The sequence below is a fragment of the Citrobacter sp. Cpo142 genome (assembly GCF_030332425.1).
Lineage (GTDB): Bacteria > Pseudomonadota > Gammaproteobacteria > Enterobacterales > Enterobacteriaceae > Citrobacter > Citrobacter portucalensis.
This window is the reverse complement of record NZ_JAOWHW010000094.1, coordinates 1-57,671: the sequence shown is the minus strand read 5'-3', so window position 1 is coordinate 57,671 and position 57,671 is coordinate 1. Positions and strand designations below refer to the sequence as shown.

Sequence of the window (57,671 nt, the reverse complement as noted above, 5' to 3'; positions counted from 1 at the left end):
CGTCGGCGTCGCGTCGTCTCCTGCTCCGGCCAGAACCTGTTCGCCTGCCAGAATACCTTCACGAACCCAGTGGTAGGTGGGGCCGCCAACGCGCAGTCGCGGCTCATCCGCATAGAAGCGCAGATTGCGCCGATAGCGCTGTCGACTATGCGTTAACGCATTCATACCGAATGGCAGCGCCCGCCAGCGCCCGGTTCCCATCGCATAGCCTTCGCGGATCCGCGGATGCCCTTCAGCCCAGTCCAGAATATGGCGTACCATCCAGTCGGGAAAGCGCATCACAATACCAAACATCGGCGCACAAAGCGCGATAGCATCACACTGATTCGGGTGGTGCTGCAGGAACAATGTGGCAATCGCACCGCCCATAGAATGCGCCAGGATATAGCGTTTTCTCCACGGACCGGGTAGCACTTCCTGCTGCCAGAAGGCGGTTAGATCGTCGACATAATCATTAAAGTTATCGACATGACCGCGGTGCGGATCCGAAAGCATACGCCCGGAACGCCCCTGGCCACGGTGATCGATAATGAGAACGTCAAAACCAGAATGAAACAGGTCATACGCCAGTTCAGCGTATTTCACGTAACTTTCAATGCGCCCAGGACAGACGACGATGACGCGATCGTTTTTTTCTGCATGAAAACGAACAAAATGTACGGGAATATCATCCACGCCCGTAAATTCCGCTTCTTCCCGCTGACGCCAGAAATCTGTCAGTGGCCCCATGGAAAAAGCAGCAAACGCGTTTTCTCTTGTTTCCCAGTCTTTTTGCTGCTGAAACATCGGGTATCCAGCCTCGCTGACCAAGTAAAATCGTTTTTTTCGCCGTCACTGACACAACCTAACGGCAGTAGCGTATTGTGGCATAAAAATAGACAATCCGGGAGTTTCTCATGACCTTTGAATGGTGGTTCGCCTACCTGCTGACCTCTATTATTTTGAGCTTGTCCCCAGGCTCTGGCGCAATCAATACCATGACCACCGCCATCAGCCACGGATATCACGGTGCCAGCGCGTCGATTGCGGGTTTGCAGACCGGGTTGGGTATTCATATCGTTCTGGTTGGCGTAGGACTGGGAACGCTATTTTCACGTTCGGTGATCGCATTTGAGGTGCTGAAGTGGGCGGGAGCGGCCTATCTGATTTGGCTGGGTATTCAGCAATGGCGCGCGGCGGGTGCTATCGATCTGAACACTATGGCAAATACGCAATCGCGCAGTCGGCTGTTCAAACGCGCGGTCTTTGTTAATCTGACCAATCCCAAGAGCATAGTTTTTCTTGCCGCTCTGTTCCCGCAGTTCATCCTGCCGCAGGAACCGCAGTTGATGCAGTACGTGGTGCTTGGCGTCACAACCATCGTGGTCGATATCATTGTGATGATCGGTTACGCGACGTTGGCAACGCGCATTGCAGGCTGGATTAAAGGGCCAAAGCAAATGAAGGCGCTCAACAAAGTGTTTGGCTCGCTATTTATGCTGATAGGCGCCCTGCTGGCATCGGCAAGGCATGCCTAGCAAATGGAACGGCTCTCGCAAAGAAATGCTAACAGTATGAGCGCCTGAACATGACTTTCCGTACTTTGCCGCAAAGGGAGAAAAGCCTTATATTCTGCACTGTTAGACGTTAATTGCTAATGTCAGAATGCCGCCACATTCACCTTTCTCGGATGATTAACGATGGCGGAAGCAACAACACCACATGACGCAGTATTTAAGACCTTCCTCTCCCGCGTGGAAACTGCGCGGGACTTTATCGAACTTCATCTTCCGCCCTCGCTGATCAAAATCTGCAAACTGGATACGCTCCGTCTGGAATCAGGCAGTTTTGTGGAGGACGATCTGCGTCCCTATTTCAGCGATATTCTCTACTCACTGGAAACCACCAGCGGGCATGGCTATGTACACGTGCTCATTGAGCATCAAAGCTCACCGGACAAGCATATGTCATTTCGTCTGATGCGCTACGCTATCGCAGCGATGCAACGTCATCTTGAGGCGGGAAACGACACTCTGCCGCTGGTTATTCCTGTTCTCTTTTACCATGGCAAGCAAAGCCCATGGCAAGGCTCAATGAACTGGCTGGATCACTTTGAGGATTCTGGAACCGCCCTTCAACTTTACAGCACACCATTTCCGTTGGTGGATGTGACGGTTATTCCAGATGATGAGATCATGCAGCATCGTAGTATGGCAGCGCTGACATTAGTACAAAAACACATTCGCCAGCGCGACATGGCGCAGTTGCTGGATAAACTTACCCGCCTGTTTATGCTGGAGAAGATGAGCGGACAACAAATAACCGTGCTGGTAAACTACATGGTGCAAGCAGGGAATACACAAGATGTTCAGACATTATTGTATAAGCTGGCACAGCGGGTGCCGCAGCATGGAGAAAAACTGATGACAATGGCGGATCAACTAAAGCAGATAGGCCGTGAAGAAGGGAGGCGCATTGCCCTTACTGATGTAGCAAAAGCGATGCTCAAGCGAGGTCTTGATACCGACGCGATTATGGAAATGACCGGCCTTTCGAAGGATGAGCTACAGAAGCTTGCGCAATAAGCCGCATACCGCCTGGGACTCCCAGGCGGGCAACAAACTTAGCGCGAAATAATCAGATGGATACCGAAGCCTGCGAACAGCGCGCCGGCAAAACCATCAATCCACTTCGCCAGACGCTGATAGCCACGACGCATTTTCGGAAGTGCAAACAGGCTGGCGACCACGGTAAACCACGCCAGTGTTTCCACGATGATCAGGGCAAAGATCCCCCAGCGCGCGCCCGTGCCCACGTTGTCGCCAACGAACAATGAGAATACGGAGCCAAAATAGATAATGGCTTTAGGGTTCGCCAGGTTGGTCAGCAGACCTTTCAAAAAGCTGCGTCCGCTCTGCGCCAGCTCCACCTGCGGAGTGGGCGCTGCAACATCCTGTTTTTTAAACGCGCCGCGCAGCATCTGATAACCCATCCAGCACAGATACAGCCCCCCGCCGACCATAATAATGGTATGCAGCCAGGCCATTTTTTCGATAATCAGATGCAGGCCGAGCAGTGCCACGCCAGCCCAGACCATGACGCCGCAGGTAATGCCCAGCACGCCCATCATAGCTTCTTTGCGCGAACGGCTAACCGCAGTTTGAGAAACAAAAAAGAAATCGGGACCGGGGCTCATCAGCGCAACGATATGCACCAACGCAACGGTGAAAAATAGCGTTAACATAAATGACTCGCGGGGGAATAGTTCAGTGAGTCACCATCCTGGCACTTTTTTGCCCGGCTGACTACTCTTCGTCGTCACCATCAACGTGTGCGCGAATAAGCGCCATAAACTCTTTACCGAAACGCTCAAGTTTACGCATCCCCACACCGTTGACGCTTAGCATTTCACTCGGTGAAACCGGCATCTGCTCCGCCATTTCAATCAGCGTGGCGTCGTTGAACACCACGTACGGCGGAATGTTCTCTTCGTCGGCAATGGCTTTACGCAGCTTACGCAATTTGGCGAACAGTTTGCGGTCGTAGTTACCACCGAAGGATTTCTGCATCGCACGCGGTTTCAGCGCCACAATACGCGGTACAGCAAGCTGTAACGCAACGTCACCGCGCAACACCGGACGCGCGGCTTCGGTTAGCTGTAACGCGGAGTGATGAGCAATATTCTGCGTCACCAGGCCCAGGTGAATAAGCTGGCGAATAACGCTCACCCAGTGTTCGTGGCTTTGCTCGCGACCAATGCCATAGACCGGCAGTTTGTCATGAGCCAGTTCGCGAATACGCTGGTTATTCGCTCCGCGCAGCACTTCCACGACGTATCCCATGCCGAAGCGTTGGTTAACACGGTAAATCGTCGACAGCGCTTTGCGCGCATCCATAAGTCCGTCGTACTGTTTTGGCGGGTCGAGACAGATATCGCAGTTGCCACACGGCTCCTGGCGCCCTTCGCCAAAATAGTTCAGCAACACCAGACGACGACAGGTCTGCGCCTCGGCAAACGCCCCCATCGCATTGAGCTTATGACGTTCGATATCCAGCAGTTGCCCGGCGGGTTTCTCTTCGAGGCAACGGCGTAGCCATGCCATATCAGCCGGATCGTAAAACAGCATCGCTTCCGCCGGCAGGCCATCACGCCCGGCGCGGCCGGTTTCCTGGTAATAGGATTCGATGTTACGCGGAATATCGAAATGCACCACGAAGCGTACGTTAGGTTTGTTGATCCCCATACCGAACGCCACGGTCGCCACTACGATTTGTAGGTCATCACGCTGGAATTTCTCCTGCACCTCGGCGCGTACGGCATTTTCCAGCCCGGCATGATAAGCCCCGGCGCTGATGCCACGGCTTTGCAGACGCGCGGCGGTGTCTTCGACTTTGGCGCGACTGTTACAATAGATAATGCCAGACTTACCGCGCTGCTCTTGCACGTAGCGCATCAGCTGATCGAGCGGCTTAAACTTCTCCATCAGCATGTAGCGAATGTTCGGGCGGTCAAAGCTGCTGATCTGAATTAACGGATCGTTCAGTCCCAGCAGACGCACAATGTCCAGCCGGGTTGTCTCATCCGCGGTCGCGGTCAGCGCCACAAACGGCAGGGTTGGGAAACGCTGACGTAACTGGCCCAGCGCAGCGTACTCGGGGCGGAAATCATGCCCCCACTGCGAAATACAGTGCGCTTCATCAACCGCCAGCAGTACCGGATTCCAGTGCGCCAGATGCTCAAGGAAGTTATCCAGCATCAGGCGTTCGGGCGCAATATACAGTAAGCGAATCTGCCCGCTGCGACAGCCCGCCATCACCTCAAGCTGCTGTTCACGACTTTGAGTAGAATTCAGGCACGCCGCCGCCACGCCGTTGGCCAGCAGTTGATCGACCTGATCTTTCATCAGGGAAATCAGCGGGGAAACAACAACGGTGAGTCCGTTTAGCAATAATGCGGGAATTTGATAGCACAGGGATTTACCGCCGCCGGTCGGCATAACGACCAGGCAGTCGCGACCAGAGAGCACGGTATCAATGATTTCTTCCTGACCGGGGCGAAACTGTTGGTAGCCAAAGGTTTCCTGCAAAACCTGTTTAGCGCCCATTTCCAGATTCAACACTTCCGCCTGCGCCACATTAACCCCATTCGCCCGAAATAAAAACAGGCGCTATTTTCAGCGCCTGAGAGAGAAACTGCAATGATTAAAATACTCTCAATACTTATCAGAAGATATCGTTGAGCATCACGCCCACACCAACACGCGTCTGATTGAAGTTGTAGTCAATCAGCGATTCGCCGTAACCACTGTAGACCTGAGTGTATAGACGCACATGCTTCGTGATGGGGTAACTGGCCCCCAGCTCTGCGCCGCCGTAGCCGGTATTCCAGTTGTACTGGCCTTTCACGCTGATAACCGCGTCACCCAAGTGATACCCCATTTTCAGCTGATAGTAGCCCATGTATTTAGTGATATCAGGGTTATCGTCGGTGCTACCAATCACGTACCACGGCTTAACTTCCACCAGCCAGTTACCATTTTCAGCCATCAGACGGGTATAAAGACGGTTCCAGCTACGTGAAGTGGGATCGGATCGGCCGTTGGAGTCATGGTTATAACCCATTTCGACATCACGAAGCGTCCAACCGGCAAAGCGATAGTCTGTGGCGAAACCGAGGAACAATTGCGGTTCGTAGTTGGTTTCGCGAAACGGTGAAGACTCTTCACTGTTCGAAAGCTGCCACCAGGACTTCTGGGTATAGGAACCGCCAAGTACCGAGTTTGGGCCTAATATCCCGCGCCAGAGCGGAAACGCCAGGCTTAACTGAAACTTAACCTCATCTTTGCGCGCATTTTCGGACCAGCTATAACTGCTGATCGCCTCTTTGTTCATGTCGCTGGTATTGGTGTAGATAAGATAGTTGGTGTCATAAGGATAAAGCGTGAAAGGGTTGTCATGTTCCTGCAGCATATTGGCGATAATACTGCCACGAACTGTCGGTGCATCATGAATCTCTTTCACTGTCGCTTCCTGCGCATACGCGGTCAACGGCAGCATGACTGCTGGTAGTAACCATCCCAGAATCGCCCGCATCGGTCATGTTCTCCTGAACCAAAATATTGATGAATTGTATAATTATCTGGCAAGTATTCTACATACTTAGCGAGTTCCTCGTTAGTTATCCCGTCCTAAAGTAGAAAACAACAAATAATAAGCATAATATCAACATTTCATTAACCATTGAGATGTAGGGATCGTATGTCTGCCGTACTTACTGCTGAGGAAGCGCTGAAGTTAGTGGGTGAAATGTTTGTCTATCATATGCCGTTTAACCGGGCGCTGGGACTGGAGCTCGAACGCTATGAGAAAGAATTTGCTCAATTAGCCTTTAATAACCAACCGATGATGGTCGGCAACTGGGCGCAAAGCATTCTGCATGGCGGCGTGATCGCCTCGGCACTGGACGTCGCCGCGGGGCTGGTATGCGTTGGGAGTACGCTGACCCGCCATGAAACGATCAGCGAGGACGAACTGCGTCAGCGAATGTCACGCATGGGCACAATCGATTTGCGTGTTGATTATCTGCGCCCCGGAAGAGGGAGCCGCTTTACCGCCACCAGTAGCCTGCTGCGGGCGGGCAATAAAGTCGCTGTGGCGCGCGTGGAACTGCATAACGAAGAACAGCTTTATATTGCCAGCGCAACCGCCACTTATATGGTGGGGTAAGTGCCTAAAAAAAGGTAAACTGCTGTTACATTTCTGCAATGAGTTTTCCCGATGGATGCTAAACAAACGCGGCAGGGCGTGCTACTCGCTCTTGCTGCTTATTTTATTTGGGGTATCGCTCCTGCCTACTTCAAGCTGATTTACTATGTCCCGGCAGATGAGATCCTGACGCACCGCGTCATCTGGTCGTTTTTCTTTATGGTGGTACTGATGAGCATCAGTCGCCAGTGGTCGGGCGTCAAAACGCTACTACAAACGCCAAAGAAGATTTTCCTGCTGGCGCTCTCTGCCGTGCTCATCGGCGGAAACTGGCTGCTGTTCATTTGGGCGGTCAATAATCACCATATGCTGGAAGCCAGCCTCGGCTATTTTATTAACCCACTGGTGAATATTGTGCTGGGAATGCTATTCCTCGGTGAGCGCTTTCGTCGCATGCAGTGGCTGGCGGTACTGTTAGCCGCCTGCGGCGTGCTGGTACAGCTGTGGACCTTCGGATCGCTGCCAATAATCGCGCTGGGACTGGCGTTCAGCTTTGCGTTCTATGGGCTGGTGCGCAAGAAGATTGCCGTCGAAGCACAAACCGGCATGCTGATCGAAACCCTGTGGCTTTTACCTGTCGCCGCCATCTATCTGTTTGGCATTGCGGACAGCTCAACCAGCCATATGGGGCAAAACCCCATGTCGCTCAACCTGCTGTTGATTGCCGCGGGTGTCGTGACCACCATTCCGCTGTTGTGCTTTACCGGCGCGGCAACCCGCCTGCGTCTGTCAACGCTGGGATTCTTCCAGTATATCGGGCCTACGCTGATGTTCCTGCTGGCCGTCACCTTCTATGGTGAAGTTCCGGGAACGGATAAAATGGTCACGTTTGCGTTTATCTGGGTGGCGCTGGCGATTTTCGTGATGGATGCGATTTATACGCAACGACGGGTTCGTCGGAGCTAGGGGAGTGCCGGATGGCGCTTCGCTTATCCGGCCTACAAAAGCACATCGCCGTAGGCCGGATAAAGTACAGTGATTACAGCCAGTTCTTGCGCTTAAAGTACAGATATGGCGCCAGACCCGCGAGCATCATAAAGACAATCGCGCCCGGGTAACCGAAGCTCCAGTGCAATTCCGGCATAAACTCAAAGTTCATCCCGTAGCTGGAAGCCACCAGCGTCGGCGGCAGGAATACCACAGAAACCACCGAGAAGATCTTGATGATGCGGTTCTGCTCGATGTTGATAAAGCCCATCGCCGCCTGCATCAGGAAGTTAACCTTCTGGAACAGCGATTCATTATGCGGCAGCAGGGACTCGATATCGCGCAGGATCTCACGCGCCTGCTCCAGCTGACTGCCCGGCAAACGCGCTTTACGTACAAGGAAGTTCAACGCGCGCTGGGTATCCATCAGACACAGACGTACCTTCCAGCCGATATCTTCCAGTTCCGCCAATGTCGACAGCGCTTCGTCATACTCATCGCCCTGACGCCCTTCCATGATCACACGGCTGAGTTTTTCCAGGTCGCTGTAGATGTTTTCGATCTCATCCGCCAGCTGTTCAATTTTGGTTTCGAACAGGTCGAGCAACAGCTCGTAGGCGTTGCCATCCACCATCGCCTGGTTACGCGCACGCATGCGGTACAGGCGGAAGGCCGGCAGTTCGCGCTCGCGCAGAGTAAACAGGCGGCCTTCGCGAATGGTAAATGCGACGGTTGAGTTACCTGCGTGATCGTCGGCGTCTTCGTAAAAGAAGAAGGAGTGGATGTGCAGACCGTCTTCGTCTTCAAAAAAACGTGCGGATGCTTCGATGTCTTCCAGTTCAGGGCGCGTAGCCAGATTCTGGCCCAAGTCCTTTTGCACACGGTTTCGTTCTTCGTCATCCGGCTCGACTAAATCGACCCAGACCGAACTGGCCAGGTGCTCGATCTCGTCTGCCTCAAGGCGAGTTAAACGATTGTTTTCCAGTTGAAATGCGCTCAGCATGACCGGGACTCCCAATGCAAAAAATTATCGGACAGTTCGGAGGGCACACAGAAACAAATTGGGTTTCAGACCATTAAACAGCCTGACTCAGCGCGACGGGAAAAAACAGAAGGTCGCTGACAACCGCGAAGGCTATCAGCAAAAAGGGATAGCCTTAGGAGTTGATCCTGGATGACAGGATAATGAGCCAGTATCTACTGGGTGTGTCCAAGGCGAATGTCCTCTTAGCGTAATCGTGCGCGCATGTTACGCCAGCAAAATTTTGACGTCAACACGCAACGGATGGCGAAAAAGTAATAATTTCCCCTTATACAGAAAGGTTAGCAGAGGGGAATTATTTATCTATGATTTCAGAATATTAACCGACAGATAGCCGGATGGCGGCTTCGCCTTATCCGGCCTACAAATCAAAATATTACGTTCTGCGTAGGCCTGATAAGCGCAGCGACATCAGGCGATCATACCGTTTCCAGTCTGGCGTAGGCAGCAACCAGCCATTTGATCCCCTGCCCCTGGAATGCGACCTGCAAACGACTGTGTTCGCCGCTTCCTTCCAGATTAACGATGGTGCCCTCGCCAAACTTAGCGTGGCGCACGCGCTGGCCGAGCTTGTAGCCGGTATCATTTTCCGCCATTGGCGTGCCCATCCGCTGATGACTCACCGGGCGGCTAACCGTGGCACGCAGGCGAACCTCTTCAACGCACGCTTCCGGCAGTTCGCCGATAAAGCGCGACGGACGATGGTAAACCTCTTTGCCGTACAGACGACGCGTCTCGGCATAGGTCAGCGTCAGCTTCTGCATCGCGCGGGTTACACCGACGTAAGCAAGGCGGCGCTCTTCTTCGAGGCGACCACCTTCGTCCAGCGACATCTGGCTGGGGAACATGCCTTCTTCCATTCCCACGATAAACACCTGCGGGAACTCCAGACCTTTCGCCGAGTGCAGCGTCATCAGCTGTACCGCGTCCTGCCAGGTATCCGCCTGCCCTTCGCCCGCTTCCAGCGCGGCGTGAGACAGGAACGCCTGCAGCGGCATTAAGTCTTCGTCTTCTTCGTTGTAGCTGAACTGGCGCGTTGCCGTCACCAGTTCGTCTAAGTTTTCGATACGCGTCTGGCCTTTCTCACCTTTTTCCTGCTCGTACATCATGCGCAGGCCGGAGTCTTTAATCACCCGGTCAGTCTGCACGTGCAGCGGCATATCGGCGGTCTCCTGCGCCAGTGCGTCAATCAGCTCCATAAAGCGCTGTAAGGCGCTGGCGGCGCGACCCGCGAGGGCTTTTTCCTGCAACAGCTCACGACAGGCCTGCCACAGTGTTAGCTGGCGGTCACGGGAGGTCTGACGCACCACATCTAAAGTACGATCGCCAATCCCGCGGGTTGGCGTATTCACCACGCGCTCAAACGCGGCGTCGTCATTGCGGTTGGCGATCAGGCGCAGGTAAGAGAGCGCATCTTTGATTTCCTGGCGTTCGAAGAAGCGCATCCCGCCATAGATCCGATACGGCATGCTAGCCTGTAACAACGCCTCTTCCAGTACGCGCGACTGGGCGTTACTGCGATAAAGAATGGCGCACTGTTCCAGCGCTCCGCCGTTGTCCTGCCAGGTCTTGATGCGATTGACCACAAAGCGCGCTTCATCAAGCTCGTTGAACGCGCAGTACAGCGAGATCGGTTCGCCGTCGACGCCGTCGGTCCACAGTTTTTTACCCAGACGCCCGTTGTTGTTTTCAATCAGGGCGTTGGCCGCGCTGAGGATATTGTTAGTCGAGCGGTAGTTTTGCTCCAGGCGAATAGTTTCTGCGCCGGGGAAGTCAGTGAGGAAGCGCTGGATGTTCTCCACCTGCGCTCCGCGCCAGCCATAGATCGACTGATCGTCATCGCCGACGATCATTACCTTGCCGGTATCGCCCGCCAGCAGGCGGATCCACGCGTACTGAATGTTGTTGGTATCCTGGAATTCATCCACCAGGATATTGGTAAAGCGTTCGCGGTAGTGCTGCAGGATATGCGGCTTGTTAAGCCACAGTTCATGGGCGCGCAGCAGCAACTCGGCGAAATCCACCAGCCCCGCGCGGTCACACGCTTCCTGGTAAGCCTGATACACTTTCTGCCAGGTTTGCTCAACCGGGTTGCCGTAGCTTTGCAGGTGATGCGGACGCAGCCCTTCATCTTTCTGGCTGTTGATGAACCACATCGCCTGACGCGGCGGCCACTGCTTCTCATCCAGGTTCATCGCCTTGATCAGACGCTTGAGCAGACGCAGTTGGTCTTCGCTGTCGAGGATCTGAAAATCCTGCGGCAGGTTTGCATCCATATGGTGCGCGCGCAGCAGACGGTGCGCCAGACCGTGGAATGTCCCCACCCACATACCGCCCTGGCTGGTTCCCATGATCTGGCCGATACGGTGGCGCATTTCCGCCGCCGCTTTGTTGGTAAAGGTCACCGCCATAATGGAGTACGGCGAGTTGTTCTCAACCGTCAGTAACCAGGCGATACGGTGCACCAGCACGCGCGTTTTACCACTCCCCGCGCCTGCCAGAACCAGCATGTTGCTGCGTGGCGCGGCCACCGCTTCACGCTGTTTATCATTAAGGCTGTCGAGCAGGTAAGAAACGTCCATTGGCACCGCCGCGTAAAAGTAGGTAAGGCGGATAAGCGTAGCGCCATCCGCCAAAAAGCTGGGTATATATACAGAGTTCTGCTGGTGATTATATCAGCGAGGTCAGAGATGCCAACTGTGAAATTTCGATATGCGGAAGCAAACGACTGTCTGCGGTTTGCATCAGGTCGGCATTTTCCGGTTTGATCCAGCAGGCCTGCATACCACAACGGATGGCGCCCGCGACGTCCGTCGTCAGGTCATCACCCACGTGCAGAATCTCACCCACAGGCATTTTCAGTTTTTCCGCCGCCAACGTGTACATGTCGCTAAAGGGCTTTGATCGCCCGTCGGGACCGGCGCGCAGCACAAACTCAAAGTAATCACCCAGGCCAAACAGTTCCGGCTGCGCGTTACCGTTGGTGATCGCCACCAGCGGCCATTTGCGGGCCAGCGCCTTCAGCGTGTCATGCGTCGTCTGCGGGACTTCAATGCGGCTACGCCATTTGGCAAAATTCATCATTGCCGCATTCGCCCCCATTCTGGCTTCTGCCGCTGACAACCCCGCCTCCAGCATAGCGCGCTCTACGGCACGGTGACGCCATTGGGTAACATCGTGGTAGATTTCCGGCTCGGCGTCGCGAACGGCCTGACGTAAGCGCTGTAGGTCGCTATTTTGCAGCGAATTCAACGCCGGATGGTAATTCTGTACAAACGCGAGCGCTTCCTGCTCGGTGCGTGTGATAACGGGACGGTTATCGTAAAGGGTGTCATCAAGGTCAAAGGTGAGCGCAGAAATGCGCCCCAAAGGCCGGTAAAAACGCATTATTTCCCCCGTTTGGCGCGCGGATGCGCCGCATCGTACACTGAAGCCAGGTGTTGAAAATCAAGATGGGTATAGATTTGAGTCGTGGAGAGATTGGCATGACCCAATAACTCCTGCACTCCGCGCAGATCGCCGCTCGACTCCAGCATATGCGTCGCAAAGGAGTGACGCAATTTGTGGGGATGTACGTGGCTGTTCAGCCCCTGCTTGATACCCCATTCAGCAAAGCGTTTCTGCACGTTACGCGCCGAGATACGTTTGCCCAGTTTGGACAGAAATAGCGCATCGTCATCGCTGCCAAATAGCCCGCGTAGATCCAGCCAGTGCTCAATCCACGCCACCGCGTTGCGGCCAATCGGCAGGCGACGCTCTTTACTGCCCTTACCCATCACCCACACTTCGCCGGTGTCGAGGTCGAGATGTTTAATATCCAGCCCAACCAACTCAGATAAACGCAGACCCGCGCCGTACATCACTTCCAGCATTGCTCTATCGCGCACGGCAAGGGGATCGTTGAGATCGATATCCAGCAGACGATTAACATCGTCGACATCGATATTTTTAGGGAGATGACGCGGTGCTTTCGGCGCGGAAACGCTTTTTGCCGGATTGGCTTTCAGCTCGCCCTGATTAACCAGCCAGTCGAAGAAACTGCGTAACGCAGAGAGACGCAGCGCCAGACTCGCCGGCCCCAGTCCCTTACGACGGCTGCGAACAGCAAAACTGCGTACCATCGCAGCATCACATTGTTGCCAGCTTTGCAGACCGGTCTCTCCGGCTAACGCAATGATGGCATCAAGCTGACGCTGATAATTAAGCAATGTGACCGGGCTAAGCTGACGCTCAACGCCCAGATAGCGCAAAAAGCGCGCCACATCCTGAGAAAGGGGTGAATCGGTCATACGCGTTCAATCCAGCGCTCCAGCAGCTCCGGCAACATCAGCGAGATTTCCTGCAGCAATTGCGTGCCTTGCCCCTGCTGGTAATGATTAACGTCACGGCTGCTAAACAGCATCACGCCCAGAGAGCCATCTTGCCCGAGCATCGACATCGCCACCGAGCCTATGGCTTTCGCCTCCGGCATCATGACCAGCAATTCCGGACCATTAAGCGGCCCAAGATAGTGCTGTGACTGACCCAGACGCTGGATACGCAGCGGTTCAAAAGCCTGACGGCTTAATGCCAGATGGGTGAATTTTGATGGCGCGCCAAGTCGCCAGCGATCCGGGAACAGACGAACCGTCGCTCCGGCCAGCCCTAACTCACGCGCCCAGCGATGAAATCGCATCAGCATGTCGTCAAGACTGCTGGCCGACACCAGCCGTCCTTGCAGATTTAACAGACGATAGAACAGGCTTTCATTGGCGTTGGCTTGTTCCATCAACAACGCCATGTTCTCTTCCAGCACGTTAATATGATTACGTGCCCGCGCCATATGCCATTCCACTAAAGATACCGTGCCCCGCACTGGGTGCGGAACTCGCATCGCTTCAACGGCCTGGGCATTACGGATAAAAAACTCAGGATTACGTTGCAGGTAATCGACGACCGTCCGGTCGTCCAGCTCCATGAACGTTTCCTGTAGTTCTTCCCCTGGTTGCTTCATAAGTGAATAAATCCGTCGTAGACATGTGCCGCCGGGCCAGTCATATACAGCGGATGACCCGGACCTTTCCAGGCGATATCAAGTCGACCGCCCGGTAATTCCACCCTCACTTCTTCTGCCAGCAGACCCTGCTGGATACCGACCGCAACGGCAGCGCACGCACCGCTGCCGCAGGCCTGCGTTTCACCCGCGCCGCGCTCATAGACGCGCAGTCGGATATGCTCGCGTTTTACCACCTGCATAAATCCGATATTGGCGCGTTCAGGAAAGCGTTCGTGGCTTTCCAGAACCGGTCCCAGTGTTTCTACCGTGGCCGTATCAACATCATCAACCTGAATCACGCAGTGCGGGTTCCCCATTGAAACCACGCCGCACAATACTGTCTGTTCGGCCGCGCGCATAATATAGGTCTTCTCTGCTTTGTTAGCGCGAAAAGGAACCTGCGAGGGTTCAAAATTGGGTTCGCCCATATTCACCCGCACCAGCTCGTCGTCGGTTACGGTTAATACCATACGACCATTCGCGGTACTGACGCGAATATCACGTTTATTGGTCAGCCCTTTCAGTCGAACAAAGCGGGCAAAACAGCGGGCGCCATTGCCACACTGTGACACTTCACTGCCGTCGGCATTAAAAATACGGTAGTGGAAATCCAGCTCCGGATCATACGGAGGCTCAACCACCAGCAGTTGATCAAATCCAACGCCGAGATGTCTGTCGGCCAGGCGGCGGATCAGCTCTGGTGAGAAAAAGACATTCTGCGTTACCGCGTCGACGACCATAAAATCGTTGCCAAGGCCATGCATTTTAGAGAATTGCATCATTCACTCCGTTCACGCGGGTACAGAAATGTAAAATCTATTTCTGCCGTTAGTAATTCACCTGAGAAGGCCCATCACTAATCCCACGATCGTTTTTCTCAGGCGTGGTGGATTGCGATTGCGGCTGAACGCTCTTGGTCGGAGGCGGCGCGGTTTTATCAGCTGGCGGGAAATAGAGCGGGCCTTTTAACCCACAGCCCGTCAGGCTGAACAGAGTAAAAATGACAGCGAGTGGCTTTAACACGTTTTTCATTATGGATTGCCTGTAAAGTTCATGCTTTCTGTTTTCTATCATCGCAGGAGAAGGCGTAAAAGCAAGAGTTTGGCTAAAAACTGCATCGCGATTTATTCCACGTTATACTGCGAGCATCACGAAAAATAGGATAAGAAAATGAACGACAGTGAATTTCATCGCCTTGCTGACACCCTGTGGATGACCATTGAAGAACGTCTGGATGACTGGGATGGCGACAGCGATATCGATTGTGAGATCAACGGCGGCGTGCTGACCATCAGCTTCGAAAACGGCAGCAAAATTATCATTAACCGTCAGGAGCCGCTGCATCAGGTGTGGCTGGCGACCAAACAGGGCGGCTACCACTTTGACCTGAAAGGCGACGAGTGGATCTGCGATCGAAGCGGCGAAACGTTCTGGGATCTGTTGGAGCAGGCGGCAACACAGCAGGCGGGTGAAGAGGTGAGCTTCCGCTAAGCTTTAGTGCCGGATGCGCTTTGCTTATCCGGCCTACTGTAGGCCCGGTAAACATAGCGCCACCGGGCAAGTTAACTCACGAGAAATACTGCTGTAACAGCGGCGTGTCGTTGTCCTGACTGGCTGGCGGAACAGCGCTAATCGGTTGGGTACGGAACGGAATCACCTGCGCGCGCCCGTCGGTTTTCACAATCTGATAGAACTGCGGCAGGTTAAAGTTGATGAAGCTGGAGCCGTAGGTAAAGCGATCGTGCGACGATGAGTAGAAACGGCTTACGTCGCGTACCAACTCCTCTTTGCTACCTTCGCAGTGGTGATACACCTCGGCCCGGTTACTTTCGTCCAGAATGTAGATATTAAAGCCCTGCTCATCACCCGTTTCTTCGAAAAAGAACTGAATAATCCCTTCGCTGGCAAAACCGTCGACCACCGACGGCAGTTTCACATGGTTGGTCTCAACCTGGACGGAAAGGCCGTGCAGTTTGTTATGTGAAATCGCACCATAGAATTCAATTGCGTTTTCCAGCTTCTGTACCGAAACGTTCAGGCGCTCGAAGAACAATCCCCACGTCTGGCCGGAAACACGCAGCGCTTTGAAACGTCCGGTTTCCTGACGGGTACTGGAGAGGCGTAGCTCGATGCACTCAGACACCAGTTGCTGCACGCGGGTGCGAATTAAACCGCGCAGATGCTGGCTATAGCAGAAGACCTCGACGCTATCCGGCGGCGCGGCATCCTGGTGCATTTTGCCCAGAATCGTTTTTAACGCTTCAATCATCGCCTGCTCGCCGTTGAAGTGCAGCGTACGCACTTCATTCCACGAGTTGCGGTACAGCAGGTCGACGCTTCCTACCAGGCAATTTTGCTCTTCGCCAAAGCTGAAGACGTCCAGCTTACGGAAATCAAAATGTACCACCTGATTACGGAATGCGGCCGTTGGGTCATATTCGAGGTTAACGATAATCGCCAGATGGCGAATTTCGCATGGGCTATAGAGCGCTTTCGGTGTTGGTGCAGGCAGTCGCAGCGGGAAGTGGTGCGACACGTCGGCGACCATTTCCTGCAGCTTCGGCAAATCAACAATGCCGTTGCCCTTAATAAACAAATGCGTACGCGAGGTCAGCAGGCCGTTGAACCAGGCCCACGCCACCAGCTTGTTGAGATAGCGGTTATATTCCAGCGGCTGATGGCTGATGATCGAGTCCATGTTAGGCGCGCGGTTGTAGAGATACCAACCTGAACGGTTAGCACGACCCGGCGGTACATGGATAAAGGTCAGATTCGGTTCCGAGAGATCCGGAGATATCTGTGGGTTCACCAGCGTGACTTTACCCGGCAACGCTTCAAACGCGGCATACAGCTTACGGGTCAGCACGCCGATATCCTGCGGGCTGGCGCTGACGCTGAGGTTATTGCGCCGCGCAAAGCGGATCAGGTTACGATAGCTCTGCATCATCGCATCGAGCAGTTCGTTATGCGCTTCGCGTACCTGGTCAATCTTCCAGTTAGCGCGGTTATCCAGCATGGTCAGACGGGCGTCATCCCAGCCCCACTCTTTCACTAACTGACTTAATACTTCACGACGCCAGCCCACGCAGGCGCGCTCACGGCTCAGTTTCTCACACACTTTTAAGTAGAAACATCGACGCACTAAATCCAGGCGCGTCGGATCTTCGATCGCCGTGAGGTACTCGGTAACGCGCTCCAGCATCATGCAGTAAGGATCGAGACCAAAAGAGACGATCTCGCCATCATGCAGGCGCTGTTTAATATCTTTCGCCAACAGGCGTGGATTGGGGTATTCCCAGGAATAGGCTTCCAGCAGCAGCGTTTTCAGCACCGCTTTGTACGGGGAGTCGATACTCTTGTACAACTGCCAGAGGCTGGCGCCAAAGTACTCTTCGGCGGAAAGCGAACTGAGCCCGCCGAGATCCAGCCATTCGTTTGGCGTTAACACCCCCTGTGCGTAGAGCGTCATGACGTAATCGTCGTAATGCTCTTCTTCGTCGCCAGGCACCATATTCCACAGAATACGTTTACCCGCGAGGCGCACAGCGGTGCGATAGAATTCATCAAGCAACAGGATATGCTGCGTCGAGCCACAGTCTTCACCACCCAGACTGCCGCTTTCATTGTGACGGAAACGGTTTTCATCAATCAGGAAGAAACTGACTTCTACGCCCAGCGAGGCGGCCCAGCTTTCCAGCAGGCTACATTTTCGCTGCAGCAGCTGGCGCTCTTCGCTATCCAGCCAGGATTGATGGCAGACCCAGATATCAAGGTCAGAGGAACAGCTTTGCCCTACCGAAGAGGTGCTGCCCATTGAGTAAACGCCGGTGATCGGCAGTTCGCCCTTGGGAGGATCCTGCGGCGACATACCGCGGTACAGTTCCAGTTCGTTCAGGTAGTGGCGTTGGGTTTCATCAGGCGTGTAAAAGCATATGCCTTTGGGAACGTTACCATCGAGGTAACCCGGCATCAGCGGATGGTGGTAGTGCAATAATGTCGGCAGCAGACTGTATACCTGCTGGAAGGCAGGTCCCATGGCAGCAAGCGCGCGATCCACACGCAGTTGATTTATGGCATCCAGTCTCTGTTTCAGAGTCTCAATATAGAGGTACAAGACGTATCGCCTGATGTTGCTATCCGTCATGTTGTCGATTGCCGCGGCGCAAGCGCTCACAATAATCGCCATCAATTCGGATAAACCGTATGTCAAAAATAACCGTTACCTGTTTTTCGCCCATATTTTTTTATGCTGTTCAGCCGAAAAAATGGTCTAAAACGTGATCAATTTAACACCTTGCTCATTGACCGTAAAGAAAGATGCGCTACATACAAGTGTAGCACCGTTCGTTACGTGTAAATTCCTTCATACGGTCGGGAGGTTTCTCGTCATTATTCACTGCCAGTGATGATGCAGCGCCTTTTCCTCTCACTTACGTTTGAGCGTAACGCTGACATCCCTTTGATAAGGATGTTAGGATGGTCAATGATTGATAATGACGGTAACAAGCATGTTAGACAATGTTTTGAGAATTGCCACACGCCAAAGCCCCCTTGCGCTCTGGCAGGCACATTATGTCAAAGACGCCTTAATGGCAAACCACCCCGGTCTGATCGTGGAACTGGTTCCTATGGTAACCCGTGGCGATGTGATCCTTGATACCCCGCTGGCGAAGGTCGGGGGGAAAGGGTTGTTTGTTAAAGAGCTGGAAGTCGCGCTGCTGGAAAAACGCGCCGATATCGCTGTGCATTCCATGAAGGATGTGCCGGTTGAATTCCCTGACGGTCTTGGGCTGGTCACCATTTGTGAGCGAGAGGATCCGCGTGATGCTTTCGTCTCAAATAAGTACAACTCGCTGGATGAACTCCCCGCAGGCAGCATCGTCGGGACATCCAGTTTGCGCCGCCAGTGCCAGTTGGCAAAACGTCGCCCGGATCTCGTTATCCGTTCGCTGCGCGGCAACGTAGGCACGCGCCTCAGCAAACTGGATAACGGCGATTATGACGCCATTATACTGGCGGTCGCCGGATTAAAACGTTTAGGTCTTGAGTCGCGAGTCCGCACCGCTCTCCCGCCGGAAGCCTCCCTGCCCGCAGTTGGACAAGGCGCAGTAGGCATAGAATGTCGACTGGATGATATGCGCACTCAGGCGCTGCTAGCGCCGCTCAACCATGAAGAGACTGCGCTACGCGTCAAAGCAGAACGCGCCATGAACACCCGCCTGGAAGGGGGATGTCAGGTACCTATTGGAAGCTATGCCGAAATCATCGACGGTGAGATTTGGCTACGTGCGCTGGTCGGCGCGCCAGACGGTTCACAGATGGTATGCGGAGAACGTCGCGGCGCCACACAGGATGCCGAACAGATGGGCATCTCTCTGGCAGAAGAACTGCTGGAGAACGGTGCGCGCGCCATTCTGGCGGAAGTTTATAACGGAGAAGCCCCCGCATGAGTATTCTGGTCACCCGCCCGTCTCCCGCAGGGGAAGAGTTAGTGAGCCGACTGCGCACACTGGGGCAGGTGGCCTGGAGTTTTCCACTCATCGAGTTTTCACCAGGTCGGGAGCTGGCAACGCTTGCTTCCCGACTGTCGGCGCTGACGGAGAACGATCTGGTCTTCGCCCTCTCGCAGCACGCGGTCACCTTTGCCGATGCCGAGCTTCAGCAGCAAGAGAAAAGCTGGCCATCCCTTCCGCGTTATTTTGCCATTGGCCGTACAACGGCGCTGGCGCTGCATACTGTTAGCGGCTTCAATATTCACTACCCTCTGGATCGGGAAATTAGCGAAGTCTTGCTACAATTACCTGAATTACAAAATATTGCGGGAAAACGCGCGCTTATATTACGCGGCAACGGTGGCCGTGAGCTGATAGGTGAAACCCTGACGGCACGCGGAGCCGATGTCGATTTTTGTGAATGTTATCAACGCAGTGCAAAATATTACGATGGTGCAGAAGAAGCGATGCGCTGGCAATCCCGTGGCGTAACCACGGTGGTTGTCACCAGCGGAGAGATGCTACAGCAGCTCTGGTCGCTCATTCCGCAATGGTATCGTGAGCACTGGTTACTACGCTGTCGGCTGCTGGTCGTCAGTGAGCGTCTGGCGCACCTCGCCCGGGAACTGGGCTGGCAAGATATTAAGGTCGCTGATAACGCCGACAACGATGCGCTACTACGCGCATTACAATAACTCTCATAATGGGATGCCATAATGACGGAACAAGAAAAATCCTCCGCCGTGGTTGAAGAGACCAGGGAGGCCGTGGAAACCACGTCACAGCCAGTTAATACTGAAAAAAAGAGTAAGAACAGCACGGCGCTGATTCTGAGCGCTGTGGCGATTGCTATTGCTCTGGCAGCAGGCGTTGGCCTATACGGCTGGGGGAAACAACAGGCAACAACACAAACGGCAACCAGCGATGCGCTGGCGAACCAGCTGACGGCGCTGCAAAAAGCCCAGGAAAGCCAAAAAGCTGAGCTGGAAGGCATTATTAAACAGCAGGCAACGCAGCTGGATGAAGCCACTCGCCAACAGGCGGCGCTGGTCAAACAGCTTGATGAAGTCCAGCAAAAAGTCGCCACCATCTCCGGCAGCGATGCTGGTACATGGCTGCTGGCGCAGGCTGATTTTCTGGTGAAACTGGCCGGTCGTAAATTATGGAGCGATCAGGACGTCACCACCGCCGCGGCGCTGTTGAAAAGCGCCGACGCCAGTCTGGCAGATATGAACGACCCGAGCTTAATTACCGCGCGACGTGCGATTACTGACGACATCGCGAGCCTCTCCGCGGTGACTCAGGTCGACTATGACGGCATTATCCTGAAAGTGAATCAGCTCTCTAATCAGATTGATAACCTGCGTCTGGCCGACAATGACACCGACGATTCACCGATGGACTCTGACAGCAGTGAGCTTTCCAGCTCGATCAGCGAATGGCGCGTCAATCTGCAAAAAAGCTGGCAGAACTTTATGGACAGCTTTATCACCGTTCGCCGTCGTGATGAAACCGCCGTTCCGCTGCTGGCGCCGAACCAGGATGTTTACTTACGGGAGAACATCCGTTCCCGCCTGTTAGTGGCTGCCCAGGCCGTGCCGCGTCATCAGGAAGAAACATATCGCCAGGCGCTGGAAAATGTCTCCACATGGGTGCGTGCTTACTACGACACCGACGATGCAGCGACCAAAGCGTTCCTTGAAGAAGTAGACCAACTGAGCCAGCAAAGCATCAGTATGGATGTTCCGGAAACGCTGCAGAGCCAGGCTATTCTCGACAAGTTAATGCAGACCCGCGTACGTAATTTACTGGCGCAGCCTGCCACAGCACCGGTAGCAGCAGCGCCTGCGCCTTCGACAGACGCTCCGGCAACCGCGCCGCAAGGAGAATAATGATGCTAAAAGTATTGTTGCTCTTTGTGCTGTTGATCGCCGGGATCGTCGTCGGTCCTATGATAGCCGGTCATCAGGGTTACGTGCTGATCCAGACGGATAACTACAATATCGAAACCAGCGTGACGGGCCTGGTGATCATCCTGATCGTCGCCATGGTCGTCCTGTTTGCGATTGAATGGCTGTTGCGCCGAATTTTCCGCACCGGCGCACATACCCGTGGGTGGTTTGTGGGTCGTAAGCGGCGTCGCGCCCGTAAGCAGACCGAACAGGCGCTGCTCAAACTGGCAGAAGGTGACTATCAGCAGGTTGAGAAGCTGATGTCGAAAAATGCCGATCATGCAGAACAGCCGGTAGTGAATTACCTGCTGGCGGCAGAAGCGGCTCAGCAGCGCGGTGACGAAGCGCGCGCCAACCAACACCTTGAGCGTGCTGCCGAACTGGCCGGAAATGATACGATCCCGGTAGAAATCGCTCGCGTTCGCCTGCAACTGGCGCGCAATGAAAATCACGCCGCACGCCACAGCGTAGACAAACTGCTGGAAGTGACGCCACGTCATCCGGAAGTACTGCGTCTGGCTGAGCAGGCTTACATTCGCACCGGCGCATGGAGCTCCTTGCTGGATATCATCCCATCCATGGCAAAAGCGCATGTGGGTGATGACGAGCACCGCGCCATGCTGGAACAACAGGCATGGGTTGGTTTGATGGATCAGGTCCGCGCCGATCAGGGCAGCGAGGGGCTGCGTGCATGGTGGAAAAACCAGAGCCGTAAAACCCGTCATCAGGTTGCTTTGCAGGTAGCGATGGCTGAACATCTGATTGAGTGTGACGATCACGATACGGCGCAGCAGGTCATCATTGATGGTTTGAAACGTCAGTACGATGACCGCCTGGTGCTGCCGATCCCGCGTCTGAAAACCAATAATCCGGAACAGATAGAAAAAGTGCTGCGCCAGCAGATTAAAGCCGTGGGCGATCGCCCGTTGCTGTGGAGTACGCTGGGTCAGTCGTTAATGAAGCATGGGGAATGGCAGGAAGCTACGCTCGCCTTCCGTGCCGCTCTCAAACAGCGCCCGGATGCCTATGACTACGCCTGGCTTGCTGACGCACTGGACAGACTGCACCAGCCGGAAGAAGCCGCCACCATGCGCCGCGATGGCCTGATGTTGACGCTGCAGAACAACAATCCCCCGCAGTAACTCCTGAATGCCCGGTGGCGCTTTCGCTTACCGGGCCTACATATTTTTCAATCGTATAAACAAAATCCTTCGAGAAGTCGCTCGAAGGATTTTGTTTATGCATAAAAAAACGCCCGCTCGGTAAGGAGCAGGCGTTAAACAGGTCTGTATGACAACATAAATGGGTGCTTCACTCAACGTTATGTCCATGGTGTTTGATGAGGCTTGAGCGACATCTGTCTGTGGACGATAAGCACCGTAAACGGCTCTGCATCATTCCTGAGTTTATGAGGCCAGATGGCGAACATAAGAGATGGAATGAGCATCTACCCGCATATTATTGCACAACGCATGCCACGATTGCACTGCAAAAACCAGGTATTCGGACTTTTTAAGACTTCAGGAAATTCGCAGGTGTGAAGGCTAAGAAGGGAAAATCTGAAAACAAAAAACCCCGCCGAAGCGGGGTTCAAAATTGGTCGGCGAGAGAGGATTCGAACCTCCGACCCACTGGTCCCAAACCAGTTGCGCTACCAAGCTGCGCTACTCGCCGTTTTACTGCTTTTTGAATTTTTAGTTCAATTCTTTAAGTCGTGGTGCGAGGGGGGGGACTCGAACCCCCACATCCTAAGGACACTAACACCTGAAGCTAGCGCGTCTACCAATTCCGCCACCTTCGCATTTCACAACTTTAAATTAATGGGGTGGCTAATGGGATTCGAACCCACGACAACTGGAATCACAATCCAGGGCTCTACCAACTGAGCTATAGCCACCACTGCAAATCTTTTACGCGGTATTAAAACCACCGCAGCTCTGGCACCCTACTAAATGGTGCGCCCGACAGGATTCGAACCTGAGACCTCTGCCTCCGGAGGGCAGCGCTCTATCCAGCTGAGCTACGGGCGCTTAGCGCCGTTGCGGGGCTGGATATTACGGAGGTCTCGGTCTTCTGTCTAGTGCTTTTTTAAAATAAATTATCGTTTGGTCATGGTTTGTGCGTTTTGTCGCTTATTCCCGCAATTTATGGGCTGTGCCATGACGATTCAGACCAAAAACCTTATAAATGAGCGTCACGGCCAGTAAGAAACCCATGCCAACAAAAAGCGACATTCGGGTATCTTCATTAAAGTACATGCCAATTAATACGCAAATCAGGAACGCCATCGTCAAATAATTCGCCCACGGGAACAGAATGGAGCGGAATGGATGACTGGCAATCGCCGCTTTATGCGCCTGACGGAAACGCAACTGGCTTATCAGGATCACAAACCACGGCACCATCCCCGGCAACACGCTGGCACTATAGACATAAACAAACACGCGCTGCGGGTTAGGAATGATGTAGTTCAGGCATGAGCCAATCAGCAGGATCGCGATAGAAATAGCCACTCCGGCAACCGGCACGCCATGGCGTGATACTTTTCCAACAACGGCAGGAAGCTGGCGATTCTTTGCCAGCGCGTAGAGCATACGCCCACAGCTATACATGCCGCTGTTACATCCAGACAGCGCCGCCGTCAGCACCACAAAGTTAATAATCCCTGCCGCAGCAGTAATACCAATCTTGGCAAAGGTGAGCACAAACGGGCTACCGTTGCTGCCAATCTCATTCCACGGGAAAATAGTGACGATGACAAAAATCGCACCAACGTAGAAAATCAGAATGCGCCACAACACTTTACCCACCGCGCTACGCAGCGTGACCTGTGGATTCTTCGCTTCCCCTGCAGTGATGCCGATCAGCTCCACGCCCTGGTAAGACGCCACAACAATACACAATGCCGTCAGGAAGCCCTTCCAGCCCCCAGCAAAGAAGCCACCGTGCTCGGTCAGGTTGCCAAAACCAATCGCCTGGCCGCCATTGCCGAAGCCGAAGAAAATCACCCCAACCCCAATGACGATCATCACAATGATGGTGGTCACTTTGATCATGGCAAACCAGAACTCAATTTCACCATACAGGCGAACCGCTGCGAGGTTTGCCAACGCAACCAGTCCGACTGCGATCAGTGCGGGTATCCATTGCGCCATTTCCGGGAACCAGAACTGCACGTACACCCCGATGGCGGTAATCTCTGAGATCCCCACCGCCATCCACATAAACCAGTATGACCAGGCGGTAAGATAGCCAAAGAAGGGACTCATATAACGGTGGGCGTAAACAGCGAATGAACCGGCAACCGGCTCGAGGAATAACATCTCCCCCATAGAACGCATGATGAAAAAGACGAACAGCCCGGCGACGATATACGCCAGCAGAACCGAAGGTCCCGCCCATTTAAGGGTACTGGCGGCCCCCATAAATAGCCCAACGCCAATAGTGCCCCCAAGGGCAATTAATTCGATGTGACGAGCCTCCAGCCCACGCTGTAGCTCAGGTTTGTTCTCGGCCATAAATCCTCTTGTTGTGTTTGCATGCTGTCCGGTATTACCGGTTCTCGTTATGGGTACATCTTGTTATGCCATAACAGGCCATACGGCACCGACCGCTTAACGGTTGGCGCCAAACACACCATGGCACTGCAATGATTGTTGCGAATGGTTTCCTAAAATCGCTTAAATGGCAATTAAAGCATTCAAAAAATAAATAGATTGTGCGAGAAAGCAGCGATAATGTTGTGAATAAGTAGCGTAATTAGCAGATCACGCTACTTACCAGAGGAGAGAGGGCGTCAGAGGTTGCCGGTATAGTGCCAGCGGAGATAGCGTAATAAGCGAAGTTGTCGAGTAATACGGCTCGGCTGCGACAATAAGCGATACAGCCACTCCAGCCCCAGATTTTGCCAGATTTTAGGTGCGCGCTTAACGTGACCGGTAAAGACGTCGTAGGTACCTCCCACGCCCATATACAGCGCGTCAGGGTGAGTCTTGCGGCAATCACGCATAAAGATCTCTTGTTTTGGCGAACCCATCGCCACCGTCACAATTTGCGCACCGCTGGCGTGAATACGCTCAAACAACGCCTGACGCTGCTCTGGGGCAAAATAACCGTCCTGACTACCCACAATGTTCACGCGCCACTGCGCACGTAGTTTTGCTTCTGTTTGCGCCAGAACTTCAGGCTTGCCACCAACCAGGAAAACAGGCGTTCCGTTTTGCCCGGCTCGCGCCATCAGCGCTTCCCAAAGGTCAGCTCCGGCCACGCGTGAAACCTGTGCCTGCGGGAATTTTTTGCGCACCGAACGCACCACGCTAATTCCATCCGCATATTTGAACTCCGCGGCGTTGATCAGCTCCCTCACTTCAGGGTTATCTTCTGCTGTCAGCATCTTCTCAGCGTTGATAGCCACCAGCGTTCCTGACCTGAGGTGTCCTTCGGCAAACAGGTAATTCAGCGCATGTTGCATATCGCGCCAGCCAATCAGTTGTAATCCGCGCAACGAATACAGCGGCGCAGTTGTGTTATCTGTCATTACGATCCTTCAATCTGTGTACGGGGCAGCGATTTGATTCGTTTATGGATGAGTCCCGCGCTATCGAATAGCCAGAACAGCAGTTTTGCCACCAGTAGGCAAACGCCGAAAATCACGAGGAAAAAGACCACTCGTGAGACAAACGAATCCAGCCCTTCACGTGCCAACACAATCATATTGAAAATGGCGCCAAAACAGAAACTGTGCAAAATCGCCGCCTTATATCGATTGGTTTCTCGGTTACCTAGCTCATACAGCCAGTCGAACCACTTGATGATGAGCCCAACAACAATCGCGCCTAATGGTATAAACAGCGCCCCGCCCATCACCACCAGTGAACCAATTAACGTCGGCGAAATCGCCAGTCCTGAGTGGTTGTTCAACACTTCCCAGGTAAAGTAGTTCGCTGAGTTGAGTACAATACTCGGCCGCCCAGGCCACAGCCAGGAGGGGATAAAGACGTAGAAGTCACGGACGATCGGCGCCAGCCCCTGGAACTCAATATTGTGGTAATTCTGCAGCAACAGCGCCAGGTTCTCCCACGGCGAGAAGGTGTCGCGCGTAAGGTACAGGAACGTATAGAACGCCTCATCGCCGCTAACGCTCATTCCGTAGCGCTTCAACGCCAGCCAGAACATCCCGACAATGCCCAACACGCCTGCAGCGGCCAACATCCACAGCGAAATCCAGCCGCGAATAATGCCGATAAACAAGAAGATGGCAAACGCGATAATGATATTGGCCCGCGTCCCACCCACAATCATATAGGTCAGCAAACCAAACGCGACGGTACTCACCAGGAAGAACACCCACGCTTTGCTGTCCTGACGTAAGAAATAAACCACCAGCATTGCCGGAATGAAGAAGTAGAAGAAACGCTTCAGAGCGACGCCAGAGACTTCACTGGAAAAAATCTGGCTATAGGATTGCAGTCTGAACAGCAGGAATCCGTTGTGCATAAAGAAGATGCCCACGCTCACCAGCGCAATCGCCATCAGGATAACCCAGGTCAAATGGGCTTCAACGCGATTGATGGTAAACAGCGGCCTGCGCGGCTTATCATCTACTCGTTTGCGCAAGCGCGTTTTATACGTCACGTAGTAGACGGCATAGAAACAGGCGGCTGACAGCAAGGCCTGTAGAAGGATCTCCGGCGGAGCCACTGCCACATCAAAGCGGAACACCAGGATGCTGGTTAACGGGAATCCGAAGAAGAACGTCAGCAAGAACAACAATGAGAAGAAAACATTGAAGTTAAAACGTACGCGGCGGAACTCAAACCAGGTCAACGTGGCGATAAACAAGGTGGAGAGTAACCAGACCACCAGCAGACCGCTGAATTGCATCAGGCTCATGCGGTTTCTCCTGAAGCAATGCGCAGCGCGTTATGCCATGGCTGCAGATAATTCGGGCTAAAGAAGGTAATAGTATTTTTATCTACTGATGCCAACTGGCGCTGCGCTTCACGTACGACGCCTTCATTGAGATCATCAGTGGTGAATAACACCGGAAGATTTTGTTCCACCATATCCTGCCAGAAGGGATTTTCACGGTTGAGCACGCATGGGATACCCGCCTGGATCAGCAAACACAGGGTACCGATTCCCTGTTGACGGGCAAAAATAAAGTAACCCAAATCGCATTGACGCAATAACGCGAGATAAGCGTCAAATTCCAGCTTTTCACTTAAAATTTGCAGATTATCTGCGCTAAATAATGCCAGACCGGCCTGGCGAACCTCGTCGATATAGGCCGCATTATTGGCGGGATAACCCATCGGCACAATCACATTCACCGTGTCGCCAAACTGCTGATGGACGGCGCGAAGCGCGGCAACATGCTCATTGCTGCGATCGCCAGAGTTGCCAACCAGCACCGTCATCTTGCCGCTGCGCTGGCAATCATTGCTCATGTTATTGAGTGAAGGGTCCATTCGCGTTGGGAAATAGAGCAACTCACCCCACACACAGGGATGTTGCTCGGCGAAATAACGTAAATCGCCCCGTGTGGCAAACACGCAGCCCACACGATTCTGTGCCATGCGGCGAATCGGGTAAAACAGGCGGAATTTCAGCCCACTGGAGACTTCGTATAAATCAGCGCCCCAGATATGCCAGTAAAACTGCGCCGGTTTAATCCCGCCACTCAGCAGCGCCAGCCACAGGCTGGTGTTGAACTGACCGTGGAAGAAGAAACGCTGCTGGCGATCGGCTTTTGCCTTCGCGATAACAGCTTCAGCCAACGCCTTTTTCCCGCTGTAGAAGCTTAGCGATAACGCCGGGCAGCTCTCACTGAATCCCGCATCCTGACCGGCAACCATAAACGTGCGCGCGTGCTCGCTCGTCGCGGCCAGCGAGTCGTTGAAAAACCGCAGCACGGTTTGGTTATGGTGAGGGATATCCGATCCCAGAACGTGAATCAGTACAGTCATGCCCGCCTACGCCAGAGTAAAAACACGCCACAACAAAGAGAAAAATAGACGATGTACGTTGCCATATAAGCCTGTGCCGCTCCCAGCGCACCGTGTGCAGGGATCAGCCAGTGAGCAAACACCGTCAATAACATGAACTGGCTAATTTCAGCCAAAATATAAAACCGCAGTGACGCTTTCGCGATCACCAGATACCCAAAGACATACGCCCCAACTTTCAGTACATCTCCAACCAGTTGCCAGGCAAACAGATCGCGCATGGCGGTGAATTTTGCGGAGAAAAGCAGCCAGATCGCAAAATCACGCAGCAGCCAAACGGTAAAGCTCGCGGCGGCAACCGCCGGTAACACGAACTTCAGCGACTTAACTACTTCGCGCGTAATGTCGCGCTTTTCGGTCAGTCGCGACAACGTCGGAAGCAAGTAAACGCTGAATGAAGCGGTAATGAATTGCAGATAAGCATCAGAGATACTGCTTACTCCCTGCCAAATCCCCACATCATCCCAACTGTACTGCGCCGCCAGCAGGTTTCGCATCATCACGTATGCCACAGGCAGCGTTACGGAGGTAATCAGCGCCATCAGGGTAAACTTGCTTAGCTGTCCAGCCAGACCGTTATCCCACGAGGGTTTCAGGTAATGCAGGGGAATTGCCCCACGCTTAATCAGCATAATAGCGGCGGGGATAACGACCAACGCGGGCACTAACGCCAGACCCAGCAAAGCGCCTTCATACCCTCCCAGGCGATAACAGCCATAATAAGCCACTACGCCCACCAGGCTACCCACAATCAGCGACAGCGCGTTACCCGCCGCATCGCGAAAGCCCTTCATCAACGCCAGCAGCAGGTTCGCCCAGGCAATACCCATCTGCACCAGCGCAACCAGTCTTACCAGCCCCTGATAATGAGTATGGCCAAACAATCCCTGACTGATTGGCGCGGCCGCCAGCAGAAAAATCACCGCCATCAGCGTAGAGAATCCGAGCACCATCGCGGAAGATGTACCGACTACCTTACGGAGCTGGGTCGGATCGTCATGGTGCTGCGCAACATATTTCGTGACGCCGTTGAAAATGCCGGCCCCCGCCAGGACACCAAGCACGGTGACCATCTGGCGGAAGTTACCCGCCTGCCCCACGCCTGCCGGGCCAAACGACACCGCCAGCAGCTTCACGACCAGCAATCCTGCACCAATTTTTACCAGCGTACTGGCTGCCGTCCATAAGGACGCTTTAGCAAGCGACATATCAGGCGAAGAAGTTGAGTAAGGTCGAAATGACCGTTCGCTGGTTTACTGGCGACAGGTTGTAAAACAGCGGCAAGCGCAGCAGACGCTCGCTCTCTTTAGTGGTGAAACGATCAACACCGGCAAATACGCCGAATTTATCGCCAGCCGGACAATCATGTAGCGGGATATAGTGGAACACCGCCATAATTTCAGCTTCTTTCAAGAAGTTAATCAACGCCGTGCGATCGTCGATATCGCGCAGCTTGATATAAAACATATGGGCGTTTTGCACGCAGCCGTCCGGGACAGAAGGCAGCTCGATACGTCCGGCACGCGCCAGCGGTTCGAGAGCATCATAGTAGTTCTGCCACAGCGCCAGACGCTGCTGGTTAATACGGTCAGCCGCTTCCAGTTGCGCCCACAGATAGGCAGCCTGCAGATCGGACATCAGATAGCTGGAGCCAATATCACGCCAGGTATACTTATCCACCTGACCGCGGAAAAACTGGCTGCGGTTAGTTCCTTTTTCACGGATGATCTCTGCACGTTCGACTAATTTTTTATCATTAATCAGCGTCGCACCACCTTCACCGCCTGCGGTATAGTTTTTGGTCTCATGGAAGCTAAAGCAACCGATGTGACCAATCGTCCCCAGCGCCCGACCTTTGTAAGTCGACATGACGCCCTGGGCCGCATCTTCCACCACAAACAGGTTATGTTTGGTCGCCAGCGCCATGATGGTATCCATTTCACAGGCTACGCCCGCGTAATGCACCGGCACGATAGCGCGGGTTTTGTCGGTGATCGCCGCTTCAATCAGTGTTTCGTCAATGTTCATGGTATCCGGGCGGATATCAACAAAGACGACTTTCGCGCCGCGCAGCACGAAAGCATTGGCCGTGGAGACAAACGTATAGCTCGGCATTATGACTTCATCGCCAGGCTGGATATCCAGCAGCAATGCCGCCATCTCAAGCGATGCGGTGCAGGAAGGCGTCAGCAATACTTTCTCGCTACCAAAATGCTGTTCCAGCCACTGCTGGCAGCGACGGGTAAAACCGCCGTCACCGCACAGCTTGCCGCTGTTCATCGCAGACTGCATGTAATCGAGTTCAGTGCCCACCACCGGCGGTGCGTTAAATGGAATCATCGTGTCACCTGTATAACCAATACGCGGTGCTTTCCACATTCGCACCACTGTGTATATAGCGTTTAAGCGCGGCGGTATTGCCCATTTGGGTCGCCACGCGCAATGTTGTTTTACCGCGAGCCTGCGCCCAGCAAAGCGCGGCCTGCATCAGTTCTGCACCCGCGCCACGCCCAGCCAGCAGGCCAATTCGCGCCTCGGTCGCATTCAGTTCACGCAGCGAGACATAGCCACGAATATCACCAGCCGGTGTACGAAAAACGAGGCATTGATGATCGAACGTCCCCAGCACCGCGTTTTCAATCCACTGCGCGTAAAAACGCGCGCTGGCATCTGCGGCATACCACGGGGCGCGAAAACGACTTTGCGCGAACGCCTGTCCTGCCAGTTGGCGTAATGCAGGGATATCCGTAGTTTGTGCGACCTGCGCACCGGGGTCGCCATGCGCACACGTCACCGGCAGCACAAAATCCACTTCACCTTCAACCAGTGAGAAGCCCAACTGTTGCAGGGCATCTAATTCATGGATATTGGCGGCAGGAATTTTTGCCTGTACCCGCGACCAGGGCTGCAACACATCCGCAGTCAGAACCGGCGCGTGTTGGTCAAAACGCACAATGGCGCTATTCACGCCAAAGAACGTATTTTCCCAGCTAAGCGGCTCAATACTGGCGCGGATTTTCACCGCCAGACCCCTTTGGTATCAACGATATATTGCTGGTGAACCGCATCGCCTTTAATGGCTTTAAATTCATTATGGTCGACCAGCAAGACCAGCACATCGGCGCTTGCCAGGGCATCGTCCAGCGCTGCCAGTTGGCACAGACCGTCCAGTTTTTTCGGCAGTTGATGGATATTCGGTTCCACCACCAATGTTTCGCCTTTGTGCCAATGCGCGATGCTTTGCGCAATTCCCATCGCCGGGCTTTCACGTAAGTCATCAATATTCGGTTTAAATGCCAGACCAAAACAGGCAATTTTCACTTCGCTGGCCCGTTTATTGGTATCCGCCAGACAGTCGGCCACGGCAGCTTTTACCTGATCAACCACCCAATGAGGCTTTCCGTCGTTTACCTCACGCGCGGTGCGAATCAATTTCGCCTGCTGCGGGTTCTGCGCCACGATAAACCACGGATCAACCGCGATACAGTGCCCGCCAACCCCCGGACCCGGTTGCAAAATATTCACGCGCGGATGGCGATTTGCCAGTCGAATCAGTTCCCAGACGTTGATCCCCTGATCGGCGCAAATCAGCGACAGCTCATTGGCGAAGGCGATATTGACGTCACGGAAGCTATTTTCAGTCAGTTTGCACATTTCCGCCGTACGGGCGTTGGTCACGACACATTCGCCCTCAAGGAAAATGTTGTACAGTTCGCTAGCACGCGCGGAACAGACGGAGGTCATTCCCCCAATCACGCGGTCGTTTTTAATCAGTTCAACCATCACCTGGCCCGGCAGCACGCGCTCTGGGCAATAAGCAATGTTAACGTCCGCGTGTTCACCGACTTGCTGCGGGAAAGTCAGGTCAGGACGCATTTCAGCCAGCCATGTGGCCATCTGTTCAGTGGCCCCGACAGGCGACGTCGATTCAAGGATCACCAACGCGCCTTTTTTCAGCACCGGTGCAAGAGACTTGGCTGCGGCTTCCACATAAACCATATCGGGTTCGTGCTCCCCCTTAAACGGAGTAGGCACAGCAATCAGATAGGCATCCGCATCTACAGGGGTTGTGGTCGCACGCAGAAATCCATTTTCGACCGCCGTTTTCACCACTGCGCCCAAATCTGGCTCAACGATATGAATTTCACCGCGATTAATGGTATCCACCGCGTGTTGATTTACATCTACGCCAATCACATGCTTTTGACGGGAAGCAAAGGCAGCCGCCGTCGGCAGTCCGATATAACCCAGCCCAATGACAGAAATGGTCGTAAAACTCATAGCGATATCCGATTATTTTTTAACGCGTGTAAAATGCGGCCACATGCCTGCCCGTCACCATACGGATTATGGGCGCGGCTCATGGTCTGATATTCATTTTCGTCATGCAGCAAACGCGTGACTTCTTCGACAATACGCTGCGGGTCGGTCCCTACCAGACGTACTGTGCCTGCAGTAATCGCTTCCGGACGTTCCGTCGTTTCGCGCATCACCAGTACGGGTTTCCCCAGAGATGGGGCTTCTTCCTGAATCCCGCCAGAGTCGGTAAGGATCAGCCAGGCGTGATTCATCAGCCAGACAAACGGCATGTAATCCTGCGGTTCAATCAGGATGACGTTTTCAACGTGACCCAGAATGCGATTAACCGGTTCGCTGACGTTAGGATTCAGGTGCACCGGATAGACAATCTGTACGTTCTGATTGGCCGCAGCAATTTCCGCCAGCGCATGGCAAATGTGTTCAAAACCGCGACCGAAGCTTTCCCGACGATGACCGGTCACCAGTATCATCTTTTTATCCGAGCTCAGGAATGGGTAATGCTCTGCCAGTTCAGCTCGCAATGCATCGCTCGCCAGTACGCGATCGCGTACCCAGATCAACGCATCAATAACCGTATTACCTGTAACGAAGATACGGCTATCAGAAATGTTTTCTCGTAACAGGTTTTGGCGCGAGTTTTCTGTTGGTGCAAAATGATACATCGCCAAATGCCCGGTCAGCGTACGGTTCGCCTCTTCCGGCCAGGGAGAGTAGAGATCGCCTGTACGTAAGCCTGCCTCCACATGCCCTACCGGGATGCGCTGATAGAACGCGGCCAGGCTAGTAGCAATGGTGGTTGTGGTATCGCCGTGAACTAACACAACGTCAGGTTTAAAATCAGCCAGAATTGGCTTTAATCCTTCCAGTATTCGGCAGGTAATTTCTGTTAGTCCCTGACCTGGCTGCATAATATTGAGATCGTAGTCAGGTACAATGGAAAAGAGGTTCAACACCTGATCGAGCATCTCCCGATGCTGCGCCGTGACGCAAACTTTTGCCTCAAAATCAGGATCTTTTGCCAGCGCATGAACCAGAGGTGCCATTTTTATGGCCTCCGGTCGCGTGCCAAATACAGTCAGTACTTTCACATCGATTCTCTTCGGATTGGCAGTGAGGGCCCAGCCCCTCACTGCAACGATATTGCTAAATCGTGCGGCGACGGGTTAACGCGACACCGGCACCGATCAGAGCCCCAACGATGCCCCACATAATCATCAGGAAGGCACGACGAGGGCTGTCACGTTTTACCGGTTCCTCCGGCGTACGCAAATAACGATAGGTCTGAAAACGCGGATCCAGAGTTGGCCCAACGTTCAGTGTGTTAAGCATGGCTCGGTTTTGGAAGTAGTCCAGATCGAAATCGGGACCAACAGATTGCAGGTTTTCGAGTCGTGCCTGCAGCATAGGACGTCCAAGCAAAAACAGTTCAGAATCGGGTAGCTCTTCAGCCGGAACGTCAGTGGAAGTACGCGAAATATTATGCTGTTCAGCAATTTTGAGAGCCTGCTCAATGTTGTGAACTCGGCGAGAGAAAATCGATTTCGCCACTTCTTCCTGGCGTTTAACCTGCGCCTTCATCTGCACAGTGCGCGCAGCCCAGGCTCCCTTTAACTCGTCGTTCAGATGACGCGCCGCACGCTGACTGGCAAACGCGACGTACTGACGCAACAGATTGTTGGCATCAGGTGCCGTTTCGGCAATCAGCTTCACGCTGTCATTGGTATTACGAACCGCATCGCCGGGCATAAACTGAATGTTATTAATCAGTTCATCCAGCATCGCCGCATCGGCTTTACTGTTACCCACCATACGTTGCTTGTAATAATCAGTCTGCTGCCAGAATTCACGGCGCGTATCCCATGAGGCAAGCTGCATGATAAATTCTTTATAGGCCTCATCCATCACTGACGGCTGATCCGCAGATGCAAGACTGGCCTTGATGTCCAGGTTACGTAAGAACTGCTGCTGAGAGTAATAGCCGCCCAACATATTAACCGTTGGCCTGTCTGAAATCGCCGTCGCGCTCCACTCCTGACGAGCAAAAAACGTATAGGCGAGAGCGACTAACGCGAAGGCGAGAGCCATACCGACGATCCACACCTTCCCTGTCCACAAAGTACGAAACAACCCACGGATGTCCAGTTCATTTTCAGCGCTCATGGCATGTTCCCCCGGTAATGGTTGTGTCATCGTACCCTCAATTTATTTGGTTAAGTTTGGTTTACTGTCACGGTTTCTACGCAACTTGCGCTTCCAGCGTTTGATAAATCTCGCTACCTTCCAGGCACGTTTAATACAATAGTCGTACAAGACAAATGCCAGTAAAAAGAGCACCAGCATCACCCATTCCGGAACGACCCGGGAATATTCAGCCAGTACACCAATGGCAGCCAGGATCGCAGCAGCCAGCGTAATCAGGACAAAAGCCTGTCGGGAGGTAAACCCGGCACGCATGATTAAATGGTGAATATGTTGACGGTCCGGGGAGAAAGGGCTCATGCCTTTACGTAAACGACGATACATGATCGCCACCATATCCATTAACGGAATAGCAATAATCCACAGTGCGGTGACCGGACTAATAGGATGCGTTTTACCTTGAGTGGTCTCCAGCAGGATCCAGATGACCGTAAAGCCAATCAGCGTACTCCCCGCATCGCCCATAAAGACCTTATAGCGACGTCCGAGAATCCCCAGGTTCAGCATGATATAAGGTAGAATGGCGGCGATCATGGCAAAACACCAGATAGCCAGGCTTGTCTGGCCGTCAAACCACAAGATAAGCCCCATTGCGGCGAATGATACGCTGGATAGCCCGCCTAACAGACCATCAATCCCATCCACCATGTTAAAGGCGTTAATTGCAGCCCAAACGGCGAAAAGGGTAAGGAAATAGCCAAAAGGACCGAGCACCATCTCCCAAGGGCCAAAAATGAACCCAAGGCTCAACAGATAGAGCTTACCTACCGCCATCATAATGATGCCGATGATAGCCTGGATGGTCGCACGGATTTTTACACTGATATCAAAGCGGTCGTCCAGTGCACCGATAAATACCAGTACACCAGCACAAGCCAGGTAAAGAGTTGCATGCGGGATATAATAATCGGCGATGAGGAACGTAAAGCAAATGCCTGCGTAAACCGAAATCCCCCCAACCAACGGAATCAGTCCCTGATGACGTTTGCGGAAGTTGGGTTTATCCACCAATCCTATCTTTTTCGCAACCTTACGGGCAAAGAAAAGAAACAGCGTTGTGAATAAAAAAATACTGATGAGATCAGTACTTGCTGTCAGTAAATTCACTATACATACTCTCAAAGAATATCAATATATGAAGTATAACCATCCAGGCGATTATTCAGAAGAGAAACCCGATTCCATATCAGGTGGTTCTGTATGATTATTAACCACAAAATACGAATTACAACCCTTCGTCGCCAGGCGGTATGTCATACCGGATTATTATTATTGTGTCGTTAAGATTACATCCACAAAAGCAAAACGCCACGTAAAAACGTGGCGTTTTCAGATGATGCCCGAATCAGGAACGCTTCATCATATCGAAGAAGTCGTCATTGGTCTTGGTCATCGCCAGTTTGTTAATGAGGAATTCCATTGCGTCGATTTCACCCATCGGATGGATGATTTTGCGCAGGATCCACATTTTCTGCAGCTCTTCCTGGGTAGTGAGCAGCTCTTCTTTACGGGTACCGGAACGGTTGTAGTCGATAGCCGGGAAGACGCGTTTTTCAGCAATCTTACGAGAGAGATGCAGTTCCATGTTGCCGGTACCTTTAAACTCTTCGTAGATAACTTCATCCATTTTAGAGCCGGTATCAATCAGCGCAGTCGCGATAATTGTCAGGCTACCGCCCTCTTCCACGTTACGTGCAGCACCAAAGAAACGCTTAGGACGATGCAGGGCGTTGGCGTCCACACCACCGGTCAGTACTTTACCGGAAGCCGGAACCACGGTGTTATATGCACGCGCCAGACGGGTGATGGAGTCAAGCAGAATGATAACGTCTTTCTTGTGTTCAACCAGACGTTTCGCCTTCTCGATAACCATTTCCGCAACCTGAACGTGACGGGAGGCTGGTTCGTCAAAGGTAGAGGCAACCACTTCACCTTTCACCAGACGCTGCATCTCGGTAACTTCTTCCGGACGTTCGTCAATCAGCAGCACCATCAGCACGCAGTCAGGATGATTGTATGCAATGCTCTGCGCGATGTTCTGCAGCAGCATGGTTTTACCCGCTTTCGGCGGAGCAACAATCAGACCACGTTGGCCACGACCGATCGGCGATGCCAGATCCAGTACACGCGCCGTTAAGTCTTCAGTAGAACCGTTACCACGTTCCATACGCAGACGAGAGTTTGCGTGCAGCGGCGTTAAGTTCTCAAAGAGGATTTTGTTACGGGCGTTTTCTGGTTTGTCGTAGTTAACTTCGTTAACTTTCAACAGCGCAAAGTAGCGTTCACCTTCTTTTGGCGGGCGAATCTTACCAGAAATGGTATCACCAGTGCGGAGGTTGAAACGGCGGATTTGGCTGGGAGAAACGTAGATGTCATCAGGACCGGCGAGGTAGGAGCTGTCTGCAGAGCGGAGGAAACCAAATCCATCCTGCAATATCTCCAGCACACCGTCACCAAAGATATCTTCGCCACTCTTTGCGTGCTGCTTCAGGATGGCAAAAATAATGTCCTGCTTGCGCATACGAGCCAGGTTTTCAAGGCCCATATTTTCGCCGAGAGTGATCAGCTCAGAAACCGGCGTATTCTTTAATTCGGTAAGATTCATAATGGTGTGAGTTCTTAAACTTGGGGTAAATCTCGAACTTAATGTTGTGAATGGTATGGCAGGGTCATCCATGCCTGTTTACGGCCATCAACTCATGTCTGTTCGCTGTCTGGTCACAGGAAAGTACGCAGAACTGAAACGACAAGACGGATTGAGTGACAAGCCAGGAATCTGTCCACTTCTCGCGCGAGAAACAACGGGAAGTATTGGATATAACTAGATTCAAACTTAATAAGGTATGTTTAATACGAAGTCAACACTAACTTAGCACGACTCAAGTCGGGCGTCCAGTCATCCGAATCATTTCGAAGTAGGGTCGCCCGATCATGAGACTTCCTTACGCTAAATTAGCGTCGAGGAATTCTTTCAACTGACCTTTGGACAGCGCGCCGACTTTCGTCGCCGCAACTTCACCGTTTTTAAACAGCAGCAGGGTCGGGATGCCTCGGATACCATACTTCGGCGCGGTGCCTGGGTTTTGGTCAATGTTCAGTTTAGCAACCGTCAGTTTGCCCTGATATTCGTCAGCGATTTCATCCAGAATCGGAGCGATCATTTTGCACGGACCGCACCACTCTGCCCAGAAATCAACGAGGATTGCTCCGTCCGCTTTGAGTACATCCGTGTCAAAACTGTCGTCAGTCAGGTGAATAATTTTATCGCTCATAATAACTCCACAGGAATAAGCCTGGTGCATTGGTGTAGCATTAATCAACGACGTGTTGATGTAGCATTAACCAACTAAAGGTTGACTTTATTTCACCGGATACGCTTTCGTAAAGCAATAGTAAGCTGATATTCTACCACACTATGAGCAAAACACATTTAACAGAACAGAAGTTTTCCGACTTCGCCCTGCACCCAAAGGTGATAGAAGCCCTTGAAAACAAAGGCTTTCATAACTGCACGCCCATTCAGGCCCTCGCGCTGCCGCTAACGCTGGCTGGTCGTGATGTTGCCGGGCAGGCGCAAACCGGTACCGGAAAAACGATGGCGTTCCTGACGTCAACGTTTCATTATCTTCTCTCTCATCCCGCGATTGCCGATCGCAAGGTGAACCAACCGCGTGCGTTAATTATGGCGCCAACGCGTGAGTTAGCCGTGCAGATCCACGCCGATGCCGAGCCGCTGGCACAGACCACGGGTCTGAAATTAGGCCTGGCGTATGGCGGCGACGGTTATGATAAACAACTGAAAGTGCTGGAAAGCGGCGTCGATATTCTTATCGGCACGACCGGTCGTCTCATCGACTATGCAAAACAGAACCACATTAATCTGGGCGCGATTCAGGTCGTGGTGCTGGATGAAGCCGATCGTATGTACGATCTGGGCTTTATTAAAGATATCCGTTGGCTGTTCCGTCGTATGCCGCCAACCACCCAACGTCTGAACATGCTGTTTTCTGCAACCCTCTCATACCGCGTTCGCGAACTGGCGTTCGAACAGATGAATAACGCTGAGTACGTTGAAGTCGAACCGGAACAGAAAACAGGCCACCGCATTAAAGAAGAGCTCTTCTACCCTTCCAACGAAGAGAAAATGCGTTTGCTGCAAACGCTGATTGAAGAAGAGTGGCCAGATCGCGCCATTGTTTTTGCTAACACCAAGCATCGTTGTGAAGATATCTGGGGCAGCCTTGCTGCGGACGGTCATCGCGTCGGTCTGCTGACCGGTGACGTAGCACAGAAAAAACGTCTGCGTATTCTTGATGAATTCACCCGTGGCGATCTCGACATTCTCGTCGCGACGGATGTCGCTGCGCGTGGTCTGCATATCCCAGCCGTAACGCACGTATTTAACTATGACCTGCCGGATGACTGTGAAGATTACGTTCACCGTATCGGTCGTACCGGACGTGCTGGCGCAAGCGGTCACTCTATCAGCCTGGCCTGTGAAGAGTACGCGCTGAATTTACCCGCAATCGAGACCTATATCGGCCACTCGATTCCGGTAAGCAAATATAACCCGGATGCGCTGATGACCGATCTGCCGAAGCCGTTGCGCTTAACGCGCCCGCGTACAGGCAATGGCCCACGCCGTACCGGTGGTGCTCCGCGTAATCGTCGTCGTTCAGGTTAAGAAAAGTTATGCCATACACAAAATCATTCAGCCTGTATCAAGGCGGCAAGAAAACGAATCCCGATGAGCTTACTTTAGTAAGTGATTCGGGTGAGAGAACGCAGCCAACACAGATACAGGTTGAAGGATGAAGTGTATGAATTCTACTTCGCTGTATGCGGCAATCGATCTCGGCTCGAATAGTTTTCATATGCTGGTTGTACGCGAGGTGGCAGGAAGCATCCAGACGCTCACGCGTATCAAACGCAAAGTGCGTCTGGCCGCTGGACTCAACGGTGACAACGAGCTCTCTGTTGAAGCGATGGAGCGCGGCTGGCAATGCTTGCGCTTGTTTGCAGAACGTCTGCAGGATATTCCGCATCCACAAATCCGGGTGGTCGCCACGGCAACATTACGCATCGCCGTAAATGCCGATGTGTTTATTGCCAAAGCGCAAGAGATCCTTGGCTGCCCTGTCCAGGTAATTAGCGGTGAAGAAGAAGCGCGACTGATTTATCAAGGTGTAGCCCACACAACCGGCGGTGCCGATCAGCGTCTGGTTGTGGATATTGGTGGCGCCAGCACTGAATTAGTCACCGGTTCCGGCGCACAAACCACCTCTCTGTTCAGCCTGTCGATGGGCTGCGTCACCTGGCTCGAACGCTATTTTACCGATCGTAATCTGGCACAGGAAAACTTTGACGAGGCAGAGAAGGCCGCACGTGAAGTTCTGCGCCCGGTCGCCGACAAACTGCGTTTTCATGGCTGGAAAGTTTGCGTTGGTGCCTCTGGCACCGTCCAGGCGTTGCAGGAAATCATGATGGCGCAGGGCATGGATGAGCGCATTACGTTGGCCAAACTTCAGCAGCTCAAACAGCGCGCCATTCACTGCGGTCGTCTGGAAGAGCTGGAAATCGAAGGGTTAACGCTGGAACGTGCGCTGGTTTTCCCCAGCGGGCTGGCCATTCTGATTGCTATTTTCACCGAACTGAACATTCAATGCATGACCCTGGCCGGCGGCGCATTACGTGAAGGTCTGGTCTACGGTATGCTGCACCTGGCGGTGGATCAGGATATTCGTAGCCGCACATTACGCAATATCCAGCGTCGCTTTATGGTCGATACAGAGCAAGCACATCGCGTTGCTAATTTAGCGACTAAATTTCTCGATCAGGTAGAAAAAAAGTGGCATCTTGAACCGATTAGCCGCGAACTACTGATTAGTGCCTGTCAGCTGCATGAAATTGGCCTAAGCGTTGATTTTAAACAGGCACCACAGCATGCCGCTTATCTGGTGCGCAATCTCGATCTCCCGGGTTTTACCCCTGCGCAAAAGAAACTGCTAGCAACGCTGTTACTCAACCAGACCAATCCCGTCGATCTCTCTTCGCTCCACCAGCAAAACGCAGTGCCACCGCGCATCGCAGAGCATCTTTGCCGTTTGCTACGTTTGGCGATCATCTTCGCCAGCCGTCGCCGTGACGATCTTGTGCCGGAAATTCAAATGGATGCAAGAAACGAGCACCTGACGGTCACGCTACCAGAAGGCTGGCTGGAACATCATCCGCTGGGTAAAGAGTTAATCGATCAGGAAAGTCAGTGGCAAAGCTATGTCCACTGGCCACTGGACGTTCATTAGATGTTGGTTGCCGGATAGCGCGCGTTTACACGTATCCGGCCTACAAAATATCTACTTCGCTTTAGCTTTCGCCATCATCGCCCGAATATTAGCGATGCTGGCCTGTCCTTTTTGCATCCGCTCCTCAGCACTCACCACTTTACGCTCTTGTTCCCAGATAACGTCATCTTGCGGCAGTTCCAACAGGAAGCGACTCGGTTCCGGGCGCACCAGTTCACCGTACTGACGACGCTCTTTACATAGCGTGAAGATGAGTTCTTTTTGTGCACGCGTAATCCCTACGTAAGCCAGACGACGCTCTTCGTCGATATTGTCTTCATCGATGCTGCTCTGGTGCGGCAAAAATCCCTCTTCCATTCCCACCATAAATACATACGGGAATTCCAGTCCTTTTGAGGCATGCAGCGTCATCAACTGCACCTGATCCAGTTCTTCTTCGCTCTCTCCGCGCTCCATCATGTCGCGCAGTGTAAAGCGGGTAACGACCTGGGTCAGGGTCATTGGCTCTTCCAGCTCACTGCCTTCCAGCATCTCCGTCATCCAGCTGAACAGCGTATTGACGTTTTTCATACGCATTTCAGCCGCTTTCGGGCTCGGCGAGGTTTCATACAGCCAGGATTCGTAATCAATACCGTGAATAAGATCGCGCACAGCGGCAACCGGTTCGCGCTCCGCCAGGCGCTGAATTTCACCCAGCCAGTGCGTAAAGCGGGTCAGAGAGTCATACCCGCGCCCGGTCAGTGTCTGGCTAAGCCCCATATCAAAGCTGGCGGTAAACAGGCTTTTATTACGCGTCATCGCCCATTCACCCAACTTTTGCAGCGTAGCCGGACCGATTTCACGCTTTGGCGTGTTTACGATGCGCAAAAATGCGCTGTCGTCATCCGGGTTGCTCAGCACACGCAGGTAGGCCAGCAGATCTTTAATTTCCGGACGCGAGAAGAACGATGTTCCGCCGGAAATTTTGTACGGGATACGGTTCTGCATTAGAAACTTTTCGAACACGCGTGACTGATGGTTGCCGCGATACAGGATGGCGTAGTCTTTATATTGAGTCTTGTTCACAAAGTGATGGGCAATTAATTCCCCGGTCACGCGTTCCGCTTCGTGCTCTTCATTATTGGCACTTAGTACCTTCAGCTCAGCACCGTAACCCAGCTCGGAAAAGAGCCGCTTTTCAAAGACGTGTGGATTGTTCGCAATGAGGATGTTCGCCGCCTTAAGGATGCGACCTGATGAACGGTAGTTTTGCTCCAGCTTCACCACCTGCAAAGCCGGAAAATCTTTGCTCAACAGTACCAGGTTCTGCGGACGGGCGCCGCGCCAGGAGTAGATCGACTGATCGTCATCGCCCACGACGGTAAAGCGCGCACGTTTCCCTACCAGCAACTTCACCAGCTCGTACTGGCTGGTGTTAGTATCCTGATATTCATCCACCAGCAGGTAGCGGATTCTGTTTTGCCAGCGCTCACGTACTTCTTCATTGCGCTGTAGCAGCAGCGTGGGAAGCAGGATCAGATCGTCAAAATCGAGGACGTTGCACGCCTTCATATGCGCGTCATACAGACCATAGCAGTGGGCAAAAATACGATCGCGCTCGCCTTTTGCGCTGGCTGCCGCCTGCGCTGGCGTCATCAGATCGTTTTTCCAGTTGGAGATCGTCGAGATCAGCTGCTGGAGAATAAGCTTATCGTCTTCGATTAGCCCTTCGGTCAGTTCCTTAAGCAAGGCCACCTGGTCAGTATCGTCAAACAACGAGAAGTTAGACTTCATCCCCAGCGCCGCATATTCACGCTTAATGATATCCAGTCCCAGGGTGTGGAAGGTGGAGATCATCAACCCACGCGCCTCTTTACGACCCAGCGTTTGCGCCACACGCTCTTTCATCTCGCGCGCAGCCTTATTGGTAAAGGTCACTGCCGCAATATGTCGTGCCTGATAGCCACATTCACGAATCAAATGCGCGATTTTGTTAGTGATAACACGCGTCTTGCCGGAACCCGCGCCCGCCAGCACCAGGCAAGGTCCGGTGACGAATTCGACGGCTTGTTGTTGTCCGGGGTTCAAACGCATAAAGGGTCACTCATGAAAGTCGGGAGGGGAGAATAACAGCGTGGTAGTATAGCCAGCCTTAACCACCCCACTCAAGGCACGATCATGGCAAAAACAGCAGCAGCAGTGCATATCCTTGTTAAAGAAGAGAAACTGGCACTGGATCTTCTGGAGCAGATTAAAAACGGCGCCGACTTCGGCAAACTGGCGAAAAAACACTCCATCTGCCCATCAGGCAAACGCGGCGGTGATTTGGGCGAATTCCGTCAGGGCCAGATGGTTCCGGCATTCGACAAAGTGGTCTTTTCCTGCCCTGTGCTGGAGCCAACCGGTCCGCTGCACACTCAGTTCGGTTACCACATCATTAAAGTACTGTACCGTAACTAATAGAAAGCCCGGTGTTTAAACACCGGGCTTTTTTTGCCGGATAGCGCTTCGCTTATCCGGCCTACGAAGCGCTGTTGATATGCCATTCCTCTATGAGGAATTATCCTGCGACCGCAATGCGCTTCATATCGGTCATGTAGCCACGCAGTTTCTGGCCCACTTTCTCGATAGCATGGCCGCGAATCGCATCGTTCACGTCACGCAGCTGCGCGTTGTCTACCGCGCCTTCAGCAATCGCTTTGCCCAAGTCGCCGGTCTGCAGAGTGGTCATGAACTCTTTCAGCAGCGGTACGCAAGCGTAAGAGAACAGGTAGTTGCCGTATTCTGCGGTATCAGAGATAACCACGTTCATTTCGTACAGACGCTTACGCGCAATGGTGTTGGCGATCAACGGCAGTTCGTGCAGTGATTCGTAGTAAGCAGATTCTTCGATGATGCCGGAATCCACCATAGTTTCGAACGCCAGCTCAACGCCCGCTTTCACCATCGCAATCATCAGAACGCCTTTATCAAAGTATTCCTGCTCGCCGATTTTACCGTCGAACTGGGCAGCGGTTTCGAACGCGGTTTTGCCGGTCTCTTCACGCCAGGTCAGCAGTTTCTTATCGTCGTTAGCCCAGTCAGCCATCATACCGGAAGAGAATTCACCGGAGATGATGTCATCCATGTGTTTCTGGAACAGCGGTGCCATGATCTCTTTCAGCTGTTCGGACAGCGCGTAAGCACGCAGTTTCGCCGGGTTAGACAGACGGTCCATCATCAGGGTGATGCCGCCCTGCTTCAGCGCTTCGGTGATGGTTTCCCAGCCGAACTGAATCAGTTTTTCAGCATATGCCGGGTCAGTACCCTCTTCCACCAGCTTATCGAAGCACAGCAGAGAACCGGCCTGCAGCATACCGCACAGGATAGTCTGCTCACCCATCAGATCAGATTTCACTTCCGCAGCGAAGGAGGACTCCAGCACACCCGCACGGTGACCGCCAGTAGCCGCAGCCCAGGCTTTAGCAATAGCCATGCCTTCGCCTTTCGGATCGTTTTCCGGGTGAACGGCGATCAGGGTCGGTACACCGAAACCACGTTTGTACTCTTCACGAACTTCAGTACCCGGGCACTTCGGTGCCACCATCACGACGGTGATGTCTTTACGGATCTGCTCGCCCACTTCCACGATGTTGAAGCCGTGGGAGTAACCCAGCGCTGCGCCGTCTTTCATCAGCGGCTGTACAGAACGCACAACGTCGGAGTGCTGCTTGTCCGGCGTCAGGTTAACCACCAGATCAGCCTGCGGGATCAGCTCTTCGTAGGTACCCACTTTGAAGCCGTTTTCGGTCGCTTTACGCCAGGAAGCACGCTTCTCAGCAATGGCTTCTTTACGCAGTGCGTAGGAGATATCCAGACCGGAGTCACGCATGTTCAGGCCCTGGTTCAGACCCTGAGCACCACAGCCGACGATGACCACTTTTTTACCCTGAAGGTAGCTCGCACCATCGGCGAATTCGTCGCGGCCCATAAAGCGACATTTACCCAGCTGTGCCAGCTGCTGGCGCAGGTTCAGTGTATTAAAGTAGTTAGCCATGATGGTGTACTCCGTGATGTTGTGTTGTGGTGCTTATTATTCGGTTCGCAGATTTGTATTTGCGAGATTGAATCCACATTACAACAGGAAATTTATTGCGGAAATTGATATATTCACAACGTCACATTGCAATTTATGCAACGTAGAAAATCGGAGGCTCGTCTGTGGATTTACGCGATCTGAAAATGTTCCTGCATTTGGCTGAAAGTCGTCACTTTGGCCGCAGCGCGCGGGCAATGCACGTCAGCCCATCCACGCTTTCCCGGCAGATTCAGAGGCTGGAAGAAGATCTCGGGCAGCCGCTGTTTGTGCGCGATAACCGCACGGTCACGCTGACCGAAGCAGGTGAAGAGCTGCGCGTGTTTGCCCAACAGACGCTGTTGCAGTATCAACAGTTGCGCCACACCCTCGATCAGCAGGGACCGTCGCTGTCGGGCGAACTGCATATCTTCTGTTCGGTAACTGCCGCATACAGCCATCTGCCACCCATTCTCGATCGTTTCCGCGCCGAGCATCCATCGGTGGAAATTAAGCTCACCACCGGCGACGCCGCCGATGCGATGGACAAAGTGGTCACTGGCGAAGCCGATCTGGCGATTGCCGGTAAGCCCGAAACGCTGCCCGGCGCGGTGGCATTCTCGATGCTGGAGAATCTGACGGTCGTGCTAATCGCCCCGGCGCTGCCCTGCCCGGTGCGTAATCAGGTATCGGTCGATAAGCCCGACTGGTCAACGGTGCCGTTTATCATGGCCGACCAGGGTCCGGTACGCCGCCGCATCGAGCTGTGGTTTCGCCGTCACAAAATCAGCAACCCATCGATTTACGCCACGGTGGGTGGCCACGAAGCGATGGTCTCAATGGTGGCGCTGGGCTGCGGCGTGGCGCTGCTGCCGGAAGTGGTGCTGGAAAACAGCCCGGAGCCGGTACGCAACCGCGTGATGATTTTAGAACGCAGCGACGAAAAAACGCCGTTCGAGCTGGGCGTCTGCGCGCCGAAAAAACGGCTGCATGAGCCGCTGATTGATGCGTTCTGGAAGATTGTTCTGGAACGTAAATCCGCCGAGTAGCGCCAGCGTCAGGCCTAAAATCAGTGGTAGATTCAGTATTGGCGCTCCTTTTCTGTATAATGTCGTGATCCATTGTAGTGGGGGGCTTGTTAACCATCGCGTTAAGCAGGCCAGAACAGACGGTGTCATTGCGCACTTGACAGCGAAAATACAAACTTAATTAGCCATCATTATGATAATCAAACCAAAAATTCGTGGATTCATCTGTACAACGACCCATCCGACTGGCTGCAAAGTCAACGTGGAAAAGCAGATCGAGTATGTTAAGCAGAACGGGAAAATCGAGAACGGCCCGTCCCGCGTGCTGGTGATCGGTGCTTCCACTGGTTACGGTCTGGCTTCCAGAATTTCCGCCGCCTTTGGCAGCGGTGCCGCCACTATCGGCGTATTTTTCGAAAAACCGGGCACGGATACCAAACCAGGTTCCGCAGGCTGGTATAACTCTGCAGCTTTCGACGAAGCGGCCAAGCGCGAAGGTCTGTACTCCAAAAGCATCAACGGCGATGCGTTCTCTGACGAATGCCGTGATGAAGTAATCAAACTGATCAAAGAAGACCTGGGCCAGATTGACCTGGTGGTTTACTCACTGGCTTCCCCAGTGCGTAAAATGCCGAAAACCGGTGAAATCGTCCGTTCTGCGCTGAAGCCAATCGGTGAGGTTTACACCTCTAAAGCGATCGATACCAACAAAGATCAGATCATCACCGCCAGCATTGAGCCGGCAACCGAAGAAGAAGTTCAGAACACCGTCACCGTGATGGGCGGCGAAGACTGGGAACTGTGGATGGGCGCGCTGAGCGAAGCGGGCGTGCTGGCTGACGGCGTGAAAACCGTGGCCTACTCCTACATCGGTACCGACCTGACCTGGCCAATCTACTGGCACGGCGCGCTGGGCAAAGCGAAAGAAGATCTCGATCGCGCGGCGGGTGAACTGCGTAACCAGCTGGCCCCGCTGAACGGTTCCGCTAACGTTGCCGTACTGAAGTCCGTCATCACCCAGGCATCTTCTGCGATTCCGGTAATGCCGCTGTACATCTCCATGGTCTTCAAGCTGATGAAAGCGCAGGGGATTCACGAAGGTTGTATCGAGCAGATCAACCGTCTGATGACCACCAGCCTGTACGGCGATAAAGTGGCGCTTGATGACAACCAGCGTATCCGTATGGATGACTGGGAACTGCGTGACGACATTCAGCAGGCATGCCGCGATCTGTGGCCGCTGATCACCACCGAAAACCTGGCGCAAGAAACTGACTATGCAGGATACAAGCAGGAATTCCTGAATCTGTTCGGTTTTGCTCTCGACGGTGTGGATTACGATGCAGACGTGAACACCGAAGTCGAATTCGACGTTATCACGCTGTAATCTGCTGATTCAGTAGCAAAAAGGGTTCATGTTTTTACATGAACCCTTTTTTAATGGCTGTTGTTAACCCGCCAGGAAGAACCTGAACGCCGGGTTATGCGTTTCATCGTGACAGTCATAACCCAGTTCGTTTAGCCGCGTTTCGAAATCAGGCTCGTGTTCACCCAACTCAAACGCCGCCAGTACGCGACCATAATCGGTGCCGTGACTGCGATAGTGGAACAATGAAATATTCCAGTGCGTCCCCAGGGTATGCAGAAATTTGAGCAATGCCCCCGGCGATTCAGGAAATTCAAAGCTGTAGAGACGTTCCTGTAAGGGTTTCGACGGGCGTCCACCGACCATATAACGTACGTGTAGCTTCGCCATCTCGTCATCAGACAGATCCACTACGCTATAGCCGCCCTCATTGAGCAGTTGCAGGATTTCCTTACGCTCTTCCAGCCCGCGGCTCAGACGTACACCGACAAAAATGCAGGCGTCTTTCGCATCCGCAAAGCGGTAGTTAAACTCGGTCACCGAGCGCCCGCCCAGCAGTTGGCAAAACTTAAGGAAGCTGCCCTTTTCTTCCGGGATGGTCACGGCCAGCAAGGCTTCACGCTGTTCCCCAAGCTCGCAACGTTCAGAAACATAGCGCAGGCCGTGGAAGTTAACGTTAGCGCCGGAAAGAACATGCGCCAGACGCTCGCCACGAATATTATGCTGGGCGATGTATTTTTTCATCCCCGCCAGCGCCAGCGCCCCGGAAGGCTCCGCCACCGCGCGTACATCTTCGAACAGGTCTTTCATTGCCGCGCAAATAGCATCGCTATCCACGGTAATAATATCGTCGAGGTATTCCTGGCACAGACGGAAGGTTTCATCGCCAATACGTTTCACCGCCACGCCTTCGGCAAAGAGACCCACACGCGGCAGATCCACCGGATGACCGGCATCCAGCGCCGCTTTCAGACAGGCCGAATCTTCCGCTTCCACGGCAATCACTTTGATTTGCGGCATCAGCTGTTTTATCAGCACCGCCACGCCCGCCGCCAGACCACCGCCGCCAACTGGCACAAAAACGCGATCGAGATGCGCGTCCTGCTGGAGCAGCTCCAGCGCCAGCGTGCCCTGCCCGGCAATCACCATCGGATGATCGAACGGCGGCACCCAGGTAAAACCCTGCTGCTGCGACAATTCAATCGCTTTAGCTTTGGCTTCATCAAAGTTCGCGCCGTGCAGCAGCACTTCCCCGCCGAAGCCGCGAACGGCATCGACTTTGATATCGGCGGTAGCCGTTGGCATGACAATCAGCGCCTTCACGCCTAATCGCGCAGAGGAGAAAGCGACGCCCTGAGCATGATTACCAGCCGATGCGGTAATGACGCCATGCGCTTTTTGTTCTTCGGTCAAGCCCGCCATCATGGCATAGGCACCGCGTAGCTTGAAGCTGTGAACGGGTTGACGGTCTTCGCGCTTCACCAGAATGACGTTGTCGAGGCGCGAAGAGAGTTTTTCCATTTTCTGTAGCGGCGTTACCTGTGCCGCTTCGTATACCGGCGCACGCAGTACCGCTCTGAGATACTCGGCGCCCTCAGGAGCGCCGGATAGAGGTTGTGAATCCGCCATGATCATTATCCCCCGAGCTTCGACTTATCGCGCACCGCACCTTTGTCGGCGCTGGTTGCCAGGCTGGCGTAGGCGCGCAGTGCAAAGGAGACCTGACGCTGACGATCTTTTGGCGTCCAGGCTTTGTCACCGCGAGCTTCCTGCGCTTCACGGCGCGCAGCGATTTCCGCATCACTCAGTTGCAATTGAATGCCACGATTCGGGATATCGATGGCAATCATGTCACCATCTTCGATAATCGCGATATTACCGCCGCTTGCCGCTTCCGGAGAAACGTGACCGATAGAGAGACCAGAGGTACCGCCAGAGAAACGACCGTCGGTAATCAGCGCGCAGGCTTTACCGAGACCCATCGATTTCAGGAAGGTGGTTGGGTAGAGCATTTCCTGCATGCCTGGTCCGCCTTTCGGCCCTTCGTAGCGAATGACAACCACGTCGCCAGCCACCACTTTACCGCCGAGGATGGCTTCTACCGCATCATCCTGGCTTTCGTACACTTTTGCCGGGCCGGTGAATTTGAGGATGCTGTCATCCACGCCTGCGGTTTTTACAATACAGCCGTTTTCCGCGAAGTTACCGTACAGAACTGCCAGACCGCCGTCTTTGCTATAAGCGTGCTCCAGCGAGCGAATGCAGCCTTCAGCGCGGTCATCATCCAGCGTATCCCAACGGCAATCCTGTGAGAATGCCTGGGTAGTACGAATGCCGGCCGGGCCGGCACGGAACATTTTTTTCACCGCGTCGTCTTTGGTCAACATCACGTCATACCGATCAAGCGTTTGCAGCAGAGTCAGACCCAGCACGTTTTTCACGTCGCGGTTCAGCAGTCCGGCACGATCCAGTTCGCCTAAAATACCCAGAACGCCGCCTGCGCGGTGTACGTCTTCCATATGGTATTTCTGCGTGCTCGGCGCCACCTTACACAGCTGCGGGACTTTGCGGGACAGCTTGTCGATATCACTCATGGTGAAGTCGATTTCCGCTTCCTGCGCGGCCGCCAGCAGGTGCAGAACGGTATTGGTGGAACCGCCCATGGCGATATCCAGCGTCATGGCGTTCTCAAACGCCGCTTTGCTGGCAATGTTGCGCGGCAGGGCGGAGGCATCATCCTGCTCGTAATAGCGTTTGGTCAGCTCGACGATGCGCTTACCTGCGTTGAGGAACAGTTCTTTACGGTCGGCGTGAGTCGCCAGCAGTGAACCGTTACCCGGCTGCGACAGGCCCAGCGCTTCAGTCAGGCAATTCATCGAGTTAGCGGTGAACATCCCGGAACAGGACCCGCAGGTCGGACAGGCGGAACGTTCAACCTGCTCGCTTTGTGAGTCGGAAACTTTCGGGTCAGCCCCCTGAATCATCGCATCAACCAGGTCAAGCTTGATGATTTGGTCAGAGAGCTTGGTTTTCCCGGCTTCCATCGGACCGCCGGAAACAAAGATCACCGGAATATTCAGGCGCAAAGAGGCCATTAACATCCCGGGGGTGATTTTGTCGCAGTTGGAGATGCAGACCATCGCATCAGCGCAGTGAGCGTTAACCATGTACTCAACGGAGTCAGCGATCAGCTCACGCGACGGCAGTGAATACAGCATGCCACCGTGCCCCATGGCGATACCATCATCCACAGCAATGGTGTTGAACTCTTTCGCCACGCCGCCTGAGGCTTCGATTTGTTCGGCAACCAGCTTACCGAGATCGCGCAGGTGGACGTGACCCGGCACAAACTGGGTAAAGGAGTTCACCACAGCGATAATTGGTTTACCGAAGTCATCATCGGTCATCCCGGTGGCGCGCCACAGTGCGCGGGCACCCGCCATATTGCGGCCGTGGGTGGTGGTAGCAGAACGATACTTAGGCATGCTTGATTAACTCCCGTCTGTCTTTCCCCTGCATACTTCACGCCGCAGGTGCGTTGGCTACCTCGCTCACCCCAGTCACTTACTACAGTAAGCTCCTGGGACTTGCTGCGTTGCCGTCTTCCTGCAACGTGAATTATTTTGGGGAAATATTAATTTTTTTATTGGTTTACTGAATCCAACCAGCCGTATTTATCTTCCGTTTCACCGGTGAAGAGGCCAAAGAAGGCCTGCTGGATGCGTTTGGTGACCGGACCGCAGCGGCCTTCGCCAACCTGGATACCATCGACACTGCGTACTGGGGTGATTTCGGCCGCGGTACCGGACATGAACACTTCGTCGGCCAGGTACAGTGATTCACGGGACAACACCTGCTCACGCACTTCGATATCGAGATCTTTCGCCAGCTTAATGATCGCGTCACGGGTAATACCCGGCAGTGCAGAAGAGGTAAACGGCGGGGTAAACAGAATGCCGTCTTTTACTTCAAACAGGTTTTCGCCCGCACCTTCGGAGATGTAACCATTCACATCCAGCGCAATGCCTTCCTGATAGCCATGACGACGCGCTTCGCTACCCACCAGCAGCGAAGACAGATAGTTACCGCCCGCTTTAGCAGCAGTAGGGATGGTGTTCGGCGCAACGCGGTTCCAGGAAGAAACCATCGCGTCGATCCCCTGCTCCAGCGCTTCTGCACCAAGGTAAGCACCCCACGGGAACGCGGCGATGATCACGTCAGTGGTGTATCCCGCTGGCGGGTTAACGCCCATCCCCACGTCGCCAACAAACACCAGCGGACGAATATAGGCGCTGGTCAGATTGTTTTTACGAATCACCTCGCGGCAAGCTTCCATCAGCTCATCAACGCTCTGAGAAACCGGAAAACGATAGATCTTGGCTGAATCACGCAGACGCTGCATATGTTCGCGATGACGGAACACCACCGGCCCTTTGTGAGAATCGTAGCAACGGATGCCTTCGAATACTGAAGTACCGTAGTGCAGCGCGTGGGACATCACGTGAACCTTCGCGTCTTCCCAACGAATCATCTCGCCATTAGACCAAATGTAATCAGCTTTTTTCGTCGTCATTTTTCTTCCTTTTGCGCTCAGGCGCGGATTTGTTGTGATGTGGTTGTGCTCTGGCAGATAGCAACATGTGCAACGTCTACCAGTTTACTTAACTGACTAAACAGTAAGTCGACCGACCGGGGGCTGGCAACGGTCAATTCGATATTTATATTTTGCGCATCGCTGGCGGCTTCCATATTCATGGAGCACACCTGAAAACCACGATGGCGTACCACGCGTAAAACACGTTCTAACGTTTCCGGATTGAAACGAGCCTCAACGGCGACCTGATGTTGCATCATGATAATTTCTCCAGCATTTCTGAGTTACTGGCACCTGGCGGTACCAGAGGCCAGACATTCTCAAGTTCGTCGATTGAGACATGAAGCAGGTATGGCCCCTCGCTGTTCAGCATGGTGTCGAGTGCCGCTTCAACCTGGTCTTTACGGGTGATGTGTTGACCTGGTATGCCGAAGGCGCTGGCCAACATGAGGAAATCGGGGTTATCGGTAAGGGTGGTTTCGCTATAACGTTCCTGGAAAAAAAGCTGCTGCCATTGTCGCACCATGCCTAACCGCTGGTTGTCGAGTAAGACTATTTTCAGCGGCAACTGCTTGCGTTTTACGGTGCCCAGTTCCTGTACATTCATCATGAAGGAACCGTCACCGGAGATACAGATTACCGTATCGTTCGGGCGAGCAACCTGCGCGCCAACCGCTGCTGGCAGGCCAAAGCCCATCGTACCCAGGCCGCTCGAGGTGATGAAATTTTCCGGGCGGGTGTAGGTCATATGCTGCGCCGACCACATCTGATGCTGACCAACATCCGTTGTCACTACGCTGTCCGCGGGTTTGCGATCGGACAACTGTTTCAACAACAGTGGCGCGTAGATAGCCTCACCGGGATGATCATAGCGCCAGGTATGCTCTGTGCGCAGTTCAGCGCTATGCTGACGCCATGCGTCAATCTTCAGCGATTGCTGCAATGCCGGCAGCAGAGAACTTAAATCACCCTGCAGGGCGACGTGCGCCTGGCGCAGCTTGTTCATTTCCGCCGGGTCAATATCCATGTGGATCACGCTGGCGTTCGGTGCGAAGGTATTCAGCTTGCCGGTCACCCGGTCATCAAAACGCGCACCCACTGCAATCAGTAAATCACATTCTTGCACCGCGAAATTTGCCGCTTTAGTGCCATGCATTCCCAACATACCCAAATAGTATGGGTAGTCAGCTTCTACTGCGCCCAGCCCCTTCAACGTGCAGGCGACCGGCATTTGGGTTACCGCGATAAATTCACGCAGGGCCGGGACCGCCTGCGCCATACCAACGCCGCCACCGACGTACAGGATCGGTTTTTGCGCCTGCGCCAGCATTTTACGTGCCTGCTCAACATCCGCGTGCGGGAAAACCTCTACGTTTTCGACGGTCGTAAAATACGGCTCCAGCGTACCGCTGGCCAGCTGGATGTCTTTCGGGATATCAACCAGAACCGGACCCGGACGACCGGAGTTCGCCACAGCGAAAGCCTCTGCCATAATGCGCGGCAGCTCTTCCAGTGACTGCACCAGGAAACTGTGTTTGGTGCAGGACAAAGACATACCGAGAACGTCCACTTCCTGGAACGCATCCGTTCCGATGAAAGGTGAGGCCACCTGACCGGTGATCGCCACCACAGGAACAGAATCTAACAGCGCATCGGCGAGTCCGGTGATCAGGTTGGTAGCGCCAGGACCTGAAGTGGCGATACACACACCGGTTTTACCGGTCGCACGGGCATAGCCAATTGCCGCCATTGCCGCACCCTGCTCGTGTCGGCACAACAGGTGTTCTACGCCGCCGTCATACAACGCATCGTAAACCGGCATAATTGCGCCACCAGGATAACCAAAGACGGTTTGAACCCCTTGTGCACGCAACGCATGTACCACCCACTGTGCCCCATTCATAGTTACATCCCCGCCGTAAATCTTGAGAAACAGAATTTTATGCTACCGTTCACTTTCTGCTCCTCATGTATGTTTTTAAGGTCAAAAAAAACCCCCGGACCTTTCGGTGCGGGGGTCTTAGTTCGTTAAGGCTTGTTTTCTAAGCCTTTCCTCGTCCAAGTGCAGCCCCGCACGGTGGGATAATAATCACCACCACGCTAATCACGACCAGGCTAATCACTCGTAGAAGGGCTGTCATTTTTGTATTTTCTTGCATCTTGTTCGAAGGAATACCTAAAGAGTTACCATAGAATTTGCAAATGACACAAGATATTTTTTTATTCGTTTTTCTGACGCCGTTAACGGTTTAGATAAATATCATTGTTTTTTATACAAAAAATCAAAAGTGAAAATATTTCACTTTTCAGGTGATTCTCGGCAACCCGTTCCCTACTAAAAACGTTATTCAAAAGCGTTTGCGAGCGCTATTCCAGGCTTTATGCAAGCAGTATTGAGCTACATAAAAACACGGGAATAAGCCTCTAAAAACCGTAATTATGTGAAATCTTGCCGCGATGTATTGCGACATAATGCTTTCATCAGGAGGGCTTATGTCACTATCGATTGTTCACACACGCGCTGCGCTGGGCGTGAATGCGCCAGCCATTACCATCGAAGTACATATCAGTAATGGTTTGCCTGGTTTAACCATGGTGGGATTACCCGAAACAACGGTAAAAGAGGCTCGCGATCGAGTTCGCAGTGCGATTATTAATAGCGGTTATGAATTCCCGGCGAAGAAGATAACCATAAACCTCGCTCCGGCCGATCTCCCGAAAGAAGGGGGACGATATGATTTACCTATCGCAGTTGCGCTTCTGGCTGCGTCTGAGCAGCTTACAACCCATAACCTCGATACATATGAGCTGGTAGGCGAATTAGCGCTTACAGGCGCGTTACGCGGCGTTCCCGGTGCGATATCAAGTGCAACTGAAGCTATTCGCGCAGGCAGGAGAATTATTGTCGCAAAAGAGAATGCAGCTGAAGTGGGACTGATACACGGTGAAGGGTGCCTGATAGCCGATCATCTACAGGCTGTATGCGCATTTCTCGAAGGTAAGCATGATTTAGACAGACCATCATCGGCAGATTTTACCCCCTGCGCATTAGCAGATGATCTGAGCGATGTTATCGGCCAGGAACAGGGTAAACGCGGACTGGAACTTACCGCAGCTGGCGGTCATAACCTCTTACTCATCGGGCCGCCGGGAACGGGTAAGACCATGCTGGCCAGTCGCCTGAGAGGATTGCTTCCGCCACTGAGCAATGATGAAGCACTGGAAAGCGCCGCGATTCTAAGTCTGGTCAATTCCGACACGCTACAAAAACAGTGGAAACAACGCCCTTTTCGTTCGCCGCATCACAGTGCTTCATTAACTGCCATGGTCGGTGGAGGCTCTATTCCTGCGCCAGGCGAGATATCTCTGGCGCATAACGGCATACTGTTTCTGGATGAACTTCCCGAGTTTGAGCGGCGCACGCTGGATGCACTGCGAGAGCCCATTGAGTCCGGGCAGATTCATTTATCCCGCACTCGGGCAAAAATAACTTACCCCGCGCGTTTTCAGCTTATTGCTGCCATGAATCCCAGCCCAACAGGACATTATCAGGGGAACCATAACCGCTGTACCCCAGAGCAGACACTACGCTACCTCAATCGATTATCAGGTCCATTTCTTGACCGCTTCGATCTCTCCCTCGAAATCCCCTTACCGCCGCCCGGCATACTCAGCCAGAGCCAGATAAAAGGGGAAGATAGCGCAACGGTGAAGCAACGCGTTATGGCAGCACGAGAGCGTCAGTATCGGCGGCAGAATAAGTTAAATGCGCACCTGGACAGTCAGGATATCCATAAATACTGTCCATTGCGTAGCGACGATGCGCAGTGGCTTGAAGAAACGCTCGCGCATCTCGGATTATCCATCCGCGCCTGGTTACGCCTGATAAAGGTCGCTCGAACGATCGCGGATATAGAACAATCTGACCATATATCTCGCCAGCACTTACAGGAGGCTGTTGGGTATCGGGCGATAGACAGATTACTCATTCATTTGCAGAAACTACTGGCATAAAAAAAGGGCTTTCGCCCTTTTTTATTAATCATCAGATTCGGTGTAGTCTTCCGCACCTTCCACCTGAGGTTTCCCGCCAGACAGCGTGTGGAAGCGTTTTGGACGCTTAATGCGCGTCATGTATTTGGACCACACACGTTCAGCTTCGGTAACCGGTTCGCGCTCACCACGGCATACCGCAACAAACAGTTTTTCTTCTTCCGTTACCGGCTCACGCTTGCCCAGATCCAGCTCGTTGAAAGCATAACCGTGACGCTCAAGCAGTTGTGCTTCTTTAATGGTGAAATCACCATGACGGGAGAATCCGCGGGGATAATATTTATTATCGAAATATCGATTAGTCGTCGTAAAGCTTTCCGCCATCCTGCACGCTCCTAATTCTTTGGCCGAGCTATTTATGGCGCGGAGTATTAGTTACGCTTGACAGAGCGTCAAACAAAAGATTTAAATCATAACGACAAATAATTTTATGGAGCGAGTTGTGGATACGGAATTGTTAAAAACTTTCCTGGAAGTTAGCCGGACACGCCACTTTGGCAGGGCTGCTGAAGCGCTCTATCTGACCCAATCAGCGGTTAGTTTTCGGATCAGACAACTGGAAAATCAATTGGGTGTAAACCTGTTCACCCGACACAGAAACAATATCCGTTTAACCGCTGCAGGTGAAAAATTATTACCTTACGCTGAAACGCTGATGAATACGTGGCAAGCAGCACGTAAGGAGGTTGCGAATACCTCGCGGCATAACGAGTTTTCTATTGGTGCCAGCGCATCCCTCTGGGAATGCATGCTTAATGGCTGGCTGGGGCGTTTGTACCAATCCCAGGAGCCACAATCCAGCCTACAATTTGAAGCGAGGATCGCGCAGCGACAGTCGTTAGTAAAACAGCTTCATGAACGACAGCTTGATCTATTGATTACTACCGAAACGCCCAAAATGGACGAATTTAGCAGCCAACTGTTGGGATATTTCACGCTGGCGCTCTATTGCAGTTCTCCTTCACAAACCAAAGATGAACTGAATTATCTGCGTCTGGAATGGGGACCTGACTTTCAGCAACACGAGGCTGGATTGATTGCGGGAGATGAAGTGCCGGTACTTACCACCAGTTCGGCAGAATTAGCCAGGCAGCAACTTTCAGTCCTCAAAGGTTTTAGCTGGCTACCGGTCAGTTGGGCTAAAGGTAAAAGCGATCTCCATACGGTTACCGACAGTACAACGCTTTCACGCCCGTTATATGCAGTTTGGCTGCAAAATAGCGATAAACATGCACTGATTTGCGATCTGCTGAGAACGAATATTCTGGAAGATTAAGGAAAACGCTGGCAAGGATGCCGGGAGTAAAATAGAAAGAAGGAAAAACTCAAATTACAGGTAAAAAAAAATCCTTAGCAATAATGCTAAGGATTGTTTCTGGCAGGGGCGGAGAGACTCGAACTCGCGACACCCGGTTTTGGAGACCGGTGCTCTACCAACTGAGCTACGCCCCTAAATCTTCTTATCATTAAGCCTGCTTAGTAGCAGGCTTAATTTTCTAATAAGTGGCGGAACGGACGGGACTCGAACCCGCGACCCCCTGCGTGACAGGCAGGTATTCTAACCAACTGAACTACCG

52 protein-coding genes and 5 tRNA genes (1 of these 57 running past the window's edge) are annotated in these 57,671 nt (G+C 53.1%); 16 read left to right on the top strand and 41 right to left on the bottom strand.

The window, feature by feature from the left end:
- A protein-coding gene (pldB, locus tag OGY18_RS04990) for a lysophospholipase L2 (RefSeq protein ID WP_286552083.1) crosses the window boundary here: on the bottom strand, positions 1-786 show its 5' portion. The gene continues 231 nt to the left of window position 1, outside the view; 786 of the gene's 1,017 nt are visible here — the first part of the coding sequence; it begins with the start codon at positions 784-786; the stop codon falls past the left edge of the window.
- Positions 787-896: 110 nt separating this feature from the next.
- On the opposite strand from pldB, the gene rhtB reads away from it, so the two are divergent.
- A complete protein-coding gene (gene rhtB, locus OGY18_RS04985) occupies positions 897-1,517 on the top strand; it encodes a homoserine/homoserine lactone efflux protein (protein ID WP_149282087.1) in 621 nt (206 codons plus the stop codon).
- 162 nt (positions 1,518-1,679) lie between these two features.
- Positions 1,680-2,564, top strand: coding sequence for an Rpn family recombination-promoting nuclease/putative transposase (locus OGY18_RS04980; RefSeq protein WP_057067471.1), 885 nt, complete (start codon positions 1,680-1,682; stop codon positions 2,562-2,564).
- A 38-nt stretch (positions 2,565-2,602) separates the two neighbouring features.
- Here the strand turns inward: OGY18_RS04980 and rhtC are convergent, their stop codons facing one another.
- From rhtC to pldA, 3 genes are all read right to left on the bottom strand, one after another.
- Entirely contained in the window at positions 2,603-3,223 is a 621-nt protein-coding gene (gene rhtC, locus OGY18_RS04975) for a threonine export protein RhtC (RefSeq protein ID WP_003828942.1), read from the bottom strand.
- 61 nt (positions 3,224-3,284) lie between these two features.
- Complete coding sequence (gene recQ, locus OGY18_RS04970; protein WP_008787089.1) at positions 3,285-5,114, bottom strand: ATP-dependent DNA helicase RecQ; 1,830 nt, start codon at positions 5,112-5,114, stop codon at positions 3,285-3,287.
- A gap of 88 nt (positions 5,115-5,202) precedes the next feature.
- Positions 5,203-6,072, bottom strand: a complete 870-nt coding sequence (gene pldA, locus OGY18_RS04965) for a phospholipase A (RefSeq protein ID WP_149282085.1) — start codon at positions 6,070-6,072, stop codon at positions 5,203-5,205.
- Between the two features lie 165 nt (positions 6,073-6,237).
- Between pldA and yigI the strand changes: the two genes are divergently transcribed.
- Entirely contained in the window at positions 6,238-6,705 is a 468-nt protein-coding gene (gene yigI, locus OGY18_RS04960; protein WP_003828949.1) for an acyl-CoA thioesterase YigI, read from the top strand.
- Between the two features lie 51 nt (positions 6,706-6,756).
- Complete coding sequence (gene rarD / locus OGY18_RS04955) at positions 6,757-7,650, top strand: EamA family transporter RarD (protein WP_003828953.1); 894 nt, start codon at positions 6,757-6,759, stop codon at positions 7,648-7,650.
- Positions 7,651-7,723: 73 nt separating this feature from the next.
- Here rarD and corA read toward each other — a convergent pair whose 3' ends face one another.
- The 8 genes from corA to lptM form a co-directional block, all read right to left on the bottom strand.
- Positions 7,724-8,674, bottom strand: a complete 951-nt coding sequence (gene corA / locus OGY18_RS04950) for a magnesium/cobalt transporter CorA (protein ID WP_003017920.1) — start codon at positions 8,672-8,674, stop codon at positions 7,724-7,726.
- 154 nt (positions 8,675-8,828) lie between these two features.
- Entirely contained in the window at positions 8,829-8,885 is a 57-nt protein-coding gene (gene ysgD, locus OGY18_RS04945; RefSeq protein WP_212723238.1) for a YsgD/CorL family protein, read from the bottom strand.
- 247 nt (positions 8,886-9,132) lie between these two features.
- On the bottom strand, positions 9,133-11,295 hold the full coding sequence (uvrD, locus tag OGY18_RS04940; protein WP_003828957.1) for a DNA helicase II: 2,163 nt from the start codon (positions 11,293-11,295) through the stop codon (positions 9,133-9,135).
- A gap of 88 nt (positions 11,296-11,383) precedes the next feature.
- Entirely contained in the window at positions 11,384-12,100 is a 717-nt protein-coding gene (gene yigB / locus OGY18_RS04935) for a 5-amino-6-(5-phospho-D-ribitylamino)uracil phosphatase YigB (RefSeq protein ID WP_032945701.1), read from the bottom strand.
- The gene (gene xerC / locus OGY18_RS04930) at positions 12,100-13,002 is read right to left on the bottom strand and encodes a tyrosine recombinase XerC (RefSeq protein WP_103015294.1); all 903 of its coding nucleotides are present in this window, start codon (positions 13,000-13,002) and stop codon (positions 12,100-12,102) included. The genes yigB and xerC overlap by 1 nt, the downstream gene beginning before the upstream one ends.
- Positions 12,999-13,706 (bottom strand): DUF484 domain-containing protein, encoded by a 708-nt coding sequence (locus OGY18_RS04925; protein WP_286552077.1) that lies wholly within the window; start codon positions 13,704-13,706, stop codon positions 12,999-13,001. Before OGY18_RS04925 ends, xerC begins: the two co-directional genes overlap by 4 nt.
- The gene (gene dapF / locus OGY18_RS04920) at positions 13,703-14,527 is read right to left on the bottom strand and encodes a diaminopimelate epimerase (RefSeq protein WP_003017933.1); all 825 of its coding nucleotides are present in this window, start codon (positions 14,525-14,527) and stop codon (positions 13,703-13,705) included. Before dapF ends, OGY18_RS04925 begins: the two co-directional genes overlap by 4 nt.
- A gap of 49 nt (positions 14,528-14,576) precedes the next feature.
- Positions 14,577-14,780, bottom strand: coding sequence for an LPS translocon maturation chaperone LptM (gene lptM / locus OGY18_RS04915; protein WP_003017937.1), 204 nt, complete (start codon positions 14,778-14,780; stop codon positions 14,577-14,579).
- Positions 14,781-14,918: 138 nt separating this feature from the next.
- Here lptM and cyaY point away from each other — a divergent pair, with 138 nt between their 5' ends.
- Entirely contained in the window at positions 14,919-15,239 is a 321-nt protein-coding gene (gene cyaY, locus OGY18_RS04910) for an iron donor protein CyaY (RefSeq protein ID WP_003828967.1), read from the top strand.
- A 76-nt stretch (positions 15,240-15,315) separates the two neighbouring features.
- On the opposite strand, the gene cyaA is transcribed toward cyaY, so the two are convergent.
- Positions 15,316-17,862 carry a class I adenylate cyclase gene (cyaA, locus tag OGY18_RS04905; RefSeq protein WP_032934207.1) on the bottom strand — a complete coding sequence of 849 codons (2,547 nt, stop codon included), beginning with the start codon at positions 17,860-17,862 and terminating at the stop codon, positions 15,316-15,318.
- Positions 17,863-18,256: 394 nt separating this feature from the next.
- On the opposite strand from cyaA, the gene hemC reads away from it, so the two are divergent.
- From hemC to hemY, 4 genes are read left to right on the top strand one after another with little or no spacing between them, the layout of a single operon-like run.
- Positions 18,257-19,198, top strand: a complete 942-nt coding sequence (hemC, locus tag OGY18_RS04900) for a hydroxymethylbilane synthase (protein ID WP_286552074.1) — start codon at positions 18,257-18,259, stop codon at positions 19,196-19,198.
- Positions 19,195-19,935: a uroporphyrinogen-III synthase gene (gene hemD / locus OGY18_RS04895; protein ID WP_079939629.1), complete on the top strand. Its 741-nt coding sequence runs from the start codon at positions 19,195-19,197 to the stop codon at positions 19,933-19,935. Before hemC ends, hemD begins: the two co-directional genes overlap by 4 nt.
- A gap of 21 nt (positions 19,936-19,956) precedes the next feature.
- The gene (gene hemX / locus OGY18_RS04890; RefSeq protein WP_003017955.1) at positions 19,957-21,132 is read left to right on the top strand and encodes a uroporphyrinogen-III C-methyltransferase; all 1,176 of its coding nucleotides are present in this window, start codon (positions 19,957-19,959) and stop codon (positions 21,130-21,132) included.
- 2 nt (positions 21,133-21,134) lie between these two features.
- Entirely contained in the window at positions 21,135-22,334 is a 1,200-nt protein-coding gene (hemY, locus tag OGY18_RS04885; protein WP_048215221.1) for a protoheme IX biogenesis protein HemY, read from the top strand.
- Positions 22,335-22,789: 455 nt separating this feature from the next.
- On the opposite strand, the gene OGY18_RS04880 is transcribed toward hemY, so the two are convergent.
- The 18 genes from OGY18_RS04880 to trxA form a co-directional block, all read right to left on the bottom strand.
- A tRNA-Pro gene (locus OGY18_RS04880) sits at positions 22,790-22,866 on the bottom strand.
- 41 nt (positions 22,867-22,907) lie between these two features.
- Positions 22,908-22,993: transfer RNA gene (locus tag OGY18_RS04875), tRNA-Leu, on the bottom strand.
- A 20-nt stretch (positions 22,994-23,013) separates the two neighbouring features.
- A tRNA-His gene (locus OGY18_RS04870) sits at positions 23,014-23,089 on the bottom strand.
- A gap of 56 nt (positions 23,090-23,145) precedes the next feature.
- A tRNA-Arg gene (locus OGY18_RS04865) sits at positions 23,146-23,222 on the bottom strand.
- 102 nt (positions 23,223-23,324) lie between these two features.
- The gene (gene thrP / locus OGY18_RS04860) at positions 23,325-24,710 is read right to left on the bottom strand and encodes a bifunctional threonine/serine APC transporter ThrP (protein WP_003828980.1); all 1,386 of its coding nucleotides are present in this window, start codon (positions 24,708-24,710) and stop codon (positions 23,325-23,327) included.
- 278 nt (positions 24,711-24,988) lie between these two features.
- Positions 24,989-25,729 (bottom strand): lipopolysaccharide N-acetylmannosaminouronosyltransferase, encoded by a 741-nt coding sequence (gene wecG / locus OGY18_RS04855; RefSeq protein ID WP_003828982.1) that lies wholly within the window; start codon positions 25,727-25,729, stop codon positions 24,989-24,991.
- A complete protein-coding gene (gene wzyE / locus OGY18_RS04850) occupies positions 25,729-27,084 on the bottom strand; it encodes an ECA oligosaccharide polymerase (RefSeq protein WP_020996101.1) in 1,356 nt (451 codons plus the stop codon). The genes wecG and wzyE overlap by 1 nt, the downstream gene beginning before the upstream one ends.
- Complete coding sequence (locus tag OGY18_RS04845) at positions 27,081-28,160, bottom strand: TDP-N-acetylfucosamine:lipid II N-acetylfucosaminyltransferase (RefSeq protein ID WP_286552068.1); 1,080 nt, start codon at positions 28,158-28,160, stop codon at positions 27,081-27,083. Before OGY18_RS04845 ends, wzyE begins: the two co-directional genes overlap by 4 nt.
- Entirely contained in the window at positions 28,157-29,407 is a 1,251-nt protein-coding gene (wzxE, locus tag OGY18_RS04840) for a lipid III flippase WzxE (protein WP_126957725.1), read from the bottom strand. Before wzxE ends, OGY18_RS04845 begins: the two co-directional genes overlap by 4 nt.
- Before the next feature lies 1 nt (position 29,408).
- Entirely contained in the window at positions 29,409-30,539 is a 1,131-nt protein-coding gene (gene rffA, locus OGY18_RS04835; protein ID WP_149282142.1) for a dTDP-4-amino-4,6-dideoxygalactose transaminase, read from the bottom strand.
- A gap of 4 nt (positions 30,540-30,543) precedes the next feature.
- Positions 30,544-31,221 (bottom strand): dTDP-4-amino-4,6-dideoxy-D-galactose acyltransferase, encoded by a 678-nt coding sequence (gene rffC, locus OGY18_RS04830; protein WP_148362633.1) that lies wholly within the window; start codon positions 31,219-31,221, stop codon positions 30,544-30,546.
- Positions 31,218-32,480 (bottom strand): UDP-N-acetyl-D-mannosamine dehydrogenase, encoded by a 1,263-nt coding sequence (gene wecC, locus OGY18_RS04825; protein WP_008787073.1) that lies wholly within the window; start codon positions 32,478-32,480, stop codon positions 31,218-31,220. The genes rffC and wecC overlap by 4 nt, the downstream gene beginning before the upstream one ends.
- The gene (gene wecB / locus OGY18_RS04820) at positions 32,477-33,607 is read right to left on the bottom strand and encodes a non-hydrolyzing UDP-N-acetylglucosamine 2-epimerase (protein WP_149282140.1); all 1,131 of its coding nucleotides are present in this window, start codon (positions 33,605-33,607) and stop codon (positions 32,477-32,479) included. Before wecB ends, wecC begins: the two co-directional genes overlap by 4 nt.
- Before the next feature lie 55 nt (positions 33,608-33,662).
- A complete protein-coding gene (wzzE, locus tag OGY18_RS04815) occupies positions 33,663-34,709 on the bottom strand; it encodes an ECA polysaccharide chain length modulation protein (RefSeq protein ID WP_003829003.1) in 1,047 nt (348 codons plus the stop codon).
- 12 nt (positions 34,710-34,721) lie between these two features.
- Entirely contained in the window at positions 34,722-35,825 is a 1,104-nt protein-coding gene (gene wecA / locus OGY18_RS04810; RefSeq protein ID WP_003829006.1) for a UDP-N-acetylglucosamine--undecaprenyl-phosphate N-acetylglucosaminephosphotransferase, read from the bottom strand.
- Positions 35,826-36,063: 238 nt separating this feature from the next.
- Complete coding sequence (rho, locus tag OGY18_RS04805; RefSeq protein WP_002437993.1) at positions 36,064-37,323, bottom strand: transcription termination factor Rho; 1,260 nt, start codon at positions 37,321-37,323, stop codon at positions 36,064-36,066.
- Positions 37,324-37,410: 87 nt separating this feature from the next.
- On the bottom strand, positions 37,411-37,530 hold the full coding sequence (locus tag OGY18_RS04800; protein WP_049259789.1) for a rho operon leader peptide: 120 nt from the start codon (positions 37,528-37,530) through the stop codon (positions 37,411-37,413).
- Positions 37,531-37,660: 130 nt separating this feature from the next.
- Positions 37,661-37,990 carry a thioredoxin TrxA gene (gene trxA, locus OGY18_RS04795; protein ID WP_001280776.1) on the bottom strand — a complete coding sequence of 110 codons (330 nt, stop codon included), beginning with the start codon at positions 37,988-37,990 and terminating at the stop codon, positions 37,661-37,663.
- Between the two features lie 143 nt (positions 37,991-38,133).
- On the opposite strand from trxA, the gene rhlB reads away from it, so the two are divergent.
- Positions 38,134-39,402: an ATP-dependent RNA helicase RhlB gene (gene rhlB / locus OGY18_RS04790; RefSeq protein ID WP_003829013.1), complete on the top strand. Its 1,269-nt coding sequence runs from the start codon at positions 38,134-38,136 to the stop codon at positions 39,400-39,402.
- A gap of 136 nt (positions 39,403-39,538) precedes the next feature.
- Positions 39,539-41,020 (top strand): guanosine-5'-triphosphate,3'-diphosphate diphosphatase, encoded by a 1,482-nt coding sequence (gppA, locus tag OGY18_RS04785; RefSeq protein WP_003829016.1) that lies wholly within the window; start codon positions 39,539-39,541, stop codon positions 41,018-41,020.
- Positions 41,021-41,071: 51 nt separating this feature from the next.
- Here gppA and rep read toward each other — a convergent pair whose 3' ends face one another.
- Entirely contained in the window at positions 41,072-43,093 is a 2,022-nt protein-coding gene (gene rep / locus OGY18_RS04780; protein WP_003829018.1) for a DNA helicase Rep, read from the bottom strand.
- Positions 43,094-43,177: 84 nt separating this feature from the next.
- On the opposite strand from rep, the gene ppiC reads away from it, so the two are divergent.
- On the top strand, positions 43,178-43,459 hold the full coding sequence (gene ppiC, locus OGY18_RS04775; protein WP_003017999.1) for a peptidylprolyl isomerase PpiC: 282 nt from the start codon (positions 43,178-43,180) through the stop codon (positions 43,457-43,459).
- Positions 43,460-43,559: 100 nt separating this feature from the next.
- On the opposite strand, the gene ilvC is transcribed toward ppiC, so the two are convergent.
- Entirely contained in the window at positions 43,560-45,035 is a 1,476-nt protein-coding gene (gene ilvC, locus OGY18_RS04770; RefSeq protein ID WP_286552060.1) for a ketol-acid reductoisomerase, read from the bottom strand.
- A 164-nt stretch (positions 45,036-45,199) separates the two neighbouring features.
- Between ilvC and ilvY the strand changes: the two genes are divergently transcribed.
- Both ilvY and fabV read left to right on the top strand, forming a co-directional pair.
- Positions 45,200-46,102 (top strand): HTH-type transcriptional activator IlvY, encoded by a 903-nt coding sequence (gene ilvY / locus OGY18_RS04765; protein WP_003829023.1) that lies wholly within the window; start codon positions 45,200-45,202, stop codon positions 46,100-46,102.
- Between the two features lie 172 nt (positions 46,103-46,274).
- Positions 46,275-47,468: an enoyl-ACP reductase FabV gene (fabV, locus tag OGY18_RS04760; protein ID WP_008787067.1), complete on the top strand. Its 1,194-nt coding sequence runs from the start codon at positions 46,275-46,277 to the stop codon at positions 47,466-47,468.
- A 63-nt stretch (positions 47,469-47,531) separates the two neighbouring features.
- On the opposite strand, the gene ilvA is transcribed toward fabV, so the two are convergent.
- From ilvA to ilvL, 6 genes are all read right to left on the bottom strand, one after another.
- A complete protein-coding gene (ilvA, locus tag OGY18_RS04755; RefSeq protein ID WP_003018007.1) occupies positions 47,532-49,076 on the bottom strand; it encodes a threonine ammonia-lyase, biosynthetic in 1,545 nt (514 codons plus the stop codon).
- Positions 49,077-49,081: 5 nt separating this feature from the next.
- On the bottom strand, positions 49,082-50,932 hold the full coding sequence (gene ilvD, locus OGY18_RS04750; protein WP_286552057.1) for a dihydroxy-acid dehydratase: 1,851 nt from the start codon (positions 50,930-50,932) through the stop codon (positions 49,082-49,084).
- Positions 50,933-51,090: 158 nt separating this feature from the next.
- Positions 51,091-52,020, bottom strand: a complete 930-nt coding sequence (locus tag OGY18_RS04745; RefSeq protein WP_003829030.1) for a branched-chain amino acid transaminase — start codon at positions 52,018-52,020, stop codon at positions 51,091-51,093.
- A gap of 17 nt (positions 52,021-52,037) precedes the next feature.
- Positions 52,038-52,301 carry an acetolactate synthase 2 small subunit gene (ilvM, locus tag OGY18_RS04740; protein ID WP_003018017.1) on the bottom strand — a complete coding sequence of 88 codons (264 nt, stop codon included), beginning with the start codon at positions 52,299-52,301 and terminating at the stop codon, positions 52,038-52,040.
- Entirely contained in the window at positions 52,298-53,944 is a 1,647-nt protein-coding gene (ilvG, locus tag OGY18_RS04735; protein ID WP_286552054.1) for an acetolactate synthase 2 catalytic subunit, read from the bottom strand. The genes ilvM and ilvG overlap by 4 nt, the downstream gene beginning before the upstream one ends.
- 139 nt (positions 53,945-54,083) lie before the next feature.
- Positions 54,084-54,182, bottom strand: coding sequence for an ilv operon leader peptide (gene ilvL / locus OGY18_RS04730; RefSeq protein WP_001311244.1), 99 nt, complete (start codon positions 54,180-54,182; stop codon positions 54,084-54,086).
- A gap of 352 nt (positions 54,183-54,534) precedes the next feature.
- Here ilvL and OGY18_RS04725 point away from each other — a divergent pair, with 352 nt between their 5' ends.
- Positions 54,535-56,055 carry a YifB family Mg chelatase-like AAA ATPase gene (locus OGY18_RS04725; RefSeq protein WP_286552051.1) on the top strand — a complete coding sequence of 507 codons (1,521 nt, stop codon included), beginning with the start codon at positions 54,535-54,537 and terminating at the stop codon, positions 56,053-56,055.
- Positions 56,056-56,079: 24 nt separating this feature from the next.
- On the opposite strand, the gene maoP is transcribed toward OGY18_RS04725, so the two are convergent.
- Complete coding sequence (maoP, locus tag OGY18_RS04720) at positions 56,080-56,418, bottom strand: macrodomain Ori organization protein MaoP (protein WP_003018025.1); 339 nt, start codon at positions 56,416-56,418, stop codon at positions 56,080-56,082.
- 106 nt (positions 56,419-56,524) lie between these two features.
- On the opposite strand from maoP, the gene hdfR reads away from it, so the two are divergent.
- Complete coding sequence (gene hdfR / locus OGY18_RS04715) at positions 56,525-57,370, top strand: HTH-type transcriptional regulator HdfR (protein WP_008787063.1); 846 nt, start codon at positions 56,525-56,527, stop codon at positions 57,368-57,370.
- Between the two features lie 100 nt (positions 57,371-57,470).
- Here hdfR and OGY18_RS04710 read toward each other — a convergent pair.
- Positions 57,471-57,546, bottom strand: a tRNA-Trp gene (locus OGY18_RS04710).
- Positions 57,547-57,671: the final 125 nt, after the last annotated feature.

Bases quoted from the DNA above. Each gene is read 5' to 3' on its own strand.
- rhtB (WP_149282087.1), top strand. From the start codon at position 897: ATGACCTTTGAATGGTGGTTCGCCTACCTGCTGACCTCTATTATTTTG.
- OGY18_RS04980 (WP_057067471.1), top strand. From the start codon at position 1,680: ATGGCGGAAGCAACAACACCACATGACGCAGTATTTAAGACCTTCCTC.
- rhtC (WP_003828942.1), bottom strand. From the start codon at position 3,223: ATGTTAACGCTATTTTTCACCGTTGCGTTGGTGCATATCGTTGCGCTG.
- pldA (WP_149282085.1), bottom strand. From the start codon at position 6,072: ATGCGGGCGATTCTGGGATGGTTACTACCAGCAGTCATGCTGCCGTTG.
- yigI (WP_003828949.1), top strand. From the start codon at position 6,238: ATGTCTGCCGTACTTACTGCTGAGGAAGCGCTGAAGTTAGTGGGTGAA.
- rarD (WP_003828953.1), top strand. From the start codon at position 6,757: ATGGATGCTAAACAAACGCGGCAGGGCGTGCTACTCGCTCTTGCTGCT.
- corA (WP_003017920.1), bottom strand. From the start codon at position 8,674: ATGCTGAGCGCATTTCAACTGGAAAACAATCGTTTAACTCGCCTTGAG.
- uvrD (WP_003828957.1), bottom strand. From the start codon at position 11,295: ATGGACGTTTCTTACCTGCTCGACAGCCTTAATGATAAACAGCGTGAA.
- yigB (WP_032945701.1), bottom strand. From the start codon at position 12,100: ATGCGTTTTTACCGGCCTTTGGGGCGCATTTCTGCGCTCACCTTTGAC.
- xerC (WP_103015294.1), bottom strand. From the start codon at position 13,002: ATGACCGATTCACCCCTTTCTCAGGATGTGGCGCGCTTTTTGCGCTAT.
- OGY18_RS04925 (WP_286552077.1), bottom strand. From the start codon at position 13,706: ATGAAGCAACCAGGGGAAGAACTACAGGAAACGTTCATGGAGCTGGAC.
- dapF (WP_003017933.1), bottom strand. From the start codon at position 14,527: ATGCAATTCTCTAAAATGCATGGCCTTGGCAACGATTTTATGGTCGTC.
- lptM (WP_003017937.1), bottom strand. From the start codon at position 14,780: ATGAAAAACGTGTTAAAGCCACTCGCTGTCATTTTTACTCTGTTCAGC.
- cyaY (WP_003828967.1), top strand. From the start codon at position 14,919: ATGAACGACAGTGAATTTCATCGCCTTGCTGACACCCTGTGGATGACC.
- hemC (WP_286552074.1), top strand. From the start codon at position 18,257: ATGTTAGACAATGTTTTGAGAATTGCCACACGCCAAAGCCCCCTTGCG.
- hemD (WP_079939629.1), top strand. From the start codon at position 19,195: ATGAGTATTCTGGTCACCCGCCCGTCTCCCGCAGGGGAAGAGTTAGTG.
- hemX (WP_003017955.1), top strand. From the start codon at position 19,957: ATGACGGAACAAGAAAAATCCTCCGCCGTGGTTGAAGAGACCAGGGAG.
- hemY (WP_048215221.1), top strand. From the start codon at position 21,135: ATGCTAAAAGTATTGTTGCTCTTTGTGCTGTTGATCGCCGGGATCGTC.
- thrP (WP_003828980.1), bottom strand. From the start codon at position 24,710: ATGGCCGAGAACAAACCTGAGCTACAGCGTGGGCTGGAGGCTCGTCAC.
- wecG (WP_003828982.1), bottom strand. From the start codon at position 25,729: ATGACAGATAACACAACTGCGCCGCTGTATTCGTTGCGCGGATTACAA.
- wzyE (WP_020996101.1), bottom strand. From the start codon at position 27,084: ATGAGCCTGATGCAATTCAGCGGTCTGCTGGTGGTCTGGTTACTCTCC.
- OGY18_RS04845 (WP_286552068.1), bottom strand. From the start codon at position 28,160: ATGACTGTACTGATTCACGTTCTGGGATCGGATATCCCTCACCATAAC.
- wzxE (WP_126957725.1), bottom strand. From the start codon at position 29,407: ATGTCGCTTGCTAAAGCGTCCTTATGGACGGCAGCCAGTACGCTGGTA.
- rffA (WP_149282142.1), bottom strand. From the start codon at position 30,539: ATGATTCCATTTAACGCACCGCCGGTGGTGGGCACTGAACTCGATTAC.
- wecC (WP_008787073.1), bottom strand. From the start codon at position 32,480: ATGAGTTTTACGACCATTTCTGTCATTGGGCTGGGTTATATCGGACTG.
- wzzE (WP_003829003.1), bottom strand. From the start codon at position 34,709: ATGACACAACCATTACCGGGGGAACATGCCATGAGCGCTGAAAATGAA.
- rho (WP_002437993.1), bottom strand. From the start codon at position 37,323: ATGAATCTTACCGAATTAAAGAATACGCCGGTTTCTGAGCTGATCACT.
- trxA (WP_001280776.1), bottom strand. From the start codon at position 37,990: ATGAGCGATAAAATTATTCACCTGACTGACGACAGTTTTGACACGGAT.
- rhlB (WP_003829013.1), top strand. From the start codon at position 38,134: ATGAGCAAAACACATTTAACAGAACAGAAGTTTTCCGACTTCGCCCTG.
- gppA (WP_003829016.1), top strand. From the start codon at position 39,539: ATGAATTCTACTTCGCTGTATGCGGCAATCGATCTCGGCTCGAATAGT.
- rep (WP_003829018.1), bottom strand. From the start codon at position 43,093: ATGCGTTTGAACCCCGGACAACAACAAGCCGTCGAATTCGTCACCGGA.
- ppiC (WP_003017999.1), top strand. From the start codon at position 43,178: ATGGCAAAAACAGCAGCAGCAGTGCATATCCTTGTTAAAGAAGAGAAA.
- ilvC (WP_286552060.1), bottom strand. From the start codon at position 45,035: ATGGCTAACTACTTTAATACACTGAACCTGCGCCAGCAGCTGGCACAG.
- fabV (WP_008787067.1), top strand. From the start codon at position 46,275: ATGATAATCAAACCAAAAATTCGTGGATTCATCTGTACAACGACCCAT.
- ilvA (WP_003018007.1), bottom strand. From the start codon at position 49,076: ATGGCGGATTCACAACCTCTATCCGGCGCTCCTGAGGGCGCCGAGTAT.
- ilvD (WP_286552057.1), bottom strand. From the start codon at position 50,932: ATGCCTAAGTATCGTTCTGCTACCACCACCCACGGCCGCAATATGGCG.
- OGY18_RS04745 (WP_003829030.1), bottom strand. From the start codon at position 52,020: ATGACGACGAAAAAAGCTGATTACATTTGGTCTAATGGCGAGATGATT.
- ilvM (WP_003018017.1), bottom strand. From the start codon at position 52,301: ATGATGCAACATCAGGTCGCCGTTGAGGCTCGTTTCAATCCGGAAACG.
- ilvG (WP_286552054.1), bottom strand. From the start codon at position 53,944: ATGAATGGGGCACAGTGGGTGGTACATGCGTTGCGTGCACAAGGGGTT.
- ilvL (WP_001311244.1), bottom strand. From the start codon at position 54,182: ATGACAGCCCTTCTACGAGTGATTAGCCTGGTCGTGATTAGCGTGGTG.
- OGY18_RS04725 (WP_286552051.1), top strand. From the start codon at position 54,535: ATGTCACTATCGATTGTTCACACACGCGCTGCGCTGGGCGTGAATGCG.
- maoP (WP_003018025.1), bottom strand. From the start codon at position 56,418: ATGGCGGAAAGCTTTACGACGACTAATCGATATTTCGATAATAAATAT.
- hdfR (WP_008787063.1), top strand. From the start codon at position 56,525: ATGGAGCGAGTTGTGGATACGGAATTGTTAAAAACTTTCCTGGAAGTT.